We start from the raw sequence: 55,911 nt of genomic DNA, 5'->3' as shown, positions 1-55,911 counted from the left end.
GCCTACGCGCCAGACATCGTCATCGTCTCGCTCGGCGTCGACACGTTCGAGAAGGATCCGATCAGCCAGTTCAAGCTCAAGTCGTCGGACTATCCCATGATCGGCCGCCGCATCGCCAGGCTCGGCCTGCCGACGCTGTTCGTCATGGAAGGCGGCTACGCCGTCGAGGAAATCGGCATCAACGCCGTCGGCGTGCTGACCGGTTTCGAGGACCGGTAAAACAGGCTGCCCGAAGCGCGGCAGCTCTCAGGAAACCACGAAAAAGGGCGGCGTCAGCCGCTCTTTGGCATTCTCCAGCGACATCTTCCGGCCCTTGGCAGGCGCGACCGAAACAGCCCCGGCCGAGATGGCCGGCTTGCACGGCTCGAACATTTTCACGCACCGAAACGCACGAAAATCGGCGCCTGAGTCGCGGCCTGAGTCCGCTCGATTCGATTTTGTCAAATCGCGTTTGATGTCAGATTCATCTACGGGTAGATTAGACCCGAATCAGCCGGTCCTCGGGGGGCGCGGCGACCACCCAAAGTCTCAAGTGCCGGAATTTTCCGGCGCCAGACGCGGACGGCTTCGCGTTCCCTGAATGGATTCCGTCTGATCGGGCGCGACCCGCGCTTGTGTGTGTCTCGTAAATGTAACGCGTTTTCAGGTTCGGCGGCTGGCTCTCCAGCATCCGGACATCAGCATCGATTCCGGCCAAAAACAGCAAAATGAGCAGTCCCGCCGCGCTTCTTCAATCCGACACATTGGGCTCGCGCCTGACGTCGCGCGGCGATCTCACCAACTTTTTCATGGAGTTGACCGCCGAGATCGGTGCCGACAGCTATATGCTGGTCGCCATCGTCCACGATCAGGACCGCAATGACGCGCGCATCGTCTCGTCCAACTGGATTTTCGACGCCATCGAACTGATCGGCAAGCGGCTGATCGCTGGCCTCGCCCAGGGCGCGCTCACCGTTGCGCCGGGCATGCGTCCAAGGCCGCTGGTGTCGGCGCAGGCACCACAGGCCGAGGGGCTGGTCTCCGGCGAAGAGGCACGTCTGCTCGACGTGCTCGGCCATGCCGAGATCTATTCGCTCAGGCTGAATGTCGGCCGCCAACGCCTGTTCGCGCTGTTCTCGGCGGGGGCCGCCGGCCGGATCGACCAGCCGGCGCTGATGAAGGCGCAGTTGAAGTGCTGCTACGCGCTCTCGCATATTCCGCAACTGATCGCCGCCGCCGCCATGCAGGATCCGCTGTCGGACCGCGAGCGCGAATGCCTGTTCTGGGTCTCGGAAGGCAAGACCACGGACGAGGTTGCCGTCATCCTTGGCGTGTCCTCCAACACCGTCAACAGCTACATCACCCACGCCATCCAGAAATTCGCGGCCAGCAACCGCGCGATGGCCATCGCCACGGCGATCAGGAGCGGCATCATTTGAAACAGGCCGACGTCAAGCAGGCCGCCGAGGCCCTATTCAACGACCAGCGCAGTCCGTTCGGCGCCTTCTCGCTCGGCTCCGAAACGCATCACGCCGTGACCATTCCCGATGCTGTGCGGCGCTGCCGTTGGATCGCCGTCGACATCAATGCCTCGGCCTTCGGCCTGTTCTTCGTCAGCCCGTCGCTCGAGCGGGCGCGGCTGGTGCCGTGCTTCGATTCCGACTATCCCGGCATATCGGTGGCGACCAAGTTCATCTCGGGCGCCAATGGCGAGGAGATCGTGCGCCATAGCAGGATCTCGACCGAACCGCGCTGGTGGACGGATGACGGTGTGGCGACCATGGGCGAGATGTTCGGCGGCCTTGCCTGGACCGAGCAGATGGCGCCGCTGGCGCCCGGCAGCAGCGGCATCGCCTTTCCCGTCCACGCCGACCGCGGCCAGTGCGGCCTCGTCGTCTTCCTGGGCTCGGAGATCGCCCTGCCGCAGGACGCGCTCTATGAAATCCACGCCCGTTGCTTTTCGCTGTTCGCCGCCGTCGCCCGCATGCGTCCGGGCGATGTCGGCAAGACGCGCGCGATCTCCAAGCGCGAGCTCGAATGCCTGAAACTGACCGCCAACGGCAACACCAGCGAGGAGATCGCGCGGCTCCTGAAACTGTCAGTGCATACCGCCAACCAGTATCTCACCCAGTCGACCCAGAAGCTCAATGCCGTCAACCGCAACCAGGCGGTCGCCAAGGCGCTGCGGCTCGGCCTGATCGAATAGTTAGAACGCCAGCGGCTCGACCTTGCGGATCCGCGCCTGTTCGACCACCGCCTCGAGCAGCGCCGTGTTGTGCTCGGGGTCCTCGCCGGGCTTTTCGAACGACACGTAGTTGACCGCGACCGAGGCGCCTTTTTCGCTCAGCGTCAGCTGGAAATAGACCGTGACGCCCGGCGGCCGAAGCTCGAGATCGAGCACGATGCGCGGGCTGCCGCTCCAGTCGACATGGGCCTCGCCGCCATGGCCGAGCCTCAGCGTGCCCGGCTTGAAGAACAGCTCCGCCGCCGAATCGACCAGATCCGACAGGCAGGCGAAATGCTCCAGCCGGATGAACGCGATATAATCGGCGACATCGATCAGCCTGAGCTCCGCCACGACTTGCTCGATGGCGCTGGCGACGATGATCTCGCGGGAGTTGGCGTGCGGTTGGCGGTTCATGAAATCTGTCTGCGCCCAGCCTTTTTCGAGTAGACGATCCGTACCAGTTCGGCGACGGCCTGGTAGAATTGCGACGGGATCACACTATCGACCGAAACTTGCTTGTACATGGAGCGGGCGAGCGCCACGTCCTCGAAGATCGGGATGTTGTGCTCGCGCGCGATTTCGCGGATCTTGAGCGCCACCAGATCCTGCCCCTTGGCCAGCACCAGCGGTGCCGAATCCTCGTCGCGCACATATTTCAGCGCGATCGAGAAATGCGTCGGGTTGGCGATGATCAGCGTCGCGCGCGGCACCGCCGTCATCATCCGCTTGCGAGCGCGGTCGCGCGCCAGCGAGCGCAGCCGCGACTTCACGATCGGGTCGCCCTCGGACTGCTTGAACTCGTCCTTGACCTCCTGCTTGCTCATGCGCAGGTCCTGCTTCCAGTGGAAGCGCGACCAGACAATGTCGATCGCCGCGATCAGGCCCATGACGAAGACGATCGCCACCAGTATGTCGACCGCAATGCCGCGGATGACGAGGCCGAAGGCGACGGGATTGGTGATCATGCCGGCGAGCAGCTTGCGGTGATCCTCGGACAGGGTGAAGGCGAGCACGACGATGGCGAAGCCGACCTTGCCGAGCGCCTTCAGGAACTCGACCCAACCCTGCACTCCGAACAGCCTGTTCCAGCCCTTGACGATCGAGATGCGCGACAGCTGCGGCCTGATGCGTTCGCCGACGAATTGCGGCATGTTCTGGAACACCGAGGCGCCGACGCCGGCGATGGTCAGGAGCACCAGCAGGCTGAGGATGGCACGGCCCACCTCCAGCATGACGATCTTGTAGAGCGCGATGACGTCGGTCTCGGTGTCCATCGGCCAAGCTTCCGGCTTCTCCAGGAACATCGACAGGAACATGCCGAGATCGACAATGGCATCCTTGGCGTAGAAGACGGTGAACACCAGTATGGCGACGAAGGAGGCCAGGAGCGCGGTCTCCCTCGAATGGGGCAGCTTGCCCTGTTCGATGGTGTCGCGGATCTTCTTTTCCGTCGCTTCTTCGGTTTTGGAATCCTTGTCGACCGCCTCTGCCATGATCCGGCCTTAGGCGGCGGCGTTCTGGGTCGCGGGAAGTTCGAACGCGCCTTCGCGCGCCAGCCGGATTGTCGTCGTCACGATCGTCTTGCGCGCCGCCATGATGTCGGCGAGGGGAACCCCTTCGGATCCTTCTCCGAGTTCGGCTTCGATCATGCGCCGCGAGCGCGCGCCGATCGCCGACAGCGCGGCTTCGGCAAGGATCGCCGAAGTGCCGCGCAGCGCCAGCGTGACCAGTTCGGTCGACAGGCCGTCGAATAGAAGCACGCGCGCTTTCTGGGTAAGCAGCGGCAAATCGTCGAAGGAGAACAGCCGAGCCCGGACGCCGTCGAGATCGGGCGTGCCGGCGGCCTCCAGATCCTGCATGACCTCCTCGAGCAGCGGCTTGTCCAATTCGTTGAGAACGCTGGCGACGCGCGCCTGTCCGGCCGATGTATCCTTGGTCGCGGTTTCCGCCAGCACGCTGGTGCGCAGCCGGTTTTCGACGATCCTGCTGGCGGCGTCGGGAACATTGGCCATCGTCACCATGCGCTTGATGATCTCGCCGCGCGTCGGCTTGCTCAACGTCAACAGCACGCTCGCCGCCGCCTGCGGCGCCAGCTTCGACAGCACCATGGCCGCAGTCTGCGGATGTTCACCGGCCAGGAAAGTACCAAGCCGCATCGGCTCGAGCTTCTCGAGCTCGGGCCAGATCGGCGGCGGACCTTCCGGCGCAACCTCGAATTTCTTGTCGCCCATGATCGCGCTCATCTCCTCGGGCGAGAGCGATTCGTTGAGGATTGTGTCCATCCTGTCGGCGGAATCGAGCAGTCCCGCGCCTTCGGTGAACTCCGCTTCGAACTCGGCGACGATGCGCTCGAGATCGCCTTGCGGAATGGTCCTGAGCAGCCGGGCGCCCTCGATCAGCGCCTTCAATTCCTCCTGCTTGAAGAATTTCAAGAGGCGGCTGGCCGACGGCTTGCCCATCGCCACCAGTATGGCGGCCGCCTTCTGCGGACGCGTCAGGGAAAGGGACGTTGTCATGCCTTTCGCTCCCGCTGCCGCCCGCAAGACCCGCGACGCATCTTCACGCGCCCTTCGTGCCGGCGATGATTTCGGTCAGCCTGATGCCGAAGCGCGACGGGTCGCTTTCGAGCACGGTAATCTCGCCGCGCGCTATTCTGCGGCCGTTGACCACCACGTCGACCGGTTCGCCGATGCGGCGATTGAGTGCGACCGTGGAGCCCTTCTGCAGCGCCATTAGATCAGACACCGGCATCTCGGTGCTGCCGAGAATGATCTGGACGTCGACTGGGATGTTCATGATGACGCTTGAATTGGCCGCGGACGCGGCTTTGAACGCGATATCGGGGCGCTGTTCCTCTTCATGCAGAACCCCGCGCAATTCCTCGATGGCGCGGTCGAGCTGCTCGTCCGGCTGGTCGATTTCGGCTTCTGCCTTGGTCTTGGCCATGCATCGTCTCCAAAAGCTCAGGCGTGCCCGGCACCAGCCGGCATGAGCCCGTCGATAAAATCCTGTCCGGCATCATAGGGATGCTTGATCCGGACGGTGTAATTCTGTCCCAGCTTGCCGAACTCGCATACGAACAGCGTCTGGCCGCGCGCGCCGAGACGCGCTTGCGACTGCGCCGTTTCCTCGAATTCGATGATCTGGCCAATTTCGAAATCGGCAAGATCGCCGAGCGTCAGTCGGGCCAGCGGCATGGTCGCCTCGAGCGCCACCGTGGAGCGCATCACTTCTTCCGAAAAGCGCGCGCGCCAGCTGGCGCCCTGATCGTTCTCGCCGCCGGCGGCAGCGCTGTCCCGGCTGGCCAGCACGACACGCTGCGGCATTGTCACCGTAACGGTGCCGCTGTCGGCCGGCGTCGAGATGCCGAAGACGATGCGGATTGCAGCGCCATCGCGCAACACGTGCCGTTTGGCTTCGGTGCCCGACATCGCCCGCGGCACCGGCAGGCGCAGGTCGAGCGATCGTCGTCCCGATCCGTTCAGTGCCTGCGCGACCTGCTGGAACACCATGGTCGAAACATCGACCTCGATCTGCGACAGATCACGCTCTATCGGAGATGCCGGCATCTCCGGGTCACCGCCGAACAGCGTGCAAAGCGTGACCGCGATCGCCGGCGCATCGATCACCAGGGTCATGGCATCGGAAGACGTGGCTGACGCAACGATGGTCATGGCAAACGTATCGCCGGCACGGGAGCGGGCCTCCGCGACGCGGCTGACCTCGACGCCCCTGAGATCGACGGTGACCGGAACTCCAAGCTCACTGGTCAGGCTCTTCTGCAGCAGCGGCGCAGCGCGCTCTGCCATGCCCCGGCCGGTGCCGATGACCTGGGCGGCCTCGCCGCTGTCGCCGACCAGGCGCTCGATGATCAGCGAGCGCGCTTGTGAGGGACTGCCGGGACTGGTCATGACAATGTCGGCACCGATCTGTCGCGCATCGCTCAGGCGGCCCTTTTCTCGGCGGAGCCGGTGTTCATCGTGCTCTGCTCGACGGCGTCGATGGTCGGCCGCTCATAGGACGATATGGTCTTGCGGCCGAACTCGATCGCCACCTGCGGCAGGGCGCCGTTCATGTAGGCGAGCAACGTCTGCTTGACGATGATGTAGAGGCGGTTCTTCTTCTCGCGCACCGTCTTGATCTTGGTGGCGACGGGCCCGACCACCGCGTAAGACAGGAAGATGCCGAGGAAGGTGCCGACAAGCGCCGCGCCGATCAGGCCGCCAAGGATTTCCGGCGACTGGTCGAGCGCGCCCATCGCCTTGACCACGCCGAGCACGGCGGCGACGATGCCGAGCGCCGGCAGGCCGTCGCCGACCGCCACCAGCGCGTGGTAGGCTTTCATCTTGTCGGACTTGATGGTCTGGATTTCCTCATCCATCAGCGCCTCGATCTCGTGCGAACGGGCGTTGCCGATGATGATGATGCGGCAATAGTCGCAGATGAAATGCGTCAGGTCGTGGTTCTTCAGCACGGTGGGGAATGCCTGGAAGATCGCCGATTCTTCGGGATTGTCGATATGCGCTTCGACCTCGCTGCGCGACTTCGAGCGCAGTTCACGCATCAGGCTGTGCAGCACGCCGAGCGTTTCCAGATAATCCTGCTCCTTCGGCACGGCCTGCTTGAAGGCTTCGAGGATGCCCCTGCCGGTGTCCTTGACCGTTTTCATCGGATTGGCAACGAGGAAGGTGCCAAGTGCGGCGCCGCAGATGACCACCGCTTCCCAGGGCTGCATCAGCACATGCAGATGCCCGCCCATGGCCATGAAGCCGCCAAGGACGCAGCCGAGCGTCACCACCAGTCCAATCAGAATGCCCACGAGAGGTCCTTCCGCATTTCAAGTCAGCTGCAAGGGATAGTCCCCGTGCCTTGTGTGAGGCTTGAATCGGAGCGGCATCGAGCCGATCGGCGCGATTCAGTTTCGCGCAAGGAAGTGGGTTTATTGTGCTGGCATAGCTTCGGCCGGAGGCGCGTCCTTGCTCAGTACCTATACCAGCTACCAGATGATCACCAGGGACATCGACAAGTCGATCGACCGCATCGAAAAGCAGCCGACGGTCGATCGCGACACCAAATATTATCTGGACAACATCACCAAGGTGAAATCGATCGACGATTTCGTCAACAATGACCGTTTGTTCAAATATGCCATGAAGGCCTATGGCCTGGAGGACATGGCTTACGCCAAGGCGTTCATGATCAAGGCGCTCAAGGAAGGCGTTTCCGACCCCAACAGTTTCGCCAACAAGCTGACCGACAAGCGCTACGCCGAATTTGTCAGCGCCTTCAACTTCGCAGCCAACGGCGCCAATACCACCGTCTACAACAAGGCGCAGCAGCTGGTGACCGGCAACTATGCGCTGCAAGTCCAGATCGGCGCCTCGCAGGCGGGCTTCTCTTACTATCAGAGCGAAACCGCCTACTATGTCACCAACATCTCCAAGGTTAAGTCGATCGACGACCTGATGGGCGACAGCCGCCTGCTGACATACGCGATGGCCGCATTCGGGCTCGACGCCGAAACCGAACCGACCGCAACGGTCAGGGCGATGCTCGAAGGTGGCGTCAGCGATCCCAACAGTCCCGCCAACAAGCTGACCGACAAGAGTTACGCCAACTTCGTCTCGGCGTTCGACTTCGTCCAGTATGGCGATCAGACGACCGCGCGCGACAACGTCCAGCAGGCGGTGCCTAAGGGCTACATGGCCGGAGCCGGGCTGACGTTGGTCAAGCCGAGCGCGCAGTACGTCAAGGGCGAGGCCGATTACTACGCGGCAAACATTTCCAAGGTGAAGTCGATTGACGACCTCATGGCGGACAAGCGCCTGCTTACATTCGCCATGGCGTCATATGGACTGGATGCGTCAACCGAAACCCCGCAGCAGATCCGCGCCATGCTCGAGGGCGGCGTGAGCGATCCCAATAGCCCTGCAAACAAGCTGACCGATAAACGATACGCCAACTTCGTCACGGCCTTCGATTTTGCCCAATATGGCGATCAGACAACCACGCGCGACGCCGTACTGAAAGATACGCCGAAAATCTACACGACAGGGTCGGCGCTTGGCCTGATCAAGCCGAATGCGGACTACATCAAGTCGGAGACCGCATATTACCTGGCCAACATCACGAACGTGAAGTCCATCGACGATCTGATGGCCAACAGCCGCCTGTACAATTATGCCCTCTCGGCCTACGCGCTCGATCCGGCGACAGAGAGCAAGGATCTCATCCGCAGCGTCCTGGCCGGTGGCGTCCGCGACCCCGACAGCGTCGCCAACAAGATGACCAACAAAGCCTATGCCGGGCTCGCCTCCGCCTTCAACTTCGAACAATACGGCGAAGCGGCCACCACGACCAATCCGGCACAGCAGCCGACCGTGGACAAATACATGCGCCAGACGCTGGAGGAGGATGCCGGCCAAACCAACGAGGGCGTACGGCTGGCGCTCTATTTCCAGCGCAAGGCGCCTGATATCACCAGCTGGTACGATGTGCTCGCCGACACCGCTCTTGCCAGCGTGGTGCGCACCGTGCTCGGCCTGCCCGATTCCTTCGCCACCGCCGACGTCGACAAGCAGGCGCAGCTGTTCGAGCAGAAGCTCGACATTTCTGATTTCTCCGACCCCGAAAAGCTCGGCAAGTTCCTGACCCGCTTCACCTCCATGTACGAGATCAACCACCCAACCTCGTCAGCCGTGTCGTCGATCAGCGTGCTCTTCGCCAAGCCGGTCACGGCGGGGATCTCCACCGACCTGATGATGGCCATGCAGAAGTTGAAGTTCTGACCATGCGGGACAGTCTCTACGTCGCCCTTTCCTCGCAGATCGCGCTCGAGCGCCGGCTCGACACGATCGCCGACAATGTCGCCAATGCCTCGACCGTCGGCTTTCGCGCCACCGGCGTGAAGTTCGAGGACGTGGTGTCCGGCAGCGGGCCGAAATCCGTGTCCTTCGCCTCCTCGGGCAAGACCTACCTTTCCGGCGCCCATGGCTCTCTGACCGAGACCGGCAATCCGTTCGATTTCGCCATACAGGGCGACGCCTGGTTCGCCATCGAGACGCCGGTCGGCACCGTCATGACCCGCGACGGCCGCTTCTCGATGAACGAGAATGGCGAGCTGATGTCGGTCGAGGGACATCCCGTCCTCGACGCCGGCGGCGCGCCGATCCAACTCGACCCCCGCAACGGCCCCCCCAAGGCCGGTGCCGACGGCTCGTTGCGCCAGAACGATCAGCTGGTAGGCTCCATTGGCCTGTACAATTTCGATCCGGGCGAAAATTTCGTGCGCTACGGCAATTCCGGCATAGTGCCGGCGCGCACGCCCGAGCCGGTGACCGATCGCGCCGATATCGGCGTCGCCCAGGGCTTCGTCGAGGAATCCAACGTTAATCCGGTGCTGGAGATGACGCGGCTGATCATGGTCCAGCGCGCTTTCGAGAACACCGCCGCCCTGATGCGGCAGACTGATTCCTCCACCGACGAGGCGATCAAGACGCTCGGCTCGAAGTAGCATGTCGCTCGACCAGCCAACCCTGCGCGCACCTGAAAGACTGCCCCAGCCAACGCCGGAAGACCGGCTTGCCGCGCTGGAGCGGATATGGCGGCGCTTCAGCGATGCCGAGGGACTGCTCAAACGCGGCGGCCTCGTCACCGAAGTCACATCGACGCATTACAAGGTGCGCGGCCTTTCGGATTTCGCCAGGCTGGGCGATCTTGTCGAACAGCGCGGCCATGCCGGCACGCGCCGCGGCGAGATCGTCAAGATCAGCCGCGACGAGATTGTCGTGGCCCCCTTCGAACGCAGTGCCGATGCCGGCATAGGCGACGCCGTTTTCCGTCGCGGTCCGCTCGCCGTGGCGCCGCATGCCTCGTGGCGCGGCCGCACGATCGACGCGCTCACCCGGGCGATCGACGGTGGCCCGCCATTGATCAGGGGCGACGGCATATCCGGGGCCGCCACGCCCGGCGCCATGGCGCGCCAGCGCGTCGGCACCGCCTTCATGACCGGGGTCAAGGTCATCGACATTTTCACGCCGCTCTGTTTCGGCCAGCGCATGGGCGTCTTTGCCGGTTCCGGTGTCGGCAAGTCGACGCTGCTGGCCATGCTCGCCGGCGCAGACGCTTTCGACACCGTCGTCGTGGCGCTGATCGGGGAACGCGGCCGCGAGGTCCGCGAATTCCTCGAGGACACGATCGGCGACAGCATGGCCAAGACCGTAGCCGTCGTCGCCACCAGCGACGAAAGCGCCATGATGCGCCGGCGCGCGCCGGACACCGCGATGCGCGTCGCCGAACATTTTCGCGACCAGGGCCACCGCGTGCTTCTGGTGCTGGACTCGATCACCCGCTTTGCCCACGCCCTGCGCGAAGTAGCGACGGGAACGGGTGAGCCGCCGGTCGCGCGCGGCTATCCCGCTTCGGTTTTCACCGAGCTGCCGAAGCTGCTCGAACGCGCCGGGCCGGGAGTGGAAGGGAAAGGATCGATCACCGCGATCATTTCCGTGCTGGTCGACGGCGACGACCACAACGATCCGGTGGCTGATTCCGTGCGCGGCATCCTTGACGGCCATGTCGTGCTCGACCGCGCGATCGCCGAACAGGGCCGCTATCCGCCGGTCAATCCGCTGTCGTCCATATCACGCCTGGCCGGCAAGGCCTGGAGCGTCGAGCAGCGCGCGCTGGTGACACGGCTGAAGTCGATGATCTCCCGCTTCGAGGACACGCGCGACATCCGCCTGCTCGGCGCCTATCAGGGCGGCGCCGACGCCGAACTCGATATGGCGGTGCGCCAGGTACCCGTGATCTACGAGGCGCTGATGCAATCGCCGAAGGACCGCCCGTCCGCTGATCCGTTCTCCGATCTCGCCCGCCATCTCAAGGGAAAGCAGAATGCCGAACCAGGGGACTGAGCTCCAGCATACCGAGCGTATCCTGCGCGAAATGATCGCGGAGGCGAAAGCCGAAGAAGAGATCGAAGCCAGCCGCAACTCGGCCATCGACGGGCTCTTCGCCGCGCCGCAATGGCCGCAGCCACCCAAGACCGCGTTTCCCAGGCTGGGCAAGAAGGCCGACCGGCGCAGCGATTTCGTCATCGCAGCGCTCGGCATCACGCTCGGCCTGATCTGCGCGCTGTTTCCTTGGTATATCTTCTTCAATCAGGAACAGTTCGGCGTCCAGGCAATCAAGTTCGGCGGCACCGGCACCAATTCCGGACGCGAGGGCGGCGGCGTGGTTGCCGAGCGCAGCGCGCCGCTGACGGCCAAGGACGTTCCGAATGCCAATATCGACCTGCTTGCCACCGGAACCGTGCAGGATGATCCCAGCGCCGCCCCGGCGCCAGATGACCAGCCCTTTCCGGCCGACGTCACCAAATTCCGCATGGTCCACGTCGCCAATGGCCGCGCCATGATCGAGGACGACACCGGGCTGTGGATGGTCCAGCGTGGCTCGGTCCTGCCGGATTCCAACAAAGTGTCGTCGATCGAGCAACGCAACGGCAAATGGGTGATGGTCACCAGCGCCAACCAGGTGATCGAGCTTTCCAGGTAAGTTCGCCGCGCTTGCCGGTTGCGTCCGCCCGCAAGGTCCGCGCAAGACTGGCGGCCTAGTCTTTGGGCACACGCCCGGAGATTCCCATGGAGCCCGTTTCTCTTTTCGATCTCGCCGCCAAGCAAGCGCAATGGCTGGCCGTGCGTCAGTCGGCGGTCGCCGGCAACATCGCCAACGCCAACACGCCGGGCTATACGGCAAACGATGTCGAGCCGTTCGAGAAGGTGCTCGACCGCGCGGCGGTGTCGTTGCAGACGACACAGGCCGGACACCTCGGCAGCGCCGCGACCAATGCCGGTTTCGCGATCAAGCCACAGGAAGACGACGGCGTCGTCATGCCGTCCAAGAACACCGTCGTGCTCGAGGACCAGCTTCTCAAGGCCGGTGAGGTGCGCCGCTCCTTCGAACTCAACACGGCAATCGTCAAGGCATTCCATTCGATGATGATGATGGCGGTGAAGAGCTGACCATGGACGCGCTCACAGCAGCCCTCAAAGTAGCAGCCTCCGGCCTCGGCGCCCAGTCGGAGCGGCTGCGCGTGGTTTCCGAAAACCTCGCCAATGCCCAGTCGACCGGCACCACCCCCGGCTCCGACCCCTATCGCCGCAAGACCATCAGCTTCGTCTCCGAGCTCGACCGGACCACTGGCAGCTCAACGGTCGAAGTGAACTCGATCGACCGCGATCCCAGCGATTTTCCGGTGGAATTCCAGCCCGGCAACGAGGCCGCCGACGACAAGGGCTACGTCAAGATGCCCAACGTCAACGTGCTGATCGAAATGGCCGACATGACCGAGGCCAACCGCTCCTACGAGGCTAACCTGCAAGTCGTGAAGCAGGCGCGCGATCTCATTTCAATGACCATCGACCTGATGAGGAACCAATGATCGTGAACGGCATCGGCGCGCTCAACCTGAAGCCTGGACTTGGCGATACGGCGACTGAGCTGCTTCAGGGCGGCGTTGCGCCCGCGACCGCAGGCAACCTCGGCACCTCCTTCGCCGAGGCGCTGAGCCAGGCGGCCACAAAGACCGTCAACACGTTGCAGAACGCCGAGCAGGTCTCGGTCCAGGCGCTCAAGGGCGACGCCGACACCCGCCAGGTCGTCGATGCCGTCATGAGCGCCCAGCAGGCGCTGCAGACCGCCGTCGCCATCCGCGACAAGGTCGTTTCGGCCTATCTCGAAGTCAGCCGCATGAGCATCTGAGGAGTTCGGCCATGAAAGCACTCGCCATCGCCGCTACCGGCATGAACGCCCAGCAGACCAATCTGGAAGTCATCGCCAACAATATCGCCAACATCAACACCACCGGCTACAAGCGGGCGCGCGCCGAATTCTCCGACCTGCTCTACCAGGTCGACCGCACGCAAGGCGTGCCCAACCGCTCCAACGCTTCGCTGGTGCCGGAGGGCGTCTCGATCGGCCTCGGCGTCAAGACCACCGCCGTGCGCAACGTCCACACCCAGGGCGAACTGACCAGCACCGGCAACAGTTTCGACATGGCGCTCACCGGCAGGGGCTGGTTCCAGATCGAAGGCGCCGATGGCGGCACGCTCTACACCCGCGCCGGCGCCTTCAACACCAACGCCACCGGCCAGCTGGTGACGGTGGACGGTGCCAGCGTCATTCCAGCGATCAACGTCCCGGTCGACGCCGTCGAGGTCATCGTCAATAAGACGGGCCAGGTCTTCGCCCGCATCGACGGCCAGACCGACCTGCAGAATCTCGGTCAGCTCCAGATCGTCAACTTCGCCAACGAAGCCGGATTGGCGCCGCTCGGCGACAATCTGTTCCAGGAAACGACCGCCTCTGGCCCGGCCAATGCCGGCGTGCCCGGCGATCCCGGCTTCGCCACCATCCAGCAAGGCTATCTCGAGGCCTCCAACGTCGACCCGGTCAAGGAAATCACCGAACTGATCTCGGCGCAGCGCGCTTATGAGATGAATTCCAAGGTCATCCAGGCCGCCGACGACATGGCCTCGGTCGTCTCCAAGAACATCAGGTAACGACAATGGCCGGTCCGGTCTCCTGCTCCGCGTTCCGCCGCACCGCGCTCGTCCTTGCGCTGGTGACCGGCGGCATGCCGGCTTTCGCGCAGGACGCGGCCAACCGGTCGGCAACGCAGATCGCCAGCAGGCAGCCTGCCGGCGAGGTCGTGCTGATCCCAAACCGGGTCATTTATCCCGGCGAGACCATCGAGCTCGCGGCCCTCAAGCAGGTGACCCTCATCCCCGGCAAGCACAAGCCCGACGCGGTGGCGACCCTTGCCGAGGAACTCCAGGGCAAGATCGCCAAGCGCACGCTGCTGCCCGGCCGCTACATCCCCGCCGCCGCCATTCGCGACGCCTGGCTGGTCGAGCAGGGCGCTGCCGTGCAGGTTTTCTTCATCGCCGGCGGACTGACGATATCGGCCACCGCCGTGACCTTGCAGCCAGGCTCGGCCGGCGATCTCATCAAGGTTCGCAACAGCGACAGCGGCAAGATTCTCTCCGGCACGGTGATGGCTGACGGAACCATCCAGGTCAGCGCTTCATGACGCGTCCGCTTATTATCCTGCTTGCGGCCGCGCTCGGCCTGCAGCCTGCCTTGGCCGACGGCCTCACGCCCAAGGCCAAGCGCGAACTCGCCGCCAGGAATGGCGGCGTCTATGACGATCCTGAATATGATCCGGCCACCACCACGCGCATGTTCCGCGTCTCGCCCGGGCCAAGCTCGCTGCCGCCGGGCCAGGTCGCCTCGCGCATCAAGGACATCGCGCAGCTGCAGAGTTCACGCGACAACCAGCTCGTCGGCTACGGCCTGGTCATCGGCCTCGCCGGATCGGGCGACAGCTTGCGTAACTCGCCGTTCACCGAACAGTCGATCCGCGCCATGCTGGAGAATCTCGGCATCGCCACCGAAGGCGGCAGCGCGCGTGCCAAGAACGTCGCCGCCGTCATCGTCACCGCCAACATGCCGCCCTACGTGCAGTCGGGCGCGCGCATCGACATCGACGTTTCCTCGATGGGCGACGCCACCTCGCTCGCCGGCGGCACGCTGATCATGACGCCGCTGAAGGCGGCAGACGGCGAAATCTATGCCGTCGGCCAGGGCGCGGTCATCGTTTCGGGCTTCACCGCCCAGGGTCAGGCCGAGCAGTTGACGCAAGGCGTCCCGACCGCGGGCCGCGTGCCGAACGGCGCCATCATCGAGCGTGCCGTGAAGGCCGAGTTCGATGACCAGCCGATACTGACGCTGCAGTTGCGCAATCCCGATTTCTCGACCGCCATTCGCATCGCCGACGCGATCAATGACTACACCAGCCAGCGCTTCGGCATGCGCGTGGCGGCCGAGCGCGATTCCCGCACCGTCCAGATCAGACGGCCGAAAAGCGTCTCCGCGGCCCGCTTCTACGCAGAGATCGAGAACCTCGTGGTCGAATCCGATACGCCGGCCCGTGTCGTCATCGACGAGCGCACCGGCACCATCGTCATCGGCAACGATGTCAAGATCTCGCGCGTGGCCATCAGCCACGGCACGCTGACGGTGCGCATCACCGAAGCGCCACGCGTCGTGCAGCCCGAACCCTTCTCCAAGGGCGAAACCGCCGTCGAGCCGTTCACTGCCATCGACGCCAGCCGGCCCGACGCGCGCGTCGCCGTGCTCGACGGCCCCGACCTGCAAACCCTGGTTTCCGGTCTCAACCGCCTCGGCGTGAAGCCCGACGGCATCATTGCCATCCTGCAAGGCATCAAGTCGGCCGGCGCCCTGCAGGCCGATCTGGTTCTCCAATAGGCGATGCCGATGATCTCATCCCCCTCATTCCATCAAGGATGCCGCCCCGCCGCGATGCTGTTCGCGGCCTGCGCTCTGACGGCCTTTTCCAGCGGCGTGCACGCCGAGGAAGCCGTCCGCCAGGTCCTGCCGGGCGCGCCGCCCGCACCCGCGCCGCAGCTTTTGGCCCGGGAGAAGGCTCCCGATCAAAGCGAGATCGAGCGCTTCTGCTCCAACATAGCCGACGCCGCCCGCGACCGCCGCTACGTCTTGCAGGCGGAGGAGTTGAAACAGCTCCAGGCCGGCATCGACCAACGCATGAAGGCACTGGACGACAAGCGGGCCGAATACGAGACCTGGCTGAAGCGGCGCGAAGTGTTCCTGGCCCGGGCCGAGGACAGCGTCGTCAAGATCTATGCCGGCATGAAGCCCGACGCGGCGGCCGAGCGCCTGGCCATCGTCAATGCCGATCTCGCCGCGGCCATCCTGATGAAGCTCGATTCGCGCAAGGCCGGCGTCATCCTCAACGAAATGGACCAGAAGGCGGCGGCGACGCTCACCGGCATCATGGCCAGCGCAGCCCGAAGGGTAGATCCGTCATGACCCGCAGAACGCTTGTCCTGTGCGCGGTCGCAGCTTTGTCCGGCTGCGGCACCAATCTCAAGGAGATCGGCAGGGAGCCTTCACTGTCGCCGGTCGGTTCCGGCATCGGCAATGAAGGAGCTTCGCCCTACAGCTACCCCGAGCCGCCTGCGGCGCCGGTCAAGAAATTCTCGCTGTGGGACGATCGCCAGAGCCGGCTGTTCACCGATCCCAGGGCATTGCGCGAGGGCGACATTCTCACCGTCAGGATCAAGCTCAACGACAAGGCCAACTTCAAGAACCAGAACGACAGGAGCCGCACCGCCTCGCGCAAGCTGGGTTACGACGTCACGCTCGGATGGGAAGACAAGAGCACGAGCGGCAAGGGCGACGCCGGCCTGAGCTCCAGCACCGAAACCAATGCGGACGGCGAGATCAAGCGCTCGGAAAACCTGGAGCTCAACGTTGCTGCCGTCGTCACCGAAGTTCTGCCCAATGGCAATTTAATGATCAGGGGCTCGCAGGAAGTGCGCGTCAATTATGAGCTCAGGGTGCTCACCATCGCCGGCATGGTGCGCCCGTCGGATATCGGCGCGGAGAACACCATCTCCTATGAACGCATCGCCGAGGCGCGCATCTCCTATGGCGGCCGCGGCCGCGTCAGCGAGGTCCAGCAGCCGGCCTACGGCCAGCAGATCCTCGACCAGGTTCTTCCGTTCTAGGGCATTGGAGACCGCAGCACCGTGGCCAGCGTCGAACAGGTTCCGTCTCGCAAGGGTCCTTCCCTTGCCGTCCAGGGCGCCATGCTGCTCCTGGTGACGGCTGTCGCCATCGGCATGGGATGGTTGTCCGGCGGTTATCTCAAGGGTGTGGGGGCACCGGCATCGGTACCGGTCGCGCCGGAAAACGAGGGCAAGGTGCCCAAGCCCGCCGACGTAGAGCCCGGCACGGGACCGTCACTCGTCGCGCTGGCGCCGATCACCACCAATATCGCCTCGCCCGCCGAGACCTGGATCAGGATGGAAGTGTCGGTGGTCTACGACGCGCCGCAGCCGCCGGCAATGTCGGATGAGATCCATCAGGATCTCCTGGCCTTCGTGCGCACTCTGAAGATGCACCAGATCGAAGGCGCCAGCGGCTATCAGCACCTGAAGGCCGATATCGAGGAGCGCGCCTCGATCCGCAGCCAGGGGCATGCCAAGCAGGTACTCATCAGGACGTTGCTGCTCGAATGAAGAAATTTCTTCTTGCCGCGGCGCTGCTCGGCGCCGCCACATCGATCGCAACGGCCCAGCAACTGGACCTCGGCGGCATCGGCAAGGCCGACGGCACCACCGTCGGCTACATCATCCAGATGTTCGGCCTGCTCACCGTGCTGTCGGTGGCGCCGGGCCTGCTGATCATGGTGACGAGCTTCACCCGTTTCGTCATCGCCTTCTCGATCCTGCGCGCCGGCATCGGCCTGCAGTCGACGCCGGCGAACCTAATCCTCATTTCGCTGTCGCTGTTCATGACCTTCTATGTCATGGCGCCGACCTTCGACCAGGCCTGGAATACCGGCGTCAAGCCGCTGATGGACAACCAGATCAGCCAGACCGAGGCCTTCGAGAAGATTTCCGAGCCCTTCCGCACCTTCATGCTGCACAATGTGCGCGACAAGGACTTCGACCTTTTCGCCGACCTCGCCCGCGAACGCGGCCAGACCGTTGCGAAGGAAACCGTCGACCTGCGCATCCTGGTGCCCGCCTTCATGATCTCCGAAATCCGGCGCGGCTTCGAGATCGGCTTCCTGATCGTGCTGCCGTTCCTCGTCATCGACCTGATCGTCGCCACCATCACCATGGCGATGGGCATGATGATGCTGCCGCCGACGGTGGTATCGTTGCCGTTCAAGATCCTGTTCTTCGTCCTGATCGACGGCTGGAACCTGCTTGTCGGCAGCCTGGTGCGCTCCTTCAACTGATCGCGCCCGGCGCCGGCCGCGCTCCCTCGTTTTCTTCGACAATATTTTTCGATTAACCGTCCGGTTTAGTCCTTTGGTAGGGACTTGCCGCCATATTCCCCGCAGATGGCGGGTGATCGGGTCTCAGACAGATCATTGGCATGATGCCGCTCCGTCATACCGGCCAATCCGGTATGTCAAAAAACACCTGTAAAAAAACAAGGTACGAGTAGCCATGGCCAGTATCATGACCAATGCCTCGGCGCTGACCGCGCTGCAGAGCTTGAACGCCACCAACAAGAACCTCGAAACCACCCAGGCCCGCATCTCGACGGGCTATCGCGTTTCCCAGGCTTCGGACAACGCCGCTTACTGGTCGATCGCCACCACGATGCGTTCCGACAACCAGCAGATGTCGACCGTTTCGGACGCGCTCGGCCTCGGCGCCTCGAAGGTTGATACCGCTTACACCGGCATGAACAGCGCGATCGACACCATCAACCAGATCAAGACCAAGCTGACCGCCTCTTACGGCCAGACGGATGCCGACAAGGAAAAGACCCAGACCGAAATCGCCGCCCTTCAGAAGCAGCTGAAGGCCTATGCCGATGGCGCCAGCTTCTCCGGCACCAACATGCTGTCCGTGGACAGCGGCACGGGCACGTCCGTGGCGGACGTCAAGATCGTTTCGGCCTTCAACCGTGACGCTTCCGGCGCGGTCTCGATCTCGACGATCGACGTCAACGTGGAAAGCACCAAGCTCTACGAGGCGGGTACCACGGCCGGCACCGCGAAGGGCATCCTCGACGCCGCGCGTCTGGGCACCGACGGCAGCGTCACCGCCACGGCGGCTACTCCGGCTGCTGGTGCTACCGTTGCGGCCGGCGACACCTATTCGGTCGCCAGCCTGAAGATCTTCGACTCCGCAACGGGCAAAGGCTTCAGCGACGACCAGATCTCGGGGATGATGAAAGTCGTCGACGCCGCGCTCAAGGACATGACGAACGCCGCCACCACGCTCGGCGCTGCCAAGAGCAGTATCGACCTGCAGAAGACCTTCACGCAGAGCCTGATGGACTCCATCGACCGCGGCGTCGGCCAGCTCGTCGATGCCGACATGAATAAGGAATCGACCCGCCTCCAGGCCCTGCAGGTTCAGCAGCAGCTCGGCATCCAGGCGCTGTCGATCGCCAACGGTTCGTCGCAGTCGATCCTGTCGCTCTTCCGCGGCTGATCGCCTTCACCATCCACGAACAGCACCAAGATATCGGGCCGCGCCAAAAGCGCGGCCCGATTGCGTTTGCTCCAGCCCCGCGCAATCCTCGTTCCTTAACTGTCGAAAGCTGACTTTTAACAGGGTGTTAACCATATCGCGCTAAGTATGGTTAACCAATAGCTTACGACAGGTTGTCGAATCGGCCCGACCGGCACGATCGCAGCCGATGGACAGGCCGATCAGGCCTGTGGGCATGCCGGCTTAGAGAAGGAGCGAGTTTCTTGGCGAGCATCATGACGAACGCTGCGGCGTTGACTGCACTTCAAAGCCTCAACGCCACCAACAAGTCGCTCGAGCAGACACAGGCCCGCGTCTCGACGGGCTACCGGGTCTCCGAGGCCTCCGACAACGCCGCCTACTGGTCGATCGCCACCACCATGCGCTCCGACAACCAGGCGCTCTCGACCGTGCAGGATGCGCTCGGCCTCGGCGCCTCAAAGGTCGACACCGCCTATACCGGCATGAACAACGTGCTGGACACGATCGGCAAGATCAAAACCAAGCTGCTTTCGACCGTCGGCCAGACGGATGCCGCCAAGGCAAAGACGCAGACCGAAATCACGGCGCTCCAGGCGCAGATGAAGTCCTTTGCCGATGCCGCCACTTTCTCCGGTTCGAATTTCCTGTCGGTGATATCCAAGCAGGTGACGGCCGCCAATGACGGCGTCCAGCCGGACTCCAAGATCGTGTCCTCGTTCAACCGCACCTCGTCCGGCGCCGTCCAGCTCGGGACGATCGACATCGATGTCGAGAGCACCAAGCTTTTTGATTCCGGGCTCCCCACCGAGGTCAAGAACCAGGGCATTCTAGACCGCAAGACATCGATCTATTCGACCGCGGCCGCGCAGACCCTGTATGACACCGCCTATGCGGCGTCGATCGCGGGTGGATCAACGGATATCGCAGCCAATACCGCCGGCCAGACCGCGGCGGGGGCGGTTGCCAAGGTTGACAATATTTCCGCCTACAATCTCGACATCACTGCGGCGGGCGTGACCGACGACATCATCACCCAGATGATCACCAAGATCGACAACGTCATGAGCCAGCTGACCGATTCCGCCACCATCCTCGGTTCGGCCAAGAGCTCGATCGACCTGCAGAAGACCTTCACGCAGAGCCTGATGGACTCCATCGACCGCGGTGTCGGCCAACTCGTCGACGCCGACATGAACAAGGAATCGACCCGCCTCCAGGCGCTCCAGGTGCAGCAGCAGCTCGGCATCCAGTCGCTGTCGATCGCCAACAGCTCCTCGCAGTCGATCCTGTCGCTGTTCAAGAGCTAACCACCGACTCGATCCCTTCACCGGAAGCCTGACGGGCCGCGCGCCGAGCGCGGCCCGATTTCATTTTCGCACAAGCTTCAAGGGCTAGTGTTCCAGCGGACAGTCATGCTGGGAGTAGTCGACCGTGCCGGAACAGATCCAGAGCATCATCGCGAATCTCCGCGGGTTTGGCGTGAAGCGCCTAGCCATGCTGGCGGGCATCGCCGCATTGGTGATGAGCGTCATCGGCGTCGCCTCGGTCTATCTCAACCGTCCGGCCTACGACACGCTCTATGTCGGGCTCGACCGCGCGGACGTGAACCAGATCGGCCTCGTGCTGGGCGAGGCCGGCATCGGCTTCGACGTCGGCTCCGACGGAACCTCGGTGCTGGTACCGGCCGGCACCACCGCGCAGGCGCGCATGCTGCTTGCCGAAAAGGGCCTGCCGACCAGCGCCAATGCCGGCTATGAACTGTTCGACAATGTCGGCTCGCTCGGCCTGACCTCCTTCATGCAGCAGATCACGCGTGTGCGCGCGCTGGAGGGCGAGATATCGCGCACCATCCAGTCGATCGCGGGCGTCAAGGCGGCGCGCGTCCATATCGTCATGTCCGAGCGTGCCAATTTCCGCCGCGACGAACAGCAGCCCTCCGCGTCGGTCGTCATCCGCTACGCCGGCATCGACGCCGAGAAAAGTGCCATGTCGATCCGCCATCTCGTCGCCGCCGCCGTTCCCGGCCTGTCGGCCGACAAAGTGACGGTGCTCGATTCAAACGGCAATCTGCTGGCGGCGGGAGATGATCCTTCCAACACAAGTGCCGCCCGCACGCTCGGCGTCGAGCAGACCGTCGAGGCGCAGATCGGCGACAACATCCGGCGCGCCCTCACCCCGTATCTCGGCCCGGACAATTTCCGCGCCAGCGTCAAGGCCGACGTCAACACCGATACCCGCCAGACGGAGGAGACGATCTTCGATCCGGAGTCGCGCGTAGAGCGTTCGGTGCAGTCGGTGCGCGCCAACGAGAACAACAACCAGAAGCAGGCCTCCACTCCGGCGAGCGTCGAGCAGAACCTGCCCGAGACGCAGACGACCGTCACCGAGGGTCCGCAATCCTCCTCGCAGAACGACCGCAGGGAAGAGATCACCAACTACGAGATCAACTCCAAGAAGATCGCCACCGTCTCCAACGGCTACAGCGTCACCAAGATGTCCATCGCCGTGGTCGTCAACCAGGATCGGCTGAAGGCTATCCTGGGCAAGGACGCCACGCCCGAACAGATCGCCAAGCGCGTCGCCGACATCCAGAAGATGGTGACCTCTGCCACCGGCTTCGACGACAAGCGGGGCGATGTCATCGACGTCTCGGCGGTCGAGTTCATCGACGGGCTCGACGGCGAGGCGATCCCGCAAGCTGGAATGCTCGATTCCGTCGGCCAGCATGCCGGCACGCTGATCAATGCCGGCGCCTTCATCGTCGTGGTGTTCCTGGTGGCCTTCTTCGGCCTGCGCCCGATGGCGGCGGCCCTGACGGCAAAGGCGACGCCGGCCATAGCGGGTCCCAATTTCGACGAGGTCCAGCGCTCGCTGCCGACGCCGGAGGCCACGGCTTCCGCCGAAGCCGGCTCGGCGGTCGGCACCTTGCCGGGCGTGCGGGCCGGTTCCACCCCCCTCGATGACCTGCGCCAGAAGATCAGGCCCGCGCCGCAGGAGCGGCTTGCCCGCATGGTCGACCTCAACGAGGAGCGCACCGCGCAAATCCTGCGCAAATGGGCGGCCCAGGAAGTCGCGGTGTAGCCCATGCCTTCCCTAGCCCTTTTCGATCTCCTGCCGGATTTCGGCGCGCGCCCGCAACGTGTCAGCCAGCCGAAGGCCGCCGCCGAGCACGAGCCGGAAGCAGCCGCGCCGCAAGCCGATATCGGCACGCTGATCGCCGAAGCGGTCGCCCAGGCGGAGGCAGCGCTTGGCGAACGGCTTGCGGCTGCCCACGAAGCAGCGATGGATGCTGAACGCCGGGCGAATGCCGAGGAAGCGAAGGCCTTTCTCGAGAGCTTCGGTGGCGATGTCGGCGAGGCGGTCTCGTTGCGCATCGATGCCATGGAGGCGCGCGTGACGGACCTCGTCGCCGCCACGGTCGCCCGCATCATCGGCGGCATCGTCAGTGACGACCTGCAAAAGCGCTCGCTTGAAGCGCTTGCCGGTGCGGTCCGCGAAGCGGTCGGCGATGGCGAAGCGGTGCGCATAGTCGTTCGTGGACCGCTTTCCCTGTTCGAAGCGCTGAAGGCATCGCTCGGAGTGCGCGCCGCCAATCTCGACTTCATCGAAGCTCCCGGCTTCGATCTCACGGTCTCCGTCGACGAAGCGGTGTTCGAGACGCGCATGGCCGAATGGTCGGCAACGCTCTCCGAGGTGTTGGCATGAGCGTCGCCGATGCCGATCAGGCCAGGCACGAAATCATCATCGTGCGTCGCGGCCATGACGACCACGAGGAAGGCCATCACGGTGGCGTCTGGAAGATCGCCTTCGCCGACTTCATGACGGCCATGATGTGCTTCTTCCTGGTCATGTGGCTGATCAACGCCGCCAACGAACAGACCAAGGCGGCGGTCGCCAGCTATTTCAATCCGGTGAAGCTGGTCGACCGCACGTCGAGCCGCAAGGGCCTGGAAGATCTCGGCGACGGTCCCCGCGCCATCGGGCTGACCGCCGACAATCCGGAAGAGGCGGCCACCAAGGCCGGACAGGATGGAGCCGGCGGCGCGGGTTCATCCGATCCCAAAAAGGAAAAGCAGGAGCCACAGCAGTCCGAGCAGTCCGACGAACACCTGTTCGCCGATCCCTATGCGGTGCTCTCGGAAATCGCCACCAACACCGGCGTCATGCAGAACGTCAGCCAGAAGGGCGATGGCGGCGCGCAAAGTGCCGGCCCGGCAACAGGCGCTTCCGGCGGCGCCTCCTATCGCGATCCGTTCGAGCCTGATTTCTGGTCTCAGCAGGTCGCCTCGCCGGGCGCCGAGGCCAGCGCGCAGCGCGCGAGGATCGAAGGTGATCCGGTGAAGCCCGGCGACAAGGCCGCCGAGGCGCAGGTCGCCAAGGTCAAGGCCGTGCCGCCTGCGCCGCCCGTCATCGCAGCGCCGCTTGAACCTCTGGCAAAGGACGGCAAGCCCGCAAGGGCAATCGCCGAGGCGGGTGATGCGAAAGCCGGCGCTGCCGGGCTCGCGGACGCCAAGGTGGCCGCCGCCCAGGAGGCGGCCAAGCCGGATGCCGGCGAAAAGATGCCGGGCGCGGCCGCGCTCAAGGCTGCGGCCGATGTCAGGCAGCAGCTTGCCGATGCCTTCAAACCTGGCGACAAGTTGCATGATGGGGTTTCCGTCGAAGCCACCGACAAGGGCGTCGTCATCTCGATCACCGACCAGCTCGATTTCGGCATGTTCGAGGTCGGCTCGGCGATGCCGCGCCGTGAACTGGTGCTGGCGATGGAAAAGATCGGCCGCATCGTCAACAGCCAGAAGGGCACGATCAGCATCAATGGCCACACCGACGCACGGCCGTTCCGCGGCGCCGGCTACGACAATTGGCGGCTTTCGACGGCGCGCGCGCATTCGGCCTATTACATGTTGGTGCGCGGCGGCGTCGACGAGCGCCGCATCACCGAAGTCGCCGGCTTCGCCGACCGCCAGCCGAAGGACCCTGCCGATCCGCTGTCGGCGGTGAACCGCCGCATCGAGATATTGATGGCGACCGGCGGATGAGGCGGGCGGTCTTCACCAGCCGCTTGATGGGCCTTTTGCTGTTGGCCGGCCAGCCTACGGCCGCCCTCGCCCAGGATCCGTTGCAGCCCTATCAGCTGGTGCGCTCGTTACAGCTTATTCAAGACCGTATCGCCGTCGGCGACCACGCCGCGCTGCCGATGCAGTCCAAGCTGCTGGAGATGATCGATACGCGTCTGCGCGAGGCGGACAAGGACGATTTCAAGGATCCGAAGAATTTTCGCGCGTTGCTGGTCTACGGCATGAGCGGCGGCAATCCCGTGACCGTCGAGGCGGCCGTGTCGCGCGCCGCCGCCGATGCGCGGGACCTAGCCCTTGCCAGGGGCGTCATCGACTACCTGAACGGCCGCCCTGGCGAGGCCATCGAAGCCTTGAAGCCGGTCGATCCGATGGCGGAGCCCAGCGACCTCGGCGCCTTCCTTGCCCTGGTCAAGGGTTCGCTGCTCGCCGGCGACCAGCCGGCCGCGGCGCTGGTGCTGCTCGACGAGGCGAAACTGCTCGGCCCCGGGACACTGGTCGAGGAGGCGGCATTGCGCCGCTCGGTCGGCATTGCGGTCGCGCAGCGCGACGCGGCGCGCTTCGCGCTTGCCTCCACACAATATGTCGAGCGCTATCTCTATTCGCCCTATGCCAGCCAGTTCGCCGACTCCTTCGTCTCGGGCGTGATTGAGTTGCACATGTCGATCAGCCAGGACAAATTGGCCGATATCACCTCGATGATGGATCCCGAGCGCGAGAAGGTCATTTATCTGCGCATCGCCCGCCGCGCCGCGATCGACGGCCTGAACGAATTGTCCGCCTTCGCCTCGGCGCGGGCCGAGCAAGGCCGCGACGGCAACACCAATCAGGGCGATCCGCGTGCCCTGCTCTACTCCAGCCTGTCCACCGTGACATCGGGTACCATCGAGGACGTGCGCGCCAAGCTGGGCAAGATCGACCGCAGCCGGTTGTCGGACGGCGACCGCGCGCTGCTCGACGCCGCCGAGGCCATCGCCGGCGAAGTGGTGGCGCCGCCCGCTTCCCTTCCGACCGCAAGCCCGGCGCCTGCCGAGGTCATGCCATCGCACGAGCCCGAGCCTGCCGCCGCGCAGGCCGCCGACGCCGCCGGATTGCCGCCCGTCGAGGGTGCTGTCTCCGAACAGCCGGCCGTCGCGCCATCCGGCGACACAGCGGCAGCTGCGCCGAACGCACCGGCTCCGGACGATGCGGCAACGGTCCTGCCGGCATCGGCGCCGGCGGCCGCGGCCAGCATAGACACTTCAGACCCGACTGATGCCGCCATGGTCAAAACTCGTCGACAGCTCGACCTGATCGACCAGATGCTTGGAGCCGCTCCGAAATGACCCCCAGCCTCGGTCCGGCGCTGCCGGTAATCGCCACCGCGCGCACAACGGCGGAACAGCCGGCGGCGACCGGAAAGAATGACGACACGGGTTTCGGCAAGATGCTGGACGACAAGGCTGTCCCGGCCCACCCGGACAAGCATCCGGCAGCCGGGGCCGGATCGCGCGATGAGCGCTGGAGCAGGCTTGCCGCCGGTCCTGCCGGGCAGAAGGACGAGCCGCTGCCGGCTGGCAAGGCAAGGATCCCATCCAGCGGAATGCCGGCCGCGAAAACAGCCAGGGACGACAAGACCGCCGAGCCGGACAAGGACACCGCGGACAAGGACGCCGATGGCGCGGCGGCCGAGACAGGTACGACGCGGCTCGAGGACCATCTGCCGTTGCTGATCGCGTTCCATGACCTGCGCCATTTCTCGACATCGGCCAGACCGGCCGGTACGAGCGAAACCGGACAGGAACCGGCGCTCGACGGGCAGCTTCTGCCGAAGGCCTATCGGCCGAAATCCGCCGCCGGGCATGACGATCTCGAGCCGATGTCGAAGCCCGAGCGGACATCGCTCGTCGATGGGCCGCTGACCAAGCTCGATGGCCAGACCGTCCACGACGCCGCCGGCACGCCAAAACGCGACAATGCGATCGCCGGGCCGCTGCCCCAGACAGCGCCGGCCGAAGTGCCGGGCGTGGATCCGAAGCAGGCGGCACCGCAGCTGAAATCCATCGCCGATGTGCAGTCCTCCTTGCGGTCCGGTCCCGGAAAACAACTGTCGGCGGCAGCGCGCATCGACGTGGTCTCCGAGCGCAGCTTCCCTGCCCCGCCGCAGGCGCCGATGAGCCAGGCGGCCCTCAACGTGATCGGCGCCATAACAGCCGATGGCGGCCCGAAAACGGCACTTTCGACACCCTCCGCAACCGCGCAGCTGACAGGCCCTGTTGCCGCCGCGACACATGTGTTGAAGATCGAACTTCATCCGGCCGAGCTTGGCATGGTCACCGCCAATCTTCGCCTCTCCGGAGAACAACTTTCGATTGAGTTGAAGCCTCAAACACATGACGCCTACCATCGGCTGTCCTCGGATAGCGATGCCATCGTCAAGTCCCTGCGCGGACTCGGCTTCGAGGTTGACAAGGTCACGATACTGCAACCTTCGGTAGCGGTCCCCGCAACGACCCGCACTGATGCAACCGCATCCTTGCAGACGGCAGTGGGCCGCGACCAGTCGTCCTTTCAACCCGGGAATTCCGGCGGCGGCAACAGCGGCGCCGGCGGCCAGCAACCGGGCCAGCAATCCGCGGGAAGACACAATGATGACGCGCAAACACACGGCCGCCCCGCTTCGCCTTCTCGCGAGCGCGCTGGCGGCGATATGTTTATCTAGTCTTGCGGGCGCCGCCCCTGCCGCCGCCAATGCTTGCGAACCGGAAATCCTGCGCGCCGCCGACCGCTATGGCGTGCCGGCCGGCATCCTCTATGCCGTCGGCTTGACCGAGACCGGCAAGAAGGGAAGCTTGCAGCCCAACGCATTGAATATAGAAGGAAAAGCGGTCTTCCCGACAAGCCGCGCCGAAGCTCTTGCAACCTTCGCCAATGCCCGACGCGAAGGCAAGACGCTGATCGATCTCGGCTGCATGCAAATCAATCACCACTACCACGGCGCGCATTTCCGCAGCGTCGAGGACATGTTAGATCCGCGCCAGAATGTCGACTATGCGGCGCGTTTCCTGGCCAGCCTTCATGCCCATCACGTGACCTGGTCGATGGCCGTCGCCCGCTATCATGCCGGGCCCGACAACGACCCGGCGCAGAAGGTCTATGTCTGCCGCGTGATATCAAACATGGTTGCCACCGGCTTCGGCAAATGGACCGGCAATGCCCGCACGTTCTGCAACCCATGAGCGTACTTTTGCATCTCATGCAATCAGTCGCAAAGTCTCGGCGTTGTGCTTCGACTTGGCCGGGACTTGGAGCACGAAGCATATCTCACCCCACGCTAATGCAACCGATGCGATTCCGGACTCCCAAGAAACTAGTTACAAGAAATGACGGTTGTTCAGGATTCCTGCCAGCGGATACGGCTTTCCCCACGGGGCAGATGAGCTGATTCGGAGGCGGGGCCGATGATCGTTATCGTTGACGAGCGAGAGCTCGTGACAGACGGATACAATTCACTTTTTGACCGCGAGGGCATCGCCTGCGCAGGCTTCGCTTCCGGCGAATTCGGCGAGTGGGTGAACTCGGCCGCCGATGCCGATCTGCGCTCGGTCCGGGCCTTCCTCATCGGCGACTGCCGGGAAGGCGCGATCTCTCCGCGCCAGATCCGCGACCGCACCGGAGCCCCGGTGATTGCACTCAGCGAGCAGCATTCGCTGGAGAACACGTTGCGGCTGTTCGAGAGCGGTGTCGATGACGTCATCCGCAAGCCGGTCCATATCCGAGAGATCCTGGCTCGCATAACAGCCATCCGCCGCCGCGCCAACGAGGATGCCGCCTTCACCGAGATCGGCGCCATGCGCATCTTCATGGATGGCCGCGACCCCGAAATCGATGGCCAGCCGCTTCCCTTGCCGCGCCGTGAGCGCCGCATTCTCGAATATCTGGCAAGCAATCGCGGCCGCCGCGTCACCAAGACCCAAGTATTCAACGCCATCTACGGCATCTTCGACGAAGAGGTCGAGGAGAACGTGGTGGAAAGCCACATCAGCAAGCTGCGCAAGAAGCTGCGCGAGAAGCTGGGCACCGATCCGATCGATTCCAAGCGCTTCCTCGGCTACCGGCTGGTGTTCTGATGCGCCGCCGCGCCAGCCTCGCGCAAGACAGGACGCGTAGCCTCGCTGCCAGTGGCATGGACATTGCGGAGACATTTCGATGAGCCTCTACGGGATGATGCGGACCGGCGTTTCCGGGATGAACGCGCAGGCCAACCGTCTGTCGACGACAGCCGACAACATCGCCAATTCCGATACCACCGGCTACAAGCGGTCCTCCGCAGAATTTTCAACTCTGGTCATGCCCTCGACGGGCGGCGCCTATAATTCCGGCGGCATCACCACCACGATCCGGCAGGCGGTCAGCGATCCGGGCGTGCTCCAATACACCACCTCTGTTTCCGATCTTGCCGTCAGCGGCGACGGCTTCTTTGTCGTCCAGGACCCGAGCGGTACGCCTTTCCTCACCCGCGCCGGCGCCTTCGTTCCCGATGGCCAGGGCAGGCTGGTCAACTCGGCCGGCTTCCAGCTGATGGCCTACAGCTACGAAAATGGCGTGCCGGCGGCGACGGTGAACGGTTTTGAAGGATTGGTCCCGGTCGTCATCTCCGATCAGGGAATGACCGCGACCCCGAGCACCGAGGGTCTCTACAGCGGTAACTTGCCCGCAGGCGCGACGCCAGTCGCGGCCGGCAACCTGCCCACCACCAACGCCGCAGGCGCGCAGTACACCTCGAAATCCTCGATGGTCGCCTATGACAATCTCGGCAACAAGAAGCTGCTCGACGTCTATTTCACCAACACCGGCGCCGGCACCTGGCAGGTATCGGTCTTCGACCAGTCGAAGGCGACCGCCGGAACGTCATTCCCCTACACCGGCGGCGCACTGGGCTCGGCCAATCTGACCTTCGACGCGACCACGGGCAAGCTCACCGGCGCCGTCGACAGCGTCTCGCTCACCGTGCCCAACGGCAGCGCCTTTTCGCTGGATCTGTCGGCATTGACCCAGCTCGGCACCGGCTTCACGGTGTCGGACGCCCAGGTCAACGGCAACGCGCCGAGCACCATCGACAAGGTTCAGATCAGCAAGGACGGCACCATCTACGCCCAGTACAAGGACGGCTCCACCAAGCCCCTCTACAAGATCCCGCTGGCCGATGTGCAGAGTCCCGACCAGCTCACCGCGCTGCCCGGCAATGTGTACTCGCAAGGCACAGAATCCGGCGCGGTCCGCGTCGGCTTTGCCAATGAAGGCAAGCTCGGCTCCATCATCTCCGGCGCGCTCGAGAATTCGAACGTCGATATCGCCGAGGAACTGACCAACATGATCGCGGCGCAGCGCAGCTACACCGCCAATTCAAAAGTCTTCCAGACGGGTTCCGACCTGATGGACGTCCTTGTCAACCTGAAGAGATGAAACGGGCAACGCCCGTGAAAGAGCCGCATGTCGCTTTCCACCGCATTGAGCATCGCCCAATCGGCGCTTATGAACACCGCTCGGCAGACCAGCGTTGTCTCGCGCAACGTCGCCGACGCTTCCAATCCGGACTATACGCGCCGCATCGCCGTCGTCACCAGCACGGCGCCGGGCGCGCGCTCGGTTGACATCCAGCGCGTAGCCAACGACCTGCTCTTCCGTCAGAATCTAAGCGCCCTGTCGGCATATAGCGGCCAGAACGCGCTCTATAGCGGCCTGGATCAGCTGGATGTTTCGGTCAATGGTGTCGACAATGCATCCTCTCCTTCGACCGCGATCGGCAATTTGCAGCAGGCGTTGCAGCTCTATGCCACCTCGCCGTCCAACCAGAATCTCGGCTCCAGCGTTATCGACGCGGCCAAGCAGGTCGTGCGCTCCCTGAACGAAGGCTCCAGGGCCATTCAGGACTTTCGCACCCAGACCGACGGCCAGATCGCCACGGCGGTAGACGATCTCAACTCGCTGCTCAGCCAGTTCCAGGATGCCAACCAGGCTGTCATATCGGGCACGCGCTCCGGCACCGACGTTTCCGATGCGCTGGACCAGCGCGACGCGCTTTTGAAGAAGATCTCGGACTATATTCCGGTCTCGACCTTCACGCGCGGCGACAATGACATGGTCATCACCACGGGTGACGGCACGACGCTGTTCGAAACGATCCCGCGCACGGTCAGCTTCGCCCCGTCCTCCGGCTACAGCGCCGGTACCACCGGCAATGCGCTCTACATCGACAACGTGCCGATCTCGGCGGGAACCGGCGGCAACACCAGCGCCAGCGGCAAGCTTGCCGGTTTGCTGCAGTTGCGCGATGGGGTAGCCTCGACCATGCAGAGCCAGCTCGACGAGACCGCGCGCGGCCTGATCACGGCCTTCGCCGAGACCGCGCCGTCGATGCCCAACGCCGCCGGACTGTTTACCTGGTCGGGCGCGCCGGCGGTGCCGGCCGCTGGCACGCTGGTCAATGGCCTTGCCAGCACGATCAGCGTCAATGCCGCCATGGATCCAAGCGCCGGCGGCAATCCGGCACTGCTGCGCGACGGCGGCGCCAACGGCGCGGCCTATGTCGTCAACACTGGCGGCGCCTCTTATTCCAGCCTTCTGGTCGCCTATGGCGACCGGCTCGATCAGCCGATGACATTCGACCCCGCCGCCGGGATTTCGGCGACGTCGAGCGTTGCCGACTATGCCGCCAATTCGATCGGTTGGCTCCAGAGCGTGCGCCAGCAGGCTTCGACCGCAGCCGACGCCAAGCAAGCTTTGGCATCGCGCAGCGCCGAGGCGCTGTCCAACGCTACCGGCGTCAATGTCGATCAGGAAATGTCGCTGCTTCTCGATCTCGAACACACCTATCAGGCATCGGCCCGAATGATGAAAACCGTCGACGACATGTTGGCGGCTCTGCTCAGCGCGGTGGGATAATCCATGACCTCAGTCTCTTCGGCCGCCCTCTCGAACGCGATGCGCTATCAGCAGATGCGCATGCAGGCCGAACTCGTCAAAGCCACGAAGGAGTCCTCGACCGGCAGGGTCGCCGATGTCGGCCTGGCGCTGGGCGGACGCACCGCCCAGTCCGTCACCTTCTCGCGCGATCTCGACCGGCTCAATGTCATCATCGATTCCAACGGCCTGGTGGCCGCCCGGCTCTCCTCGACGCAGACCTCGCTCGGCCAGCTCTCCAGCGTCGCGCAGACCTTGCTATCGAGCCTGACCTCCTCAACGTCGGGCGATTCTTCCGCCAACCTCACCCAGTCGGCCGGCAAGACGGCCGTCCAGCAGCTCGCCTCGATCCTCAATACCAGCGTCAACGGCGAGTATCTGTTTGCCGGCACCAACACCGACGTCAAGCCGATCAACGATTTCACCGCGGCCGGATCACCCGCCAAGGCTGCCTTCGACGCCTCCTTCGTCGCCAATTTCGGTTTCACGCCGGATGACCCTGCCGCGGCAAACATTACCGCGGCCCAGATGGACGATTTCATCACCAACGACGTCGAGCCGCAGTTCTTCGGCTCGGGCTGGCAGGCCAACTGGTCGAATGCCACCGACCAGCAGATCGTCAGCCGCATCGCGCTCAACGAAACCACCGCGACCTCGACCAGCGCCAACAGCGACGGCATCAAGAAGCTCGCCATGGCGGCGGCCATGGTCTCCAGCCTGATGTCGACCAATATCAGCCAGGCGGCGAAGGACACCATCGTCGGCCGCTCGCAATCGCTGGTTGGCGAAGCGCTGAGCGGCATCGGCCAGGTTCAGTCCGAAACCGGTATCGTCCAGAAGCGCGTGTCCGACGCCGTCGACCGCATGAAGACGCAGGTCGACCTTTTCGAGCGCCACATTCTCGATCTTGAAGCGGTCGACCCGGCCGAAGCCGCGACCCGCGTCGCTGACCTGACGCAGCACATCGAGACCTCCTTCGCATTGACGGCGCGGCTCCAGCAGCTCAGCCTGTTGAATTACCTGACCTGACAACTCTGAACCGGAACGGTAGAGCCAACGATGTACCAATTCTCCTACGCCGACATCCAGAGCACCTCTGTCGCCGACGCGAAGGACCGTGAACGGGAGCTTTTGACCCGCTCGATCGACATGCTGGCGGCGGCCGCCGCCCTTGGCCCCGCTTCGATGGAAGCAGTGGAGGCGCTGCATTTCACCAACCGCGTCTGGAGCGCCTTTGTCGAGGATCTCGGCTCCAACGACAACGCGCTTCCCAAGGAACTGCGCGCCAACCTGATTTCGATCGGTCTTTGGCTGCTGCGCGAGGCGGAAGACATTCGCCAGGGCCGCACCCAGAATTTTGAGGGACTGATCGAGGTATCCCAGATCATCCGCGACGGCATTCAATGACCAACACGCTGAAGATATCGCTGAAGCCGAACGAGAAGATCTACGTCAACGGTGCGGTCATACGCGTCGACCGCAAGGTCACCGTCGAATTGATGAACGACGTGCAGTTCCTGCTCGAAAGCCATGTGATCCAGGCCGATGACGCCTCGACACCGCTCAAGCAGCTGTATTTCATCCTCCAGGTGATGCTGATGAACCCGGCCGGCGCCGGCGAGGCGCGCGAAATGTTCCGCCGCTCCCTGCCGCTGCTGCTTGCAAGTTTCGAGGACGCCGAGATCGGCAGTGCGCTGAAACAGATCGACCGCATGGTCGGCGAGGATCACATCTACGAGGCGCTAAAGGCGATTCGGTCGCTCTATCCGCTCGAACGCCGCGCGCTTGGCGGCAATGACGACGTTCCGGGCGCCTCGCGTCCGCTGGCTGTGGGAGCACGCTGATGACCGTGGACATGACGACGACGATACCGGTTGGCGCCAATCAGGCCAGCCAGCAGACCTCCAAGACCGCTGTCGACTACCAGTCCTTCCTGAAGCTTCTGATCGCCGAGATGAAGAACCAGGATCCGACCAAGCCGATGGATTCGACACAGTATGTCGCCCAGCTCGCCACCTTCTCGCAGGTCGAGCAGTCTGTGCAGACCAATACCAAGCTGGACCAGATCATGCAGTCCTCGGCGCTGTCGCAGGCCGATGCGCTGATCGGGCGCTCGATAACGTCCGCCGACGGCAAGACGACGGGCACCGTCGCGTCCGTGCGCCTTGCCAGCAGCGGCCTCATCGCCGTGCTGGGCAACGGCACCGAGATCGCGGTCGGTCCCGGCGTCTCGGTCAAGGCGGCAAGCTGACGGCCCCGGCAGGCCGATCCCATGAACGAGGCCGACGCACTCGACATCGTCCAGTACGCGGTGTGGACGGTGCTGACCGCATCCGCGCCGGTGGTGCTGGTCGCCATGGCGGTGGGTATCGGCATCGCCTTGATCCAGGCCCTGACGCAGGTCCAGGAGATCACCTTGACCTTCGTGCCGAAGATCGTCGCCATCATGCTCGTGGCGGCGCTGACCGGTCCCTTTATCGGCAGCCAGATATCGGCCTTCACCAACGTCGTCTTCGAACGCATTGAAAACGGGTTCTAGCCGCTGCTTGCGGCGAGCCGGACCGTTCTGTCCCGACGACGTCTCGGCAGTCGCCGATGGCGGACCATGTAGGGCATAGGGTGCATGCGCGGCGCGGCATCGAAGCAAAGTCGCACGGCTGCGTGGTCCTCCTCTATCCCCTTGTTGGACCATGATCTTTTTTTCAAGACGTTCGCTCTTTGCGGCACGATGCCATAGTTTCGGCAAACCATCCGGGGAAACGGATCACCGCAACGATCGGCAAGCCATGGCAGGGCCTTTCCTATGATTGACGAAAAGCCGGAGAGCGAGAGCGTTTCGGCGCTGGCGCCGTTCCGGCACGGCATCTTCCGCGCCGTGTGGTCGGCCAGCCTCGTGTCGAATTTCGGCGGCCTCATCCAGGGCGTCGGCGCCGCCTGGATGATGACCACGATCGCCACCTCGCCCTATCAGGTCGCGCTGGTGCAGGCCTCGACCACCTTGCCGATCATGCTGTTCGCGCTCGTCGCCGGCGCCATCGCCGACAGCTTCGACCGGCGCAAGGTCATGCTGGTCGCCCAGACCTTCATGCTGGTCGTCTCGGTGCTTCTGACCCTGTTCACCTATTCCGGCTTGATGACGCCGTGGACGCTGCTTGCCTTCACCTTCCTGATCGACAGCGGCACGGCACTGAACAGCCCGTCCTGGCAAGCCTCCGTCGGTGACATCGTGCCCCGCAACAAGGTGCCGGCCGCCGTCGCGTTGAACTCGATGGGCTTCAACCTGACCCGCAGCGTCGGTCCGGCGATCGGCGGCATCATCGTCGCCGCAGCCGGGGCGGCGGCCGCCTTCGCGGCCAACGCGGTGAGCTATATCGGTCTCATCGTCGTGCTGGCGCGCTGGAAGCCGCAGGTACAGCCATCGACGCTGCCGCGCGAATCGCTTGGCGCGGCCATGGGCGCGGGCCTGCGCTATGTCGCCATGTCGCCCAATATCGGCAAGGTGCTGGTCAGGGGCTCCGCCTTCGGCTTCAGCGCCGGCGCGGTGTTGGCGCTGCTGCCGCTGGTGGCGCGCGACGTCGTCAAGGGCGATGCCTTGACCTATGGCATCATGCTGGGCGCCTTCGGCATCGGCGCGGTCGGCGGCGCGCTGATCAGCGTGCGGCTGCGCCAGCTTTTGTCCAGCGAGACCATGGTGCGCTCGGCCTTCGCCGGCTTCGCCGTCTGCGCCTTCAATGCCGCCCTCAGCCACAATGCCTGGCAGACATCGCTCGGCCTGCTGGTCGGCGGCGCGTGCTGGGTGATCGCGCTTTCGCACTTCAACGTCACCGTGCAGATGGCAACGCCGCGCTGGGTCGTCGGCCGGGTGCTGTCGGTCTATCAGACCGCGACGTTCGGCGGCATCGCGCTCGGCAGCTGGATCTGGGGCATCGTCGCCGACGCGCATGGTGCCGGGGCAGCGCTGATCGCGGCGGCCATCGCCATGCTGGCTGGCGGCGCCATCGGCCTCGTGCTGCCGCTGCCGCAGCAGCAGGTGCTGAACCTCGATCCGCTCAACCGCTTCAAGGAGCCGCATCTCGCGCTCGACCTGAAGCCGCGCAGCGGTCCCATCGCCATCATGATCGAATACATCATCCGCGACGAGGACGTGCCGGAGTTCCTGGCCACCATGGCCGAGCGCGGCCGCATCCGCCGCCGCGACGGTGCCCGCAACTGGACGCTGGCGCGCGATCTCGAAAATCCGGCGATCTGGATCGAGCACTACCACACGCCGACCTGGCTCGAATATGTCAGGCACAACGGCCGCATCACCCAAGCCGACGCCATGGTCGGCGAGCGCCTGCGGGCACTGCACAGCGGCGACGAGCCGCCGCGGGTGCGCCGCGTGATCGAGCGCCCGACCACCGCGGGCACGGCGCTGGTCATGGCAAAGGGGCCGATCGAGCATTAGGAGTGCAGGAAAGGCGAAGACGTTTCGTTCGGGCTTGCATCAAGACAAAGCGTTAGAGCGGACCCAGCCAGCGGAACGCGCGCTTCAACTCGGCGACGCCATCGCGTTCGTACCAACGGCCGTGCGCCATGATCACGCGTTCCGGATTCCATTCTATCATCTTTTCGACCGCCGCCTTGAGCTGCCCCCTGGGGAAGGTCAATCGCAAATCGCGCGGCGTCTTGCCATCCGGATCGACGACACCAGCCGCCCTGGCAAGCCAGCGCCACGGCCAGCCAAGCTTCCGCGGTTCGAAATTCTCGATCAGGTCCGTCAGGATCAATGTTCGGCTGACGGAATGGAAGAACACCATCTCTGTCATGAAGCTGCCTTCCACCGGCAGCGACTTGAGGTCATCGTCCCATGGGTAGCCCCTCTCGGCACCAAGCTCGTTCGCCTCGAAATCGATCCTGTCGCCCGCCTGCTCGCGAATCCGCGGTGCCAGCCAGATACCCGCATCCGCAAAGGCCCTGCGCCACATCGGAATCCACCAATAGTGGATCCGGTTCGGCCCGATGATGTAGCGGACCTTGCCTAACCCGGCGATCTCGGCCTTGAGGCTCTCTGTTAGCAAGGTGGGTGAATGGACGAACAAATCGCCGTCGTTGACGCGGATGATGGTCATCCGCGTCGGAAACCGCATTTTCGGCCAAGGCATGCCGAAGCGGATGACCGGGCCATCCACGATCCAGATGTCCTTCGAAACCGGCTTTAGCGTGTTGAGCGGCGGATATGGTGTGCGGTCGGCCATGGTCTGCTGATGTAGGGTGGAGAGCAAGCTTGGCCACGGCAGCTTCGCCTGCAAGAGCTCAGCCGGGCCGGCTCGGCAGCCTACCTTCGCCTGACCTACCCTTCGCCCGACAGATCCCGGCGCGCTTTTTCCAGCTCCTCGGCATAGCGCCGCATCAGATGGCCCTCGGTCAGCAGTCCGAGCACGATGTGGTCGGTGAAATCCTCGACCACGGCCAGTTCCTCGGCGCCGGCCCGCTGGAAGGTCTCGGCGGCCGACTGCACGTTCATGCTCGGCACTAGGACGGCATCCTTGTATTGCGCGAGATCGCGCACCGCCGTTTCGCCGTCGGACAGGTCGCTGTGCAGTTCGGCAACGATCAGCACGCCGACATACTGATCGCCGGCGTCAACGGCGATGACGCGCTGGGCCGAACCCAGCGGCACCTGCTTGCGGAAGGCCGCAAGCGTCGTGTCGGCATTGATGGTCTTGATGTCCTTGCGCATCATCGAGCCGACGGTCAGGCTGCGCATCCAGCCGACGTCATGGGCGCTGCGGATCGTCTCGCCGCGCAGATGAAAGCGCCACGTCGAGAAGGAGTAGCCGAAGGTTTCGCGCACCAGGATCGCCGCCATGATCGAGGCCGCCAGGACGACGCCGGTCAGCGTCAGGTCGCGGGTCGATTCCAGCGCCAGGAACGTCATCGTCAGCGGGCCGCCGACGACGCCGACCGCCAGCGATGTCATGCCGACAACGGCAGCGACGGCGGGATCGATGCCGGTCGACGGCGAGATGAAAGCCATCACATCGGCGAATGCCTTGCCGAGCAGGGCGCCAAGAAACAGAGAAGCGAAGAACAGTCCGCCCCGAAACCCCGAACCTAGCGAGATCGCGGAAGCCGCCAGCTTCAACACGAAGACGCTGGCCACCACGCTCAGCCCATAGTTCATGGCGAATTCGCGATGCAGCGCGCCGTGGCCGCTCGACAGCACCTGCGGCGTAACGAGCCCAAGCAGGCCGACGATGACGCCGCCGATGACGGGACGCAGCGAGGCATCGACTGACAGTTTGGCAAAGGCGCGTTCGACCAGCGTCACCAGATGCATGATGGCGATCGAGGCGGCCCCGCCAAGCAGCCCAAGCAGCAGGAAGGGCACGTACTGGCTGGCCGTGAGTGCCGGCAGGCCCGCAAGCTCCAGCGGGAACGGCACGCCACCGAACATCTCGGCGGTCAGCGAGGCGGAGATCGCCGCGGTCATGACAGGCACCACATTGGCGACCGAATAGATGCCGATGACCAGTTCGAAACCATAGAAAGCGCCGGTAAGCGGCGCATCGAAAGCCGCCGCGATGGCACCGGCGGCGCCGCAGCCGACCAGGATGCGGACATCGTTGCGGCGCAGCTTGAACAGCCGCGCCAGCCGCGAAGCCAGGCCGGAACCGACCTGCGTGTAGCCGGCTTCCAGCCCGACGGAGGCGCCGAAACCGCTGGAGATCATGGTCTGGCCGGCGATGATGAACGTATCGGTCAGCGACATGCGACCGCCATAGAGCGCGTTGGCCTCGATCGGGTCGACAGGCGTGCGGAATCTCCTCTTTCTCAGCCAGAGCACCGTCAGCCCGAGCAGGATGCCGCCGATCGCCGGGATCAGGGCCTGCATGGGGTGGCCGAGCGAGAACATGCCGGAAAGCCGGCCGCCGGGCTGCACGCCGAACAACAGCCCGTGCAGATCCTGCACGATCTGGCTCATCGCGGTGACCAGTATGCCCGCCATCACGCCGACGATGCCGGCAAGGACGACAACCGCGATGCCTCGCGCTTCGAGCAGCGGGATCGAATTGATGAGCACCGCGCGCAGCCGGCGGGCGTAGACTTCGCTGTGGTTCCTGGAAAGCACCGGGGCGGCTCGCCTACATGAAAGGCAATGGAAGACCCGCCTGATACGCCGGGCGGTACGGCATGACAACCACAATGCCGACATCAAAGGCGCCATTATGGCCAGGAAACCGGCTGATTGCGGTCTTTCTGCCCTGTCTGCGAAACGATCGGCGTTGCCGTCAGTCCGGGATTGTCAGTGGTCCGCAATCGTCGTCGGCAATGAAGGTCGCCAGCAGTTCGGCGGGTTCGGTGGTGCTGGCATTCTCGGCGAAGAGATGGACTGCGCCGGGCGGCTCGAACCAGGTTTGTCCCTTGACGTAGATGCCGACGGGACCGCCCGCCAGTTGCGAGCGCAGCGTGCCTTCCAGCACAAAGGCGCTCACCGAGCCGGGATGACGGTGGCGAGGCGTATAGGCATTCGGGGGGAATTCGACGACGGCTGTGGTGATCGACTTGCCCGGCACATTCGGCAGCTTTTCACAGGAAACGGGCGTAACGACGGTCTTTGGCCGTGCCGCGGAGGGACTGCCGGCATCGGCGCCTTCCATATGCATGTGGCCTTCCATTGCAGGGAGCACGGCGCCGATGAAACCCGGGCCGGCCCACTTTGCCGACACTGCCGACAGAACCGCGACGGCACTGATGCCGATGAGAAATTGGCCGGTGCGCCGGCGAGCCTGATTGCTGATCATGTCGATGTCTCCGCGTGGATTGCTTCAGACAGGCAGGCGGAAATCGGCGCGCCAGCCGAGTTCCTCGACCGCCTTTCGCGTCGAGACAGCCTCATTGGGTTCGGCTACGTTGAAGATGCCGGGCGCGCCTTTGTCGAGTGCGAGCAGCGCGGCATAGGCAGCTGCATCGACGTGGAGCGGCGACGCGCCGCCAGCCGCCTCGGTTCCAGTTCCCGGCCCGTAGAGCTGGCCATAGCGCAGGACGACGCCGGCAAACGGCCCGTTCAGCACGGTCGTCTCCAGCGCAATGACACCCCTGACGCTTATGCCGCGGTTTCCTTCGGCATCGGCATCCAACGGGTCGCTTTCGGTGTAGGGCTGCTGGCCGGGCGCATAAGCCCACGCAATGCTCTGCGCGATCAGGCGGCGGACGCCGGACGCCGCAGCGGCGGCGACCAGATTGCGGGTGCCTTCGTCCCGAATACGGGCATTGCGTACGACCGCCTCGCCCATGCGGCTCGGATCTAGGCCCGCCGGCAGGTCGGTCAGCTGATGGATGACCATGTTGGGTCGGGCGCCAAGCATGGCGCGCGACAGCGCGTGCGCATCGAACACATCGACCAGCACGGGCTCGACGCCAAGCGTCTCCAGCCTGGCGGCCTTGTCCGCATTGCGCGTGGTGCCCGTCACCTGATGACCGGCGGCCAGCAATTGGGGGATCAGCCGCTGCCCGACTGCGCCTGCGGCACCGGCGAGAAAAATTCGATAGGCCATCGTCATCGTCCTTGCACTGCGATAATATCAGGGTTCGAACAACATATAAGAGCTCTTACATTATGCGCAAGCCAAATCAGCGCCCCTCGATCCCGGCTCCGGGCGAAGGCAAACGTGGCGAAGAAGGCTATATCGGCTATCTCCTGCGGCAGGCGGCGGGCGCCCATCGGCTCAGGGTCGAACGAGCGCTCGCCGATCTCGACGTGACGCAGCCGCAGTTCGTGACACTGACCATGCTGGCCGCCTACCCCGGCCTTTCCAATGCCGATCTCGCCCGGCTGGCCTTGCTCACCCCGCAAACGCTCAGCGTCATTGTCGCCAATCTCGAGCGGGCCGGCTCACTGGTTCGCAAGCCGCATGCAATTCACGGCCGCATAGTGCACCTCGACCTCAGCGACAGCGGCCGGGCGCTGCTGCGAGCGTGTCGGGAGCGGGTGCGCGCAATCGAGCGCGACCTGACGGAAGGCCTGTCGGCCGAGGAAGAAAGAACAGTCAGACGTTGGCTGGTCGCAATTGCTACGGCAGATGCCGCCAGATCCTGAGCCTCCGCCACGGCTTGTGGAAATCGGACCGCGAAGCGCTCAGGTCGGCTTCGGGTCGCCGGCCTCGTAGAGCACGAGATTGCGCTCGCCAATGCCGAGCGACGGCCAGCTTGCGCGCCAGTCCACAAGGTGTGGCGCGGCGAAATGTGCGTCGAGCGCCGCCCTGTCGCTCCAGACTTCCGTGACCCGGATCAACCCGGCATCGAGGACATCCTGCGCATAGGAATATGCGAGGCAACCGGGCTCGGCACGGCTGGCAACAACCATGCGTTCCATCGCTGGCCTTGCCTGTTCGAGCTTGTCGGGTGGCAGACGAACCGTGCCGATGATCAGCAGCATGAGATTTCCTTTCGATGGTTGGGCAGGCCCACTCTCCCACCCTCGCGCAAGCTTGGCCAGCTACCCTCGCCGGGCTGTCGCATGCTCGGCAGCCCCAGGGTTTTCGAGGACTAGAATGGCGATAAGCGAAAGCATCCAGCCCGGCGCCGTGGCCAAGAACGGCCGCGACGTCTTCTTCGCGCTGGGCATCGTCATCATCCTGGCCGTGCTGTTCCTGCCGATCCCGGCCTTTCTCATCGACGTCGGCCTTGCCTTCTCGATCGCCCTTTCGGTGCTGATCCTGATGGTGGCGCTGTGGATCCAGCGGCCGCTCGATTTCTCCTCGTTTCCGACCGTGCTGCTCATCGCTACCATGCTGCGGCTGTCGCTCAACATCGCCACCACGCGCATGATCCTGTCGCACGGCAATGAAGGCACGCATGCCGCCGGCTACGTCATCGCCGGCTTCTCCAAACTGGTCATGGCCAGCGATTTCGTCATCGGCCTGATCGTCTTCATGATCCTGATCGTGGTGAACTTCATCGTCATCACCAAGGGCGCCACCCGTATCGCCGAGGTCGGCGCCCGTTTCACCCTCGATGCCATCCCCGGCAAGCAGATGTCGATCGACGCCGACCTCTCCGCCGGCATGATCGACGACAAGACAGCGCAGTTGCGCCGCCGCGAGCTGGAAGAGGAATCCTCCTTCTTCGGCTCAATGGACGGCGCCTCGAAATTCGTGCGCGGCGACGCCATCGCCGGCCTCATCATCACCGCCATCAACATCGTCGGCGGCATCGCCATCGGCTATATCAGGCACGGCATGGGCATGGGCGAGGCCGCCGACGTGTTCATCAAGCTGTCGGTCGGCGACGGTCTGGTCACCCAGATCCCGGCGCTCATCGTCTCGCTCGCCGCCGGCCTGCTGGTTTCCAAGGGCGGCACGCGCGGTTCGACGAACCAGGCCGTGTTCGGCCAGCTCGGCGCGCATCCGCGCGCGCTCTATGTGGCGGCGGCGCTGCTGGTGCTGCTCGGCCTGATGCCCGGCCTGCCCTTCTTTCCCTTCTTCGCGCTCGCCGGCGGCATGGCCGGCCTCGGTTATGTCATTCCGATGCGCCACAACCGGGCCATGGCCGAGGCCGAGGCGCTGAAGAACCAGGAGAAGGCGACCAAGGCCGAGGAAGAGAAGAACTCGGTCAAGGCCTCGCTGGCTACCGCCGAGATCGAACTTCTGATCGGCAAGCAGCTTTCGACCCGGCTGCTGGTCTCGCATCAGGAGCTGGTCTTCCGCATGGCCAAGATGCGCAAGAAATTCGCCCAGCAATATGGCTTCGTCGTGCCCGAAGTGCGCGTCGCCGACGATTTCGCCATCCCGCCGAAAAGCTACCAGATCAAGGTGCACGGCACGGTCGTCGCCGAATATTCGATGCGCGTTGGGGAGATCATGGTGTTGCTCGGCAACCGCGATGTCCCCGAAATTCCGGGCGAGGAGATCCGCGAGCCGGCCTTCGGCATGCGCGCCTATTCCGTCATGGAAACATTCGCCGAGGATCTGAAGCGCGAGAACTTCACCTTTGCCGACAACATGTCGGTGCTGCTCACCCACCTCTCCGAGGTCATCCGCAACAACCTTCCGCAGCTCCTCTCCTACAAGGACATGAAGGCGCTGCTGGAGCGCCAGGATCAGGAATACCGCAAGCTCGCCGACGAGATCTGCACCACGCACATCTCCTATCCCGGCCTGCAGGCAGTGCTGAAGCTGCTGCTCGCCGAACGTGTCTCGATCCGCAACCTGCACCTGATCATCGAAGCCATCGCCGAGATCGCGCCGCATGTGCGCCGCACCGAGCAGATCGTCGAGCATGTGCGCATCCGCATGGCGCAGCAGATCTGCGGCGACCTTTCGGAAGGCGGCGTGCTCAAGGTGCTGCGTCTCGGCAACCGCTGGGACCTCGCCTTCCATCAGAGCCTCAAGCGCGACGCCAAGGGCGAGGTCCGCGAGTTCGACATCGATCCGCGCCAGTTGGAAGAATTCGGCCAGGACGCCACCAAGGCGATCAAGAAATTCCTCGAAGCCGGCGAGCGTTTCGTGCTTGTCACCGCGCCCGACGCCCGTCCCTATGTGCGTATGATCATCGAGCGCCTGTTCACCACGCTGCCGGTGCTCTCCCATGTCGAAATCGCCAAGGGCGTCGAGATCAGGGTGCTCGGGACCATATCGTGAGCGTTCTCTCGCAATCGGTCGTCATCGCGGCGTTCCTCGCCTTCTGCCGCATCGGCGCCTGCTTCATGCTGATGCCTGGCCTGTCCAGCGCCCGCATCCCGGTGCAGGTCAGGCTGTTCGTTGCGGTCGCCGCCACCGGCGGCCTGCTCGCCTTCCTGTGGGACAAGATCTTTCCCTTCGTCGATCCGCGTCCGCAGATCCTGGTGCCGATGATCGTTTCCGAACTCCTGGTCGGCGGCCTGATCGGCGCCATGACCAGGCTCTACATGGAAGCCCTGCGCTTCATGGGGTCGGCCATCGCCATGCTGATCGGCTATGGCGGCTCGGGCGGACCGGCGATCGAGGAGCCCGAACCGCAGGCGGCGCTCGCCGCCATGATCTCGTTCTCGGCGCTGCTGCTGCTGTTCGTCTTCGACTTCGACCATGAGATCATACGCGCGCTGGTGACGTCATATACGGTCGCGCCGGTCAACGTCTTCTTCAACCCGCAGGCGGCACTGGTCGATGTCGCCGACACCGTGTCGGACACCTTCTTCCTGGTCATCCGCCTCGGCAGCCCTTTCGTCGCCTATGCCATTCTCGTCAATCTCACGATCGGCTTCGTCAACAAGCTGACGCCGCAGATCCCGATCTACTTCATCTCCCAGCCCTTCGTCATCGCCGGCGGCATGCTCATCTTCTATTTCGCCGTGGGCTCCATGCTGTCGCTGTTCGTCGACGGCTTTGTCGACCTGACGCTGGCGAGGTGACATGAGCACGCGCAAGGACCGCCTGAAGAAGCTGGTCAAGGTGCAGGAACAGGTGAAGGCGCTGCACGAGACGCGCCACGCCACCCTCCTCGCTGCCGCAAATGCCGCCGAAGCCGAGGCCAAGGAACTGGTCGAGCATTTCGATAAGGACAATTCCCTCTCCGGTCTTTTCCCGGATCTCTACCACCGCCGCATCGCCCAGGCCGTCGTGCGCCAGGAGGCGAACCTCGAAAGCGCCAGGCAGGAAGCCGGCCTCGTCGCGTCGGCAACCGCGCGCACCAACATGGTCGAGCGCGCCTACAAGGAGATGCGCAACCGCGACGAACGCGAACGCTCCGACCGCGAACGCCTCGATTTGATCGCGCAGAAGCGGGGGCAGGAGTAAAGGAGGCAGTTCTGCAAGGGGAAAAGCGCATATGGCCACTTTGCGCGTCGTGTCGGCCATACGAGCAGTCCTTGCTCGGCCCGTAAGCGGACGCCTAAGAACAGCCATGGTCAATTCGAAGCTGGAGTTGCGCCGAAGAGATCAAGTGTCGACTTGATGCTCGAGGAGCGCGCAACCAAGACGCCTGCCATATCGTCGCGCGGGACGCCTTCAGTCCTACACCGGTGGCTGACGCGCAGCCTCTTTAGAGCTTGGATAGGTTTTGCCAATATGAATCGGAGAAAAGGAGCCGGAAAATCATGACCGATATCTGGCACTCACTCCTCGCCAATCTTGCCCTGGTCTCCATCTTGGTCGTCGCCTGGGACCTTGTGGCAGATTTCACGGGACGTCTTCCGCAGCGAACTCAGTCGCTGCTTCTCGGCGGGGTGATGTGCGTGGGCGCGATCATTTCCATGGCGACGGCTCTGTCCGTCTCCGGCTTCGTCGTCGATCTGCGCGCCGCTTTCGTCGCAGCCGCCGCGTTCTTCGGCGGGTGGCCGGCGATGTTGATCGCTACTGCCGGCTCCATCGCCTATCGGCTCTATCTTGGCGGGCAGGGTGCCAGCGCCGGCGTCATGAGCATCCTGATCACCGCCGTGGTCGGTCTGGCATGGCACCACATCGTCGCGGCCCGGTCGCGCACTATGTTCGATATACTCGGCCTCGGCGTGTCAGTCTCGCTGGCCGGACTGATCACCCTTCTGATCATCCCCCCGCAGGTCGTCGCCAGCTTTGTGCAGCAGAGCACGCTCCCGTCGCTAGTGTTCCGCTTCCTCGGCACCTTCATCATCGGCGTGCTGCTCGATCGCCAGCAGCGGCGGCGTGACCTCGCCATGTCCAACATGATCTATCGCGCCATGGTTCGCGAGTTGCCGGATTGCCTAAACGTGAAGGATGTCAACGGCCGCTTCGTCGTCGCCAATCCAGCCACTGCCGAAATGATGCGCGCCGCTTCGGTCGAGGATCTGATCGGCAAGACGGATTTCGATTTCTATCCGAAGGAGGTGGCCGAAGGCTTCAGGGAGGATGAGACGGGCGCGCTGGAGGCCGGGCAAACGTTGCGCATCGATCAGCCCGCACTGTTTCCAGATGGCAGGCAGGGTTGGCTTTACACCTTGAAAGCTCCTTTCCGCGACGAGGCCGGCAGGATCACCGGCGTCATCACCTACAATCGCGATATCACCGAGCAGAAGCGAAACGCTCAGCTCAAGAACGACTTCATCTCGACGGTCAGCCACGAGTTGCGCACGCCGCTGACGTCGATCCGCGGCTCGCTCGGCCTGATTGCGGCAGGCGTCGCGGGCGAACTGCCACCCAAGGCCGCCAACCTCGTCAACATCGCCCACAACAACAGCGAAAGGTTGGTCCTTCTCATCAATGACATCCTCGACATGGAGAAGATCGAATCGGGCGTAGTCGCCTTCAGGATCAAGCAGATGGCTGTCCGCCCGGTGCTGGAGCAGGCTATTGCCGCCAGTTCCAATTACATGGCCGAGAACAGGATCCGCATCGTCCTGGTCGACGATGCTCCGCGCGCCGAGGCCAATATCGACCCGGACCGTCTGCATCAGGTGATGGCCAACCTGCTGTCGAATGCGATCAAGTTCTCCGATCCCGGCGGCACCGTAATGGTGAAGCTCGAGCGTCGTGACCGCGACATGCTGCGCATATCGGTGGTCGACCAGGGAGCAGGCATCCCGGAAGCGTTCCGCAGCCGGATATTCGGCAAGTTCGAGCAGGCCGATGCGTCTAGCACCCGCAAGAAGGGGGGCACGGGCCTAGGCTTGAGTATCGTCAAAACTATCATGGAAAAGCTGGGCGGCGCCGTTTCCTTCGAGACAGAGGAAGGCAAGGGAACCTCGTTCCACGTCGACCTTGCCGAAGCGCCCAGGCACGACGCGAAGCCGGCTTCGCCGGAGCGCCCGCCGCCGAAGCCCGATGGCCGCATGCGTGTTCTCATCTGCGAGGACGAGACCGACGTCGCGGCAGTGATCGCTGCGCTTCTGGATGCGGAGGGCTTTTCCAGCGACGTCGCACCTGACATCGCCACCGCCAAGGCGCTTCTGCGGTCACGTGATTACGTGGCGTTGACGCTCGACATCAAGCTGGCGGGGGAATCCGGCATCAAGCTCTTCCACGACATAAGGGCATCGCCTGTGAATTCCGACATTTCGGTCATCGTCATCTCCGCTGTCGCCGACGAGGCCAGGCGGACGCTGAACGGGACGGCTGTCGGCATCGTCGACTGGCTGGAGAAGCCGGTGGATTCGGAGCGGCTTCACGCCGCTCTCGCCAAGATTGTCGCAAGCAGGATCGAGCCGAAGCCGAAAATCCTCCATGTCGAGGACGACGAGGGCGTGCTCGCGGTGATGTCGGAGGGACTGGGTTCCGGCGTCTCGATAACCTCGGCCAAAACGCTGAAGGAGGCCCAGCAGGCTATCGCGCTTCATCGCTTCGATCTGATCATCCTGGACATCGCGCTTCCCGACGGATCAGGGCTGGATCTGCTCGCCGATCTGCCGCTAGACACCCGTGTGATCGTCTTCTCGGCCGCGGAACTCGACCAGAAGCTCGGCGACGGGGTGCAGGCGATCATGACCAAGACCAAGGCCTCTGAAATAGACGTCGCGAAGCTGGTCAGAAACATGCTGGCCTCGTCACGCCACGACGTCGCCCCGACCCATGCCAAGGAGTGACGATGATGCCGGCAAGGATCCTCTATGTGGATGACGAGGACGATATTCGCGAGATTGCCCAAATGTCGCTCGAACTCGATCCGGAATTCGAGGTGCGGTCCTGCTCCTCGGGGGGCGTGGCGCTGACCGAAGCTGCCGATTGGCAGCCCGACCTCATCCTGCTCGATGTGATGATGCCGGACATGGATGGGCCTGAAACACTGACGCGCCTGGCCGATTCGCCGCTGACGGCATCAATATCCGTGGCGTTCATCACGGCGCGTACGCAAACGCATCAGGTCGAGCGCTATCTCGCCATGGGAGCGGTCGGGGTCATCGCCAAACCCTTCGATCCGCTGGCGCTTGCAGGTGAAGTGAGGAAGCTGCTCCGGCGGCGCGATGGCCCTGCCTGGGCGCGCCAGCGAAGGTGACGGCAAGAAGTCGGTCGGCAAGGCGCTGTTTGCCGTTTACGGCTCCCTATACCATGGGCCGATATTCATCTAGTGATTGTATCGAAATGCTGCCGTCGCGAATCGGCTTTATCTATGATTGCACGACGTTAGCGGCCGCGGGCAAAGCCGCGCGGATTTCTGGCATGGACCGCTTTGGCGGATGTCGGTTCATGGGTTGATCACTCCGGGGGGCAACGAGGCGCGATCGGAGCAGGACTGGTGGATGGAGCGAAGGCAAGAGTTCTGATCTGCGATGATGATCCCTTGTTGCTCGAGCTGATGGAATTCAGGCTGAGGGCCAAGGGATACGAGGTCATCAAAGCGGTGGACGGAGCCGAAGCGCTGGTGAAGTCGGAGCAGGAACGCCCCGACATCATTGTGCTCGACGCTATGATGCCCAAGGCCGACGGTCTCGAGGTGCTGACCCGCATCAAGGGCGACCCGGCTCTGTCGGAAACACCGGTGATTATGCTGACAGCCCGCAAGGCTGAAAGGGACATTGTCTCGGCCCTTGAGAAGGGAGCCGACGACTATTTGGTCAAGCCATTCATCCCCGAGGAGCTTCTGGCCCGGCTCGCGCGTCTGATCTCGCGCAAGGGCGGGAAACGCTGATGAGGCGCAGCCGGCGCGCAGCTCTGGCCGCATGCCTGGTCCTGGCGATCGCAGCGCCTTCCTGCGCCGCGCTGGCGCAGACGGTCGACGAGCTCTATGCATCCGGCGTCAAGGCCAGGCAAGCGCAGCATTTCGAGGAGGCGGCGGATCTTTTTCGGCGCGCGCTGGCGCTCAAGCCCGACAATACCGACGCTCTGGTCCAGCTCGGCTTTGCCGAGCTCGGCCGCGACAAGCTGCCGGCCGCGCGCGATGCCTTTTCCAGGGCGCTTTCCCTTGCCCCGGCGTATCGGGACGCCAGCTTCGGCATGGCGGAAGTTGAGTTCCGCTCCGGCAATCTGGATGCCGCGCTGCCGCTCGCTGAATCGGTCGCCCAGACCGATCCCGGCAATGCCGATGCCGCCGCACTTGTCGAGAATATCCGCAAGGCCAAGCAGGCCGGCAAGGCGAAGCTGGCCAGCCAGGCGAAACCGGCTCCGGCTGCCGCGGCGCCTTCGAAGCAGCCAACTCACCAGCGGCCCGATCCTGTCGCTGGCCTGATGGAACAGGGCAGGCGGTTGCGTGCGGCGGGAAAGCTGCCCGATGCAGAGAAGATTTATCGCCGGGCGCTAAGGCTGGCGCCGAAGAACACTGACGTCATGGTCGCCCTTGGGTTGGTCGTGGGCTCCAGCCAGCGCTTCGACGAAGCCGGGCATTTCTTCGACCGCGCCTTGGCAACAAAGCCCGGCCTTCTCGACGCGCGGCTGGGCAAGGTCCGCCTGGCGATCTGGCAAGGCGACGCGCCGCGCGCCCGCGCCCTGGTCGACGGTCTGCTGGCCTCGGCGCCGGACAATGTCGAGGCGCTCGACCTGGACGCGAGAGTAGCGTTGCTTGAGGCCGACTACGCGCGCGCCGGGCAGTCATTCAAGCGCGTGCTTGCGGCCGATCCGCGCAACGCTGAGGCGCTGGTCGGGATCGGCGATGTGCGCCGCGCCGAGGGTGACGACGACGCCGCGCGGCAGGCCTACGAGCAAGCGCTCGCCATCGAGCCGGGCTCTGCCGATATCGAGCAGAGGCTGGCCGTGCCGCCGCCGCGCAAATGGCGGCTCGACCTCGGAAGCGAGGTGAGCGATCTCACCGACGGGCTCGGCGACTGGACCGACAGTTCGGCCGGTCTTGCTTATCGGCTGTCGCCGCGCATGACGGTTTCCGGCCGCACCCGGCTGGCCACCCGCTTTGGCCACACCGACATCCAGATCGAGGGCCGTGTCGATCGGGCCTTCTCGCCCGCATTCTCCGCCTATGCGTTGGCTGCGGCGACCCCGGACGCGGATTTCCTGGCGCGCTATTCGATCGGCGCCGGCGCTTCGTGGCAGGTCGTGGCCCCGGCAAAGGCGTTCGGACCGTTAACGCTCAACATCGACGCCCGCTATGACAATTTCGCCGACACCGGCGTCACCAGCATCTCACCGTGGGTGCAGGGCTATGTCCTCGACGGCCGCCTGGGGCTTTCCGCCCGCTGGGTGCATGCGCAAGACGATATCGGCACACGTGCTGACGGCTATGTGCTTCGCGCCGACCTCGCGGTGACACAGCACTTCAATGTGTTCGGCGGCTACGCGGACGCCCCCGAAATCTCCGACGGCACGCTGGTGCCGACGCGCACCGCCTTTGGCGGTATTTCCTGGGACGTCAGCGACCCACTGACGCTGCGCGCCAGCATCGCGCATGAGCAACGCCCGACGTTCGACCGAAGCATATTCGGGCTCGGACTGACCGCGCGGTTCTGACCATGTGGTACATCTGGGACCTGTCCATATTGCTCAGCGCTCTTTCCCTGGTGATCATGCTGTCCCTGGTCGCGCGGCGCGTGCTGCAGGAGCGCTGGGGCAGAGCCGGGGCCGACCAGCGGCGCCAGCTTCTGACGGCGCTGATCGCCTTCACCGAAAACCGCGACCGCGAGACCCTGAAGGCAGCGGTGCTCGCGGTGCCGGCGGGCGTGGCGATCAACGCCGGCTTCGAGTTCATTTCGATGCTGCGCGGCGAGGAGCATGACGACGTCCTTGCGGCGTTCAACGAATGCGGCCTACCGGCCCTTGTCGGCAGGCAGCTGGAAAAAGGCAATGTGGCCGATCGCATACACGCGGCCGAGATGCTGGCGGCCCTGCGTTCGGAAGGTGCGGTGGCAAGCCTGCTTTCGGCGCTCGATCACGACCGTTCGCGCGAGGTCAGGATCGCCGTCGCCATCGCGCTCTGCGATCTCGGCAGCCTGCCGCCGCTGGGCATTGCGCTGCGCAAGATCGGCGTGGCGGGTCAGCGCTCGCGGCGCCTGATCGAGCTTTTCAGGCGCTTGCCGCCGGCGCGCCTCGACGAGCTCGCGGACCGCGCCGCGCGCGCTGACGCCGTGCCCTTCATTCGGGCGGCTGCGATCGACGCGCTTGCCCGTGCCGGCGGCTTTCGCTTCGCCGATTTCTTCGCCCGCCTGGCCGGCGACGCCTCGCCCGAGGTGGCCGCCGCGGCGCTGCGCGCGCTCGGCCTCACGGGACACGCTGACGCGTCGGCGATCCTGGCGACCGCGATGGCAAACGGCGACTGGGACGTGCGCAGCGCCGCCGCCGATGCAGCCGGCCGGCTCGGCCTGTCTGAACTCGCCCCGCCACTGGCCAGGTTGATGGACGATGAGGCGTGGAACGTGCGCTATGCCGCCGCCAATGCGCTGCGCTCCTTCGGCCAGCCGGGAGAGCGGCTGCTGCGCGAGATTGCCAAAAGCGAGGTCTCGCGCAGTCAGCGCACCGCCTCGCTCGTTCTTGCCGAGGGGCCAGCCTCATGATCGCCGACTGGAGCCACGAAATCGTTCTTGCCGCCACCATCCTGTCCTGGTTCATCATTGGGGCGGGGCTGGCGCAGACGACGATCTATCTGCTGCAGCTCGTCGTCGCCGGCTATGCGCTTTCCAAGCGCCCGCCGGTGGCGCGCTCGGCGCTGCTCTGGCACCGTTATAGCGACGTCGCACCGCCGATCGCGCTGCTGGTGCCCGCCTATAACGAGGCGTTGAACGTGGTAGAGAGCGTCCATTCCATGCTGGCGCTCGAATATCCCAATTTCGAGGTGATCGTCATCAATGACGGCTCGAAGGACCGGACGCTGCAGAGCCTGATCGAGGCCTTCAGGCTGGTGAAGTTCCATCGGCCCTATGAGGAGGCGCTCGCGCACAAGCCGATTCGCGGCCTCTATTCCTCGCCGATGACCGAGCGGCTGTTCGTAGTCGACAAGGAGAATGGCGGCAAGGCCGACGCCCAGAATGCCGGCATCAATGTCTGCCGGGCCCCGCTCTTCTGCGTAATAGACGGCGACTCCATCCTTGAGCCCGATGCGCTGATGCGCGCTGCCCAACCTTTCATCGACGACCCCGAGCGCACCATCGCCGTGGGTGGCACGATCCGAATCGCAAACGGCTCGAAAATCGAGGCCGGCAGGGTGCGCGAGATCCATTTGCCGCGCCGCCTGCTGCCGCTGCTCCAGGTAGTCGAATATCTGCGTGCCTTCCTCATGGCGCGGCTTGCCTGGAGCCGCATCAACACGCTGATGCTGGTGTCCGGTGCCTTCGGCATGTTCCGCCGCGCGGAAGTGGTGGCGGTGGGCGGCTTCACCAAGGGTTCGATGGGCGAGGACCTGGACCTCGTCATCAAGCTGCATCGCCACATGCGGGACGCCAGGCGCAAATACCGCATCCAGTTCATCCCCGAACCGGTGTGCTGGACGGAGGCGCCGGAATCGCTCAGCGTTCTGGCAAGGCAGCGCACGCGCTGGCAGCGCGGTGCGCTCGAATGCTTCTTCCGCCACCGCGCCATGCTTTTCAATCCGCGCTATGGCCGCGTCGGCTTTCTCGGTTTCGGCCACATATTGATTGTCGACGTGCTCGGGCCGGTGGCGGAGGTGCTGGGCTATATCCTGATCCCGGCTTTCTGGCTGCTTGGCATCCTTTCGGCGGAGTATCTTTTGGCCTTCACCTCGCTCATCTTCACCTATGGCGTCTGTGTGAGCGTATGTTCCCTCATCCTCGAAGAGGCCGAGCTCCAGCGCTTCCCACGCGCCCGGGACCTAGCCGTGCTGACCGCGGTCGCCGTGATCGAGAATTTTGGCTATCGCCAGCTCAACAATTTCTGGCGCGTGAAGGGCTGGTGGCAATTCTTGCGGGCAGACCAGAACTGGGGCGAGATGACCAGGACCGGCCTGTCGGGCGCCAAGAAATAGGCGTGGCCGGACGCATCATTGCAGCGTCCGCTCAATCTCTGCTATCAGGGCGTCGAGCGCGGCTTCTGCCGCCGCTTCATGCTCCTTCTCGATCAGCAGCGCCTCCAGCGCGGACGCCCGCGCGCTGATCTCCGCAAAGCCGAATGTCCCCGCCGCCCCCGCCAGCGAGTGGGCGATGCGGGCCAGCGCATCGCCGGAAGTCCCGGGCGCGGCACTTCGCTCACGTGTGGCCTTCAGCGCCGCCAGCTGGTCGGCACATCGGGCAAGGAAGCGTTGCCGCAACGCGGCGAAAGGGTCGTTTGAGATGGGGCTGTGCTCCATTCCGGGATCGAGGGTATTCAAGCAGAAACAGGCTTGGGTTGAAACGGGCTGCTTGTCGCGCATTATCTTTTGTGAGTGGGCGACCACGATCGGCGCTGTTAACGCAAATGCGATTCCGCCAGCCGTGCTATGGACGGCCGCTTTGCGCCGCACTCGGCGGCACGCGCACTTCTGCGCCTACATGCAGACTCCCCCATGGCGAACTGTACAGTGCAAGGTCGGCTCTCCGGCGAGGTGACATGAGCACGCGCAAGGACCGCCTGAAGAAGCTGGCCAAGGTGCAGGAACAGTTGAAGGCGCTGCACGAGACGCGCCAGGACACGGCCGAGGCGTTCAAACCAGCGGCGCAGGGCTTCCTTGTCGTGGCGCTCTCCACCAAGCGCGTGGGCGCCGCCAACCCGATGATGGAAATGCGGCGCGAGTGCTTTCGCCGCCGCATCCCAGCGATGATTGTTGACGTCATCGAAGCTCTTTCGGATCGATTTCTCGACGAAATAGCTATATAGCATTTCACTCTCCTCCAACTCATTCGGTAGCGTGATCGAAGGCACTTGTGGCGAGCTGTTCGGACGCAGCCCACGCCACGCAGGGTCTGCCCGTCAGCGCATTGTCGCGTCGGCTCGCAGGTAGGTGTCAGTCTCTGTCGAGATCGTCACCTCCTCGCCCGACCTTGAGAACGCATAAAGCGAATCCTGATGGCCCGGCATGGAAAAGGCCACGGAGTCGCCGTCAGCAAGGCCCATGACGAAGCGCAGCGGATCACCTCCGGTCTTCGGCGCGAAGGTGGCGGTGACCTCCAGCAGGTCGCCGGCGACCGGGACGTAGTAGACCACCATGTCGAGCTTTCCCTCGTGCAGGCTGGCAGCTTCGATCGGGCGTCCGATGGTTGCTTCCTCGGCAAAAGCCGGTTGCGCAAGAAACATCGCGGCCAGAAGGGACGCACTCAGGGTTTTGCGGATCATCTCATATCTCCTTTTTTAGATTGCATTCGACATCTATATAATGTATAGATTACGAATGCAATCTAAAAAAGGAGATGGCGATGCGCGTAAGTCGCACTCAGGCCGCGGAAAACCGCGAAACCGTGATCAATGTGGCAAGCCGCCTTTTTCGGGAGCGAGGCTTTGACGGCATTGGCCTCAAGGATCTGATGAAGGGCGCCGGGCTGACCCAGGGCGCCTTTTACAAGCAGTTCGAGTCGAAAGACGACCTGGCGGCGCAGGCATCCAGGCGCGCGATGGAAAGCGCCACCGACAAGTGGTCGGCCGCGACGGCGGCAAACCCTGGGAGACCGCTCGACGGGGTGATCTCATTCTACCTCAGTATGGATCATCGCGCGGAAAAGATGGACGGCTGCCCGGTCGTCGCGCTCGGCTCGGATGCGGCCAGGCAAGGTGCCGAGGTGAAGGCCTCATTCGAGGCCGGCATCAAGGAGTATCTCGAGATGCTCGGCGGTTGGGTTGGCGAGGACGACGGCGAAAAGGCCGGCGACAAGGCAATGGCCGTTCTCTCGACAATGGTCGGCGCGGTACTGCTCTCGCGGGTGGTCAACAACCCCGACCTCGCGCAGGCTTTTCTGGATGCCGCGGCCGATCAGGTGCGCGAGACAGTCGCCATCCGATGATGCTCCGGCTTTACCGCATGATCCTCAAAGCGCGCCGGGAGCCGACGGTCATTCCACCGACACGGCGGCGGTGAACGTATAGCCGACCCCGTAAACGACCTTGATCGGTGCCTGCAGCTTGGAATGATGCTCGATCTTGCGGCGCGGCCGGCTGACCACCGCGTCGAGATCGCGGTTATCGAAATGGACTTTGGGGCGGGCGAGCGTTCCACCAGATCTTCACGCCGGCACACCTCGCCCTTGCGATTGGACAACACATTGAGGAAAGCGAACCCGGTGGCCGTCAGCTTTAGCGAATGCTGGTTGGGCGCGGTCGGCAGCCAATTGGAGCCATTGAGTACCCAGCGGTCTTCGTTTCCGTCCGCGGCGTCCGGCGTGTCGCCCGCCCGCCGCAGCAGGCTACGGGCGGCCGCTTCTATCTCGCGCAAGGTGCTGTGCTTGACTAGGTAGATGTCGGCGCCGCTGTCGAAGCCGCGAATGCGGTCATCGCTGCCGCCCAGCGCCGTCAGCGTGATGATGCCGCATTGGCTGTTTCGGCGAATCTCGGCGGCCAGATCGAAGCCATTGCCTTCGGGCAGTCCGACATCGACGAGCTGGGAGATGCGGCGCAGGACGATCGAACAGACACGCCGGGGCGCTCGCTCGCCGCTCGGACCGAACCGTCGCGCGCGACTGCGAGGAAGTAACGGATATCGTCCCAGTCGATCATCGAGACGTTCGCGTGGTCACGTGAAGCCTCCGGTGCAATTTCGCACCACCCTAGTGCATATCTTCCGACTGCATGGCGCGCCTCGGCACGCCTACTTCTTGGCGTGAGGCAGCGGCGATGCGTCCGCCCACGAAGGAGAAGCGCGATGAGCTATTCAATCATAAGATCTGGGGCTGTTGGCCAGGCATTGCCTGTATATTCGGCCGCCAGGAAATGGCGGTGTCCATGGCAAGCACCCGGGCTCGGCGTCTTTCGGCACTAGCATCGGAACGCCTGCGTGCGCTCGCGCGGCTTATCTAGCTGAGCGGCATCAGCTGACCTCCGGGCCATCTGTCCGGTCGTCCGGCCACCTGTAATCGGAGATCAAGGGCATGAACATCGAACTCAAGGGCCGCAAGGCCATCGTCACGGGATCGACCGCCGGCATCGGCCGCGCGATCGCCGAAGGGCTCGCGCGCGCAGGCTCCGCCGTCGTCCTCAATGGACGTACGGAAGAGCGGGTCGCCGCGACGCTCCGGGAACTGCGCGCGCTGCTGCCTGACGCCGACCTCACCGGCATTGCCGCCGATCTCGCGACGGCCGAGGGCTCGGCGGCCCTCGCGGCGCAGGCGCCGGATGCCGACATCCTCGTCAACAATGTTGGCACTGCGCGTCCCAATGGCTTCTTCGAGCAGGACGACGCCGCATGGCTCGACCTCTTCCAGCTCAACGTGATGAGCGGCGTGCGCGCCGCGCGCCACTATATGCCGGGTATGGTCGAGCGCGGGTGGGGACGGGTCGTCTTCATCAGCAGCGAGTCCGCGCTCGCCATCCCCAAGGAGATGATCGACTACGGCATGACCAAGACCGCGTTGCTGGCCGTGTCGCGCGGGCTGGCCGAACTTGTCGGTGCCACCGGCGTCACGGTCAACGCTGTCCTGCCGGGGCCGACCGACTCCGAGATACTCGGCGGCTGGATGAAGGCCACCGCGAAGGAGCAGGGCATCACGCAAACGGACGCCGAGCATAATTTTCTGAAATCGCTGCGTCCGACCACGCTCATCAACCGGTTCGCGACAACCGAGGAAGTCGCGAACATGGTCGTCTACACCTGCTCCGAGCAGGCCTCGGCGACCACCGGCGCCGCGCTACGCGTCGACGGTGGTGTGCTCCGCTCGATCGGATGAGCCGCGCTCCCGCCGCCG

Annotated in this window: 60 protein-coding genes and 1 pseudogene (1 of these 61 only partly in view); 47 read left to right on the top strand and 14 right to left on the bottom strand. The window is 64.2% G+C overall.

The window, feature by feature from the left end:
• The 3 genes from FJ964_RS06870 to FJ964_RS06860 all read left to right on the top strand — a co-directional run.
• Window positions 1-219, top strand: partial view of a histone deacetylase family protein gene (locus FJ964_RS06870; RefSeq protein ID WP_140549683.1) — the end only. Its footprint begins 813 nt before the window's first position; the window shows 219 of its 1,032 coding nt (coding positions 814-1,032); its start codon lies off the left edge, out of view; it ends in the stop codon at window positions 217-219.
• A 488-nt stretch (window positions 220-707) separates the two neighbouring features.
• Complete coding sequence (locus FJ964_RS06865; protein WP_140549682.1) at window positions 708-1,418, top strand: helix-turn-helix transcriptional regulator; 711 nt, start codon at window positions 708-710, stop codon at window positions 1,416-1,418.
• Window positions 1,415-2,185, top strand: a complete 771-nt coding sequence (locus FJ964_RS06860; protein WP_140549681.1) for a helix-turn-helix transcriptional regulator — start codon at window positions 1,415-1,417, stop codon at window positions 2,183-2,185. Before FJ964_RS06865 ends, FJ964_RS06860 begins: the two co-directional genes overlap by 4 nt.
• Here the strand turns inward: FJ964_RS06860 and FJ964_RS06855 are convergent, their stop codons facing one another.
• The 6 genes from FJ964_RS06855 to motA are packed head-to-tail and all read right to left on the bottom strand — an operon-like array spanning window position 2,186 to window position 7,025.
• Window positions 2,186-2,620 carry a hypothetical protein gene (locus FJ964_RS06855; protein WP_140496202.1) on the bottom strand — a complete coding sequence of 145 codons (435 nt, stop codon included), beginning with the start codon at window positions 2,618-2,620 and terminating at the stop codon, window positions 2,186-2,188.
• The gene (gene flhB, locus FJ964_RS06850; protein ID WP_140549680.1) at window positions 2,617-3,699 is read right to left on the bottom strand and encodes a flagellar biosynthesis protein FlhB; all 1,083 of its coding nucleotides are present in this window, start codon (window positions 3,697-3,699) and stop codon (window positions 2,617-2,619) included. Before flhB ends, FJ964_RS06855 begins: the two co-directional genes overlap by 4 nt.
• Before the next feature lie 9 nt (window positions 3,700-3,708).
• Window positions 3,709-4,722 carry a flagellar motor switch protein FliG gene (locus tag FJ964_RS06845; RefSeq protein WP_140549679.1) on the bottom strand — a complete coding sequence of 338 codons (1,014 nt, stop codon included), beginning with the start codon at window positions 4,720-4,722 and terminating at the stop codon, window positions 3,709-3,711.
• A 43-nt stretch (window positions 4,723-4,765) separates the two neighbouring features.
• A complete protein-coding gene (gene fliN / locus FJ964_RS06840; protein WP_140496205.1) occupies window positions 4,766-5,152 on the bottom strand; it encodes a flagellar motor switch protein FliN in 387 nt (128 codons plus the stop codon).
• A gap of 17 nt (window positions 5,153-5,169) precedes the next feature.
• Window positions 5,170-6,117, bottom strand: a complete 948-nt coding sequence (locus FJ964_RS06835) for a FliM/FliN family flagellar motor switch protein (protein ID WP_140549678.1) — start codon at window positions 6,115-6,117, stop codon at window positions 5,170-5,172.
• A gap of 32 nt (window positions 6,118-6,149) precedes the next feature.
• Complete coding sequence (motA, locus tag FJ964_RS06830) at window positions 6,150-7,025, bottom strand: flagellar motor stator protein MotA (protein ID WP_140496207.1); 876 nt, start codon at window positions 7,023-7,025, stop codon at window positions 6,150-6,152.
• Between the two features lie 157 nt (window positions 7,026-7,182).
• On the opposite strand from motA, the gene FJ964_RS06825 reads away from it, so the two are divergent.
• From FJ964_RS06825 to FJ964_RS06675, 31 genes are all read left to right on the top strand, one after another.
• Window positions 7,183-8,994: a DUF1217 domain-containing protein gene (locus FJ964_RS06825; protein WP_140549677.1), complete on the top strand. Its 1,812-nt coding sequence runs from the start codon at window positions 7,183-7,185 to the stop codon at window positions 8,992-8,994.
• Window positions 8,995-8,996: 2 nt separating this feature from the next.
• The gene (gene flgF, locus FJ964_RS06820) at window positions 8,997-9,719 is read left to right on the top strand and encodes a flagellar basal-body rod protein FlgF (RefSeq protein ID WP_140549676.1); all 723 of its coding nucleotides are present in this window, start codon (window positions 8,997-8,999) and stop codon (window positions 9,717-9,719) included.
• A 1-nt stretch (window position 9,720) separates the two neighbouring features.
• Window positions 9,721-11,118, top strand: coding sequence for a flagellar protein export ATPase FliI (gene fliI / locus FJ964_RS06815; RefSeq protein ID WP_140549675.1), 1,398 nt, complete (start codon window positions 9,721-9,723; stop codon window positions 11,116-11,118).
• The gene (locus FJ964_RS06810) at window positions 11,099-11,758 is read left to right on the top strand and encodes a hypothetical protein (protein WP_140549674.1); all 660 of its coding nucleotides are present in this window, start codon (window positions 11,099-11,101) and stop codon (window positions 11,756-11,758) included. The genes fliI and FJ964_RS06810 overlap by 20 nt, the downstream gene beginning before the upstream one ends.
• Window positions 11,759-11,844: 86 nt before the next feature.
• Window positions 11,845-12,225, top strand: a complete 381-nt coding sequence (gene flgB, locus FJ964_RS06805) for a flagellar basal body rod protein FlgB (protein ID WP_140496212.1) — start codon at window positions 11,845-11,847, stop codon at window positions 12,223-12,225.
• 2 nt (window positions 12,226-12,227) lie between these two features.
• Window positions 12,228-12,644, top strand: a complete 417-nt coding sequence (gene flgC / locus FJ964_RS06800; protein ID WP_140496213.1) for a flagellar basal body rod protein FlgC — start codon at window positions 12,228-12,230, stop codon at window positions 12,642-12,644.
• Window positions 12,641-12,964, top strand: coding sequence for a flagellar hook-basal body complex protein FliE (locus tag FJ964_RS06795; protein ID WP_181172387.1), 324 nt, complete (start codon window positions 12,641-12,643; stop codon window positions 12,962-12,964). The genes flgC and FJ964_RS06795 overlap by 4 nt, the downstream gene beginning before the upstream one ends.
• Before the next feature lie 11 nt (window positions 12,965-12,975).
• Window positions 12,976-13,764 carry a flagellar basal-body rod protein FlgG gene (gene flgG / locus FJ964_RS06790; RefSeq protein WP_140513636.1) on the top strand — a complete coding sequence of 263 codons (789 nt, stop codon included), beginning with the start codon at window positions 12,976-12,978 and terminating at the stop codon, window positions 13,762-13,764.
• Window positions 13,765-13,769: 5 nt separating this feature from the next.
• Window positions 13,770-14,294 (top strand): flagellar basal body P-ring formation chaperone FlgA, encoded by a 525-nt coding sequence (flgA, locus tag FJ964_RS06785; RefSeq protein WP_140549673.1) that lies wholly within the window; start codon window positions 13,770-13,772, stop codon window positions 14,292-14,294.
• Entirely contained in the window at window positions 14,291-15,532 is a 1,242-nt protein-coding gene (locus tag FJ964_RS06780) for a flagellar basal body P-ring protein FlgI (protein WP_140549672.1), read from the top strand. Before flgA ends, FJ964_RS06780 begins: the two co-directional genes overlap by 4 nt.
• Window positions 15,533-15,541: 9 nt before the next feature.
• Complete coding sequence (locus FJ964_RS06775; RefSeq protein WP_140549671.1) at window positions 15,542-16,114, top strand: MotE family protein; 573 nt, start codon at window positions 15,542-15,544, stop codon at window positions 16,112-16,114.
• Entirely contained in the window at window positions 16,111-16,815 is a 705-nt protein-coding gene (flgH, locus tag FJ964_RS06770) for a flagellar basal body L-ring protein FlgH (RefSeq protein ID WP_140549670.1), read from the top strand. Before FJ964_RS06775 ends, flgH begins: the two co-directional genes overlap by 4 nt.
• 21 nt (window positions 16,816-16,836) lie before the next feature.
• Window positions 16,837-17,328, top strand: a complete 492-nt coding sequence (locus tag FJ964_RS06765) for a flagellar basal body-associated FliL family protein (RefSeq protein ID WP_140549669.1) — start codon at window positions 16,837-16,839, stop codon at window positions 17,326-17,328.
• Window positions 17,325-18,056 (top strand): flagellar type III secretion system pore protein FliP, encoded by a 732-nt coding sequence (fliP, locus tag FJ964_RS06760; RefSeq protein ID WP_140549668.1) that lies wholly within the window; start codon window positions 17,325-17,327, stop codon window positions 18,054-18,056. The genes FJ964_RS06765 and fliP overlap by 4 nt, the downstream gene beginning before the upstream one ends.
• Before the next feature lie 214 nt (window positions 18,057-18,270).
• A complete protein-coding gene (locus tag FJ964_RS06755; RefSeq protein ID WP_140549667.1) occupies window positions 18,271-19,269 on the top strand; it encodes a flagellin in 999 nt (332 codons plus the stop codon).
• 263 nt (window positions 19,270-19,532) lie between these two features.
• Window positions 19,533-20,597, top strand: coding sequence for a flagellin (locus tag FJ964_RS06750; RefSeq protein WP_140549666.1), 1,065 nt, complete (start codon window positions 19,533-19,535; stop codon window positions 20,595-20,597).
• 124 nt (window positions 20,598-20,721) lie between these two features.
• On the top strand, window positions 20,722-22,371 hold the full coding sequence (gene fliF, locus FJ964_RS06745; RefSeq protein WP_140549665.1) for a flagellar basal-body MS-ring/collar protein FliF: 1,650 nt from the start codon (window positions 20,722-20,724) through the stop codon (window positions 22,369-22,371).
• A gap of 3 nt (window positions 22,372-22,374) precedes the next feature.
• Window positions 22,375-22,995 (top strand): hypothetical protein, encoded by a 621-nt coding sequence (locus tag FJ964_RS06740; RefSeq protein WP_140549664.1) that lies wholly within the window; start codon window positions 22,375-22,377, stop codon window positions 22,993-22,995.
• Window positions 22,992-24,326, top strand: a complete 1,335-nt coding sequence (locus tag FJ964_RS06735) for a MotB family protein (RefSeq protein ID WP_140549663.1) — start codon at window positions 22,992-22,994, stop codon at window positions 24,324-24,326. The genes FJ964_RS06740 and FJ964_RS06735 overlap by 4 nt, the downstream gene beginning before the upstream one ends.
• Window positions 24,323-25,687 carry a chemotaxis protein MotC gene (locus FJ964_RS06730; RefSeq protein ID WP_140549662.1) on the top strand — a complete coding sequence of 455 codons (1,365 nt, stop codon included), beginning with the start codon at window positions 24,323-24,325 and terminating at the stop codon, window positions 25,685-25,687. The genes FJ964_RS06735 and FJ964_RS06730 overlap by 4 nt, the downstream gene beginning before the upstream one ends.
• A complete protein-coding gene (locus tag FJ964_RS06725; RefSeq protein ID WP_140549661.1) occupies window positions 25,684-27,063 on the top strand; it encodes a flagellar hook-length control protein FliK in 1,380 nt (459 codons plus the stop codon). The genes FJ964_RS06730 and FJ964_RS06725 overlap by 4 nt, the downstream gene beginning before the upstream one ends.
• Window positions 26,993-27,580 carry a lytic transglycosylase domain-containing protein gene (locus tag FJ964_RS06720; protein WP_181172407.1) on the top strand — a complete coding sequence of 196 codons (588 nt, stop codon included), beginning with the start codon at window positions 26,993-26,995 and terminating at the stop codon, window positions 27,578-27,580. The genes FJ964_RS06725 and FJ964_RS06720 overlap by 71 nt, the downstream gene beginning before the upstream one ends.
• A 222-nt stretch (window positions 27,581-27,802) precedes the next feature.
• A complete protein-coding gene (locus tag FJ964_RS06715; protein WP_140549660.1) occupies window positions 27,803-28,471 on the top strand; it encodes a response regulator transcription factor in 669 nt (222 codons plus the stop codon).
• A 79-nt stretch (window positions 28,472-28,550) separates the two neighbouring features.
• Window positions 28,551-29,807 carry a flagellar hook protein FlgE gene (locus tag FJ964_RS06710; protein WP_140549659.1) on the top strand — a complete coding sequence of 419 codons (1,257 nt, stop codon included), beginning with the start codon at window positions 28,551-28,553 and terminating at the stop codon, window positions 29,805-29,807.
• A gap of 27 nt (window positions 29,808-29,834) precedes the next feature.
• Window positions 29,835-31,286, top strand: a complete 1,452-nt coding sequence (flgK, locus tag FJ964_RS06705; protein ID WP_140549658.1) for a flagellar hook-associated protein FlgK — start codon at window positions 29,835-29,837, stop codon at window positions 31,284-31,286.
• A 3-nt stretch (window positions 31,287-31,289) separates the two neighbouring features.
• Window positions 31,290-32,333, top strand: coding sequence for a flagellar hook-associated family protein (locus FJ964_RS06700; RefSeq protein WP_140549657.1), 1,044 nt, complete (start codon window positions 31,290-31,292; stop codon window positions 32,331-32,333).
• 30 nt (window positions 32,334-32,363) lie between these two features.
• Entirely contained in the window at window positions 32,364-32,711 is a 348-nt protein-coding gene (gene flaF, locus FJ964_RS06695; protein WP_140549656.1) for a flagellar biosynthesis regulator FlaF, read from the top strand.
• On the top strand, window positions 32,708-33,148 hold the full coding sequence (gene flbT, locus FJ964_RS06690) for a flagellar biosynthesis repressor FlbT (protein ID WP_140549655.1): 441 nt from the start codon (window positions 32,708-32,710) through the stop codon (window positions 33,146-33,148). The genes flaF and flbT overlap by 4 nt, the downstream gene beginning before the upstream one ends.
• Window positions 33,148-33,555 (top strand): flagellar hook assembly protein FlgD, encoded by a 408-nt coding sequence (flgD, locus tag FJ964_RS06685; protein ID WP_140549654.1) that lies wholly within the window; start codon window positions 33,148-33,150, stop codon window positions 33,553-33,555. The genes flbT and flgD overlap by 1 nt, the downstream gene beginning before the upstream one ends.
• Before the next feature lie 21 nt (window positions 33,556-33,576).
• Window positions 33,577-33,843 carry a flagellar biosynthesis protein FliQ gene (fliQ, locus tag FJ964_RS06680; protein WP_140496235.1) on the top strand — a complete coding sequence of 89 codons (267 nt, stop codon included), beginning with the start codon at window positions 33,577-33,579 and terminating at the stop codon, window positions 33,841-33,843.
• Between the two features lie 264 nt (window positions 33,844-34,107).
• Window positions 34,108-35,751, top strand: a complete 1,644-nt coding sequence (locus FJ964_RS06675; RefSeq protein WP_140549653.1) for an MFS transporter — start codon at window positions 34,108-34,110, stop codon at window positions 35,749-35,751.
• Window positions 35,752-35,803: 52 nt separating this feature from the next.
• Here the strand turns inward: FJ964_RS06675 and FJ964_RS06670 are convergent, their stop codons facing one another.
• The 4 genes from FJ964_RS06670 to FJ964_RS06655 all read right to left on the bottom strand — a co-directional run bounded on the left by FJ964_RS06670 (window position 35,804) and on the right by FJ964_RS06655 (window position 39,844).
• Window positions 35,804-36,541: a DUF4336 domain-containing protein gene (locus FJ964_RS06670; protein WP_140549652.1), complete on the bottom strand. Its 738-nt coding sequence runs from the start codon at window positions 36,539-36,541 to the stop codon at window positions 35,804-35,806.
• Between the two features lie 95 nt (window positions 36,542-36,636).
• Entirely contained in the window at window positions 36,637-38,418 is a 1,782-nt protein-coding gene (locus FJ964_RS06665; RefSeq protein WP_140549651.1) for a chloride channel protein, read from the bottom strand.
• A 160-nt stretch (window positions 38,419-38,578) separates the two neighbouring features.
• The gene (locus FJ964_RS06660; protein ID WP_140549650.1) at window positions 38,579-39,091 is read right to left on the bottom strand and encodes a cupin domain-containing protein; all 513 of its coding nucleotides are present in this window, start codon (window positions 39,089-39,091) and stop codon (window positions 38,579-38,581) included.
• Between the two features lie 24 nt (window positions 39,092-39,115).
• Window positions 39,116-39,844 (bottom strand): NAD(P)-dependent oxidoreductase, encoded by a 729-nt coding sequence (locus FJ964_RS06655; protein WP_140549649.1) that lies wholly within the window; start codon window positions 39,842-39,844, stop codon window positions 39,116-39,118.
• 62 nt (window positions 39,845-39,906) lie between these two features.
• On the opposite strand from FJ964_RS06655, the gene FJ964_RS06650 reads away from it, so the two are divergent.
• Window positions 39,907-40,386: a MarR family transcriptional regulator gene (locus FJ964_RS06650; RefSeq protein ID WP_140549648.1), complete on the top strand. Its 480-nt coding sequence runs from the start codon at window positions 39,907-39,909 to the stop codon at window positions 40,384-40,386.
• Between the two features lie 39 nt (window positions 40,387-40,425).
• Here the strand turns inward: FJ964_RS06650 and FJ964_RS06645 are convergent, their stop codons facing one another.
• A complete protein-coding gene (locus tag FJ964_RS06645; RefSeq protein ID WP_140549647.1) occupies window positions 40,426-40,725 on the bottom strand; it encodes a putative quinol monooxygenase in 300 nt (99 codons plus the stop codon).
• A gap of 115 nt (window positions 40,726-40,840) precedes the next feature.
• On the opposite strand from FJ964_RS06645, the gene flhA reads away from it, so the two are divergent.
• The 9 genes from flhA to FJ964_RS06600 all read left to right on the top strand — a co-directional run bounded on the left by flhA (window position 40,841) and on the right by FJ964_RS06600 (window position 52,073).
• Window positions 40,841-42,928: a flagellar biosynthesis protein FlhA gene (gene flhA, locus FJ964_RS06640; protein WP_140549646.1), complete on the top strand. Its 2,088-nt coding sequence runs from the start codon at window positions 40,841-40,843 to the stop codon at window positions 42,926-42,928.
• Window positions 42,925-43,677: a flagellar biosynthetic protein FliR gene (gene fliR / locus FJ964_RS06635; protein WP_140549645.1), complete on the top strand. Its 753-nt coding sequence runs from the start codon at window positions 42,925-42,927 to the stop codon at window positions 43,675-43,677. The genes flhA and fliR overlap by 4 nt, the downstream gene beginning before the upstream one ends.
• Window position 43,678: 1 nt before the next feature.
• On the top strand, window positions 43,679-44,062 hold the full coding sequence (locus FJ964_RS06630; RefSeq protein WP_140549644.1) for a hypothetical protein: 384 nt from the start codon (window positions 43,679-43,681) through the stop codon (window positions 44,060-44,062).
• A gap of 299 nt (window positions 44,063-44,361) precedes the next feature.
• Window positions 44,362-46,800, top strand: a complete 2,439-nt coding sequence (locus FJ964_RS06625; RefSeq protein WP_140549643.1) for an ATP-binding protein — start codon at window positions 44,362-44,364, stop codon at window positions 46,798-46,800.
• A gap of 5 nt (window positions 46,801-46,805) precedes the next feature.
• Window positions 46,806-47,210 carry a response regulator gene (locus FJ964_RS06620; RefSeq protein ID WP_140549997.1) on the top strand — a complete coding sequence of 135 codons (405 nt, stop codon included), beginning with the start codon at window positions 46,806-46,808 and terminating at the stop codon, window positions 47,208-47,210.
• 240 nt (window positions 47,211-47,450) lie between these two features.
• Window positions 47,451-47,843 carry a response regulator gene (locus FJ964_RS06615; RefSeq protein ID WP_140549996.1) on the top strand — a complete coding sequence of 131 codons (393 nt, stop codon included), beginning with the start codon at window positions 47,451-47,453 and terminating at the stop codon, window positions 47,841-47,843.
• Complete coding sequence (locus FJ964_RS06610) at window positions 47,843-49,609, top strand: YaiO family outer membrane beta-barrel protein (RefSeq protein WP_140549642.1); 1,767 nt, start codon at window positions 47,843-47,845, stop codon at window positions 49,607-49,609. Before FJ964_RS06615 ends, FJ964_RS06610 begins: the two co-directional genes overlap by 1 nt.
• A 2-nt stretch (window positions 49,610-49,611) precedes the next feature.
• Window positions 49,612-50,649: a HEAT repeat domain-containing protein gene (locus FJ964_RS06605; protein WP_140549641.1), complete on the top strand. Its 1,038-nt coding sequence runs from the start codon at window positions 49,612-49,614 to the stop codon at window positions 50,647-50,649.
• Window positions 50,646-52,073, top strand: coding sequence for a glycosyltransferase family 2 protein (locus tag FJ964_RS06600; RefSeq protein ID WP_181172386.1), 1,428 nt, complete (start codon window positions 50,646-50,648; stop codon window positions 52,071-52,073). The genes FJ964_RS06605 and FJ964_RS06600 overlap by 4 nt, the downstream gene beginning before the upstream one ends.
• Before the next feature lie 15 nt (window positions 52,074-52,088).
• Here the strand turns inward: FJ964_RS06600 and FJ964_RS06595 are convergent, their stop codons facing one another.
• Window positions 52,089-52,457, bottom strand: a complete 369-nt coding sequence (locus FJ964_RS06595; RefSeq protein ID WP_140549640.1) for an Hpt domain-containing protein — start codon at window positions 52,455-52,457, stop codon at window positions 52,089-52,091.
• Between the two features lie 176 nt (window positions 52,458-52,633).
• Between FJ964_RS06595 and FJ964_RS30920 the strand changes: the two genes are divergently transcribed.
• Window positions 52,634-52,900 (top strand): hypothetical protein, encoded by a 267-nt coding sequence (locus tag FJ964_RS30920; protein ID WP_181172417.1) that lies wholly within the window; start codon window positions 52,634-52,636, stop codon window positions 52,898-52,900.
• A 93-nt stretch (window positions 52,901-52,993) separates the two neighbouring features.
• Here FJ964_RS30920 and FJ964_RS06585 read toward each other — a convergent pair whose 3' ends face one another.
• Window positions 52,994-53,356, bottom strand: a complete 363-nt coding sequence (locus FJ964_RS06585; protein WP_140549639.1) for a hypothetical protein — start codon at window positions 53,354-53,356, stop codon at window positions 52,994-52,996.
• 80 nt (window positions 53,357-53,436) lie between these two features.
• Between FJ964_RS06585 and FJ964_RS06580 the strand changes: the two genes are divergently transcribed.
• A complete protein-coding gene (locus FJ964_RS06580; RefSeq protein ID WP_140549994.1) occupies window positions 53,437-54,018 on the top strand; it encodes a TetR/AcrR family transcriptional regulator in 582 nt (193 codons plus the stop codon).
• A 584-nt stretch (window positions 54,019-54,602) separates the two neighbouring features.
• On the opposite strand, the pseudogene FJ964_RS31295 reads toward FJ964_RS06580, so the two are convergent.
• Window positions 54,603-54,727 (bottom strand): annotated as a pseudogene (locus FJ964_RS31295) (LysR family transcriptional regulator); the annotation flags it as partial.
• A gap of 371 nt (window positions 54,728-55,098) precedes the next feature.
• Here FJ964_RS31295 and FJ964_RS06570 point away from each other — a divergent pair.
• Window positions 55,099-55,893: an SDR family oxidoreductase gene (locus FJ964_RS06570; RefSeq protein WP_140549638.1), complete on the top strand. Its 795-nt coding sequence runs from the start codon at window positions 55,099-55,101 to the stop codon at window positions 55,891-55,893.
• The last annotated feature ends 18 nt before the right edge of the window (window positions 55,894-55,911 follow it).

The sequence above is a fragment of the Mesorhizobium sp. B2-3-2 genome, assembly GCF_006442295.1.
Lineage (GTDB): Bacteria > Pseudomonadota > Alphaproteobacteria > Rhizobiales > Rhizobiaceae > Mesorhizobium.
The sequence above is the reverse complement of the archived record's forward strand: the minus strand, read 5'-3'. Positions and strand labels throughout refer to the sequence as shown.

Coding starts and splice junctions, on each gene's coding strand:
- FJ964_RS06755 (WP_140549667.1), top strand. CDS start 18,271: ATGGCCAGTATCATGACCAATGCCTCGGCGCTGACCGCGCTGCAGAGC.
- FJ964_RS06795 (WP_181172387.1), top strand. CDS start 12,641: ATGATCGTGAACGGCATCGGCGCGCTCAACCTGAAGCCTGGACTTGGC.
- FJ964_RS06715 (WP_140549660.1), top strand. CDS start 27,803: ATGATCGTTATCGTTGACGAGCGAGAGCTCGTGACAGACGGATACAAT.
- flgA (WP_140549673.1), top strand. CDS start 13,770: ATGGCCGGTCCGGTCTCCTGCTCCGCGTTCCGCCGCACCGCGCTCGTC.
- flbT (WP_140549655.1), top strand. CDS start 32,708: ATGACCAACACGCTGAAGATATCGCTGAAGCCGAACGAGAAGATCTAC.
- FJ964_RS06810 (WP_140549674.1), top strand. CDS start 11,099: ATGCCGAACCAGGGGACTGAGCTCCAGCATACCGAGCGTATCCTGCGC.
- flgB (WP_140496212.1), top strand. CDS start 11,845: ATGGAGCCCGTTTCTCTTTTCGATCTCGCCGCCAAGCAAGCGCAATGG.
- FJ964_RS06600 (WP_181172386.1), top strand. CDS start 50,646: ATGATCGCCGACTGGAGCCACGAAATCGTTCTTGCCGCCACCATCCTG.
- flhA (WP_140549646.1), top strand. CDS start 40,841: ATGGCGATAAGCGAAAGCATCCAGCCCGGCGCCGTGGCCAAGAACGGC.
- FJ964_RS06675 (WP_140549653.1), top strand. CDS start 34,108: ATGATTGACGAAAAGCCGGAGAGCGAGAGCGTTTCGGCGCTGGCGCCG.
- FJ964_RS06730 (WP_140549662.1), top strand. CDS start 24,323: ATGAGGCGGGCGGTCTTCACCAGCCGCTTGATGGGCCTTTTGCTGTTG.
- FJ964_RS06735 (WP_140549663.1), top strand. CDS start 22,992: ATGAGCGTCGCCGATGCCGATCAGGCCAGGCACGAAATCATCATCGTG.
- flgC (WP_140496213.1), top strand. CDS start 12,228: ATGGACGCGCTCACAGCAGCCCTCAAAGTAGCAGCCTCCGGCCTCGGC.
- flaF (WP_140549656.1), top strand. CDS start 32,364: ATGTACCAATTCTCCTACGCCGACATCCAGAGCACCTCTGTCGCCGAC.
- flhB (WP_140549680.1), bottom strand. CDS start 3,699: ATGGCAGAGGCGGTCGACAAGGATTCCAAAACCGAAGAAGCGACGGAA.
- FJ964_RS06700 (WP_140549657.1), top strand. CDS start 31,290: ATGACCTCAGTCTCTTCGGCCGCCCTCTCGAACGCGATGCGCTATCAG.
- FJ964_RS06620 (WP_140549997.1), top strand. CDS start 46,806: ATGCCGGCAAGGATCCTCTATGTGGATGACGAGGACGATATTCGCGAG.
- FJ964_RS06855 (WP_140496202.1), bottom strand. CDS start 2,620: ATGAACCGCCAACCGCACGCCAACTCCCGCGAGATCATCGTCGCCAGC.
- FJ964_RS06845 (WP_140549679.1), bottom strand. CDS start 4,722: ATGACAACGTCCCTTTCCCTGACGCGTCCGCAGAAGGCGGCCGCCATA.
- FJ964_RS06865 (WP_140549682.1), top strand. CDS start 708: ATGAGCAGTCCCGCCGCGCTTCTTCAATCCGACACATTGGGCTCGCGC.
- FJ964_RS30920 (WP_181172417.1), top strand. CDS start 52,634: ATGAGCACGCGCAAGGACCGCCTGAAGAAGCTGGCCAAGGTGCAGGAA.
- FJ964_RS06780 (WP_140549672.1), top strand. CDS start 14,291: ATGACGCGTCCGCTTATTATCCTGCTTGCGGCCGCGCTCGGCCTGCAG.
- flgG (WP_140513636.1), top strand. CDS start 12,976: ATGAAAGCACTCGCCATCGCCGCTACCGGCATGAACGCCCAGCAGACC.
- FJ964_RS06720 (WP_181172407.1), top strand. CDS start 26,993: ATGACGCGCAAACACACGGCCGCCCCGCTTCGCCTTCTCGCGAGCGCG.
- FJ964_RS06610 (WP_140549642.1), top strand. CDS start 47,843: ATGAGGCGCAGCCGGCGCGCAGCTCTGGCCGCATGCCTGGTCCTGGCG.
- FJ964_RS06625 (WP_140549643.1), top strand. CDS start 44,362: ATGACCGATATCTGGCACTCACTCCTCGCCAATCTTGCCCTGGTCTCC.
- FJ964_RS06660 (WP_140549650.1), bottom strand. CDS start 39,091: ATGATCAGCAATCAGGCTCGCCGGCGCACCGGCCAATTTCTCATCGGC.
- FJ964_RS06605 (WP_140549641.1), top strand. CDS start 49,612: ATGTGGTACATCTGGGACCTGTCCATATTGCTCAGCGCTCTTTCCCTG.
- FJ964_RS06775 (WP_140549671.1), top strand. CDS start 15,542: ATGATCTCATCCCCCTCATTCCATCAAGGATGCCGCCCCGCCGCGATG.
- fliN (WP_140496205.1), bottom strand. CDS start 5,152: ATGGCCAAGACCAAGGCAGAAGCCGAAATCGACCAGCCGGACGAGCAG.
- fliP (WP_140549668.1), top strand. CDS start 17,325: ATGAAGAAATTTCTTCTTGCCGCGGCGCTGCTCGGCGCCGCCACATCG.
- flgF (WP_140549676.1), top strand. CDS start 8,997: ATGCGGGACAGTCTCTACGTCGCCCTTTCCTCGCAGATCGCGCTCGAG.
- flgH (WP_140549670.1), top strand. CDS start 16,111: ATGACCCGCAGAACGCTTGTCCTGTGCGCGGTCGCAGCTTTGTCCGGC.
- FJ964_RS06585 (WP_140549639.1), bottom strand. CDS start 53,356: ATGATCCGCAAAACCCTGAGTGCGTCCCTTCTGGCCGCGATGTTTCTT.
- FJ964_RS06835 (WP_140549678.1), bottom strand. CDS start 6,117: ATGACCAGTCCCGGCAGTCCCTCACAAGCGCGCTCGCTGATCATCGAG.
- FJ964_RS06645 (WP_140549647.1), bottom strand. CDS start 40,725: ATGCTGCTGATCATCGGCACGGTTCGTCTGCCACCCGACAAGCTCGAA.
- FJ964_RS06670 (WP_140549652.1), bottom strand. CDS start 36,541: ATGGCCGACCGCACACCATATCCGCCGCTCAACACGCTAAAGCCGGTT.
- flgK (WP_140549658.1), top strand. CDS start 29,835: ATGTCGCTTTCCACCGCATTGAGCATCGCCCAATCGGCGCTTATGAAC.
- FJ964_RS06710 (WP_140549659.1), top strand. CDS start 28,551: ATGAGCCTCTACGGGATGATGCGGACCGGCGTTTCCGGGATGAACGCG.
- FJ964_RS06650 (WP_140549648.1), top strand. CDS start 39,907: ATGCGCAAGCCAAATCAGCGCCCCTCGATCCCGGCTCCGGGCGAAGGC.
- FJ964_RS06580 (WP_140549994.1), top strand. CDS start 53,437: ATGCGCGTAAGTCGCACTCAGGCCGCGGAAAACCGCGAAACCGTGATC.
- FJ964_RS06595 (WP_140549640.1), bottom strand. CDS start 52,457: ATGCGCGACAAGCAGCCCGTTTCAACCCAAGCCTGTTTCTGCTTGAAT.
- FJ964_RS06740 (WP_140549664.1), top strand. CDS start 22,375: ATGCCTTCCCTAGCCCTTTTCGATCTCCTGCCGGATTTCGGCGCGCGC.
- fliQ (WP_140496235.1), top strand. CDS start 33,577: ATGAACGAGGCCGACGCACTCGACATCGTCCAGTACGCGGTGTGGACG.
- FJ964_RS06570 (WP_140549638.1), top strand. CDS start 55,099: ATGAACATCGAACTCAAGGGCCGCAAGGCCATCGTCACGGGATCGACC.
- FJ964_RS06725 (WP_140549661.1), top strand. CDS start 25,684: ATGACCCCCAGCCTCGGTCCGGCGCTGCCGGTAATCGCCACCGCGCGC.
- flgD (WP_140549654.1), top strand. CDS start 33,148: ATGACCGTGGACATGACGACGACGATACCGGTTGGCGCCAATCAGGCC.
- FJ964_RS06655 (WP_140549649.1), bottom strand. CDS start 39,844: ATGGCCTATCGAATTTTTCTCGCCGGTGCCGCAGGCGCAGTCGGGCAG.
- FJ964_RS06630 (WP_140549644.1), top strand. CDS start 43,679: ATGAGCACGCGCAAGGACCGCCTGAAGAAGCTGGTCAAGGTGCAGGAA.
- fliI (WP_140549675.1), top strand. CDS start 9,721: ATGTCGCTCGACCAGCCAACCCTGCGCGCACCTGAAAGACTGCCCCAG.